At 38.9% G+C, this 57,671-nt stretch carries 47 protein-coding genes and 1 rRNA gene (1 of these 48 running past the window's edge); 10 read left to right on the top strand and 38 right to left on the bottom strand.

All coding sequences use genetic code 11. The features are described 5' to 3' along the window. A protein-coding gene (locus tag NE558_RS09240; protein ID WP_256149747.1) for a S8 family peptidase crosses the window boundary here: on the top strand, nucleotides 1-151 show its end. The gene continues 1,583 nt to the left of window position 1, outside the view; the window shows 151 of its 1,734 coding nt (coding positions 1,584-1,734); its start codon lies beyond the left edge, outside the window; it ends in the stop codon at nucleotides 149-151. A 22-nt stretch (nucleotides 152-173) separates the two neighbouring features. Further along, nucleotides 174-1,415 carry a peptidoglycan-binding protein gene (locus NE558_RS09235; RefSeq protein ID WP_256149746.1) on the top strand — a complete coding sequence of 414 codons (1,242 nt, stop codon included), beginning with the start codon at nucleotides 174-176 and terminating at the stop codon, nucleotides 1,413-1,415. A gap of 265 nt (nucleotides 1,416-1,680) precedes the next feature. On the opposite strand, the gene NE558_RS09230 is transcribed toward NE558_RS09235, so the two are convergent. The 8 genes from NE558_RS09230 to NE558_RS09195 all read right to left on the bottom strand — a co-directional run bounded on the left by NE558_RS09230 (nucleotide 1,681) and on the right by NE558_RS09195 (nucleotide 12,928). Continuing rightward, nucleotides 1,681-3,504, bottom strand: coding sequence for a methyl-accepting chemotaxis protein (locus tag NE558_RS09230; protein ID WP_256149744.1), 1,824 nt, complete (start codon nucleotides 3,502-3,504; stop codon nucleotides 1,681-1,683). A gap of 249 nt (nucleotides 3,505-3,753) precedes the next feature. After that, nucleotides 3,754-4,629, bottom strand: a complete 876-nt coding sequence (locus tag NE558_RS09225) for a phosphatidylserine decarboxylase (protein ID WP_256149743.1) — start codon at nucleotides 4,627-4,629, stop codon at nucleotides 3,754-3,756. 15 nt (nucleotides 4,630-4,644) lie between these two features. Next, on the bottom strand, nucleotides 4,645-5,331 hold the full coding sequence (locus tag NE558_RS09220) for a CDP-alcohol phosphatidyltransferase family protein (protein WP_256149742.1): 687 nt from the start codon (nucleotides 5,329-5,331) through the stop codon (nucleotides 4,645-4,647). After that, a complete protein-coding gene (locus tag NE558_RS09215) occupies nucleotides 5,328-6,359 on the bottom strand; it encodes a lysylphosphatidylglycerol synthase transmembrane domain-containing protein (RefSeq protein WP_256149741.1) in 1,032 nt (343 codons plus the stop codon). The genes NE558_RS09220 and NE558_RS09215 overlap by 4 nt, the downstream gene beginning before the upstream one ends. 217 nt (nucleotides 6,360-6,576) lie before the next feature. Continuing rightward, nucleotides 6,577-7,131 (bottom strand): GNAT family N-acetyltransferase, encoded by a 555-nt coding sequence (locus NE558_RS09210; RefSeq protein WP_256149740.1) that lies wholly within the window; start codon nucleotides 7,129-7,131, stop codon nucleotides 6,577-6,579. Between the two features lie 1,353 nt (nucleotides 7,132-8,484). Further along, a complete protein-coding gene (locus NE558_RS09205) occupies nucleotides 8,485-9,837 on the bottom strand; it encodes an aldehyde dehydrogenase family protein (RefSeq protein WP_256149738.1) in 1,353 nt (450 codons plus the stop codon). Nucleotides 9,838-9,883: 46 nt separating this feature from the next. Further along, nucleotides 9,884-11,140, bottom strand: a complete 1,257-nt coding sequence (locus tag NE558_RS09200; RefSeq protein WP_256149736.1) for a saccharopine dehydrogenase family protein — start codon at nucleotides 11,138-11,140, stop codon at nucleotides 9,884-9,886. A 72-nt stretch (nucleotides 11,141-11,212) separates the two neighbouring features. Continuing rightward, a complete protein-coding gene (locus tag NE558_RS09195) occupies nucleotides 11,213-12,928 on the bottom strand; it encodes an APC family permease (RefSeq protein WP_256149735.1) in 1,716 nt (571 codons plus the stop codon). Between the two features lie 881 nt (nucleotides 12,929-13,809). On the opposite strand from NE558_RS09195, the gene NE558_RS09190 reads away from it, so the two are divergent. Continuing rightward, on the top strand, nucleotides 13,810-14,262 hold the full coding sequence (locus NE558_RS09190) for a GNAT family N-acetyltransferase (RefSeq protein ID WP_256149734.1): 453 nt from the start codon (nucleotides 13,810-13,812) through the stop codon (nucleotides 14,260-14,262). Nucleotides 14,263-14,302: 40 nt separating this feature from the next. Here the strand turns inward: NE558_RS09190 and NE558_RS09185 are convergent, their stop codons facing one another. The 14 genes from NE558_RS09185 to NE558_RS09125 form a co-directional block, all read right to left on the bottom strand. Then, nucleotides 14,303-15,238, bottom strand: coding sequence for an AEC family transporter (locus NE558_RS09185; RefSeq protein WP_256149733.1), 936 nt, complete (start codon nucleotides 15,236-15,238; stop codon nucleotides 14,303-14,305). 104 nt (nucleotides 15,239-15,342) lie between these two features. Then, nucleotides 15,343-15,522 carry a hypothetical protein gene (locus NE558_RS09180; RefSeq protein WP_256149732.1) on the bottom strand — a complete coding sequence of 60 codons (180 nt, stop codon included), beginning with the start codon at nucleotides 15,520-15,522 and terminating at the stop codon, nucleotides 15,343-15,345. After that, nucleotides 15,519-15,692 carry an NAD(P)-dependent oxidoreductase gene (locus NE558_RS14775; protein ID WP_420314592.1) on the bottom strand — a complete coding sequence of 58 codons (174 nt, stop codon included), beginning with the start codon at nucleotides 15,690-15,692 and terminating at the stop codon, nucleotides 15,519-15,521. The genes NE558_RS09180 and NE558_RS14775 overlap by 4 nt, the downstream gene beginning before the upstream one ends. Next, on the bottom strand, nucleotides 15,634-17,022 hold the full coding sequence (gene gndA, locus NE558_RS09175) for an NADP-dependent phosphogluconate dehydrogenase (protein WP_256149731.1): 1,389 nt from the start codon (nucleotides 17,020-17,022) through the stop codon (nucleotides 15,634-15,636). Before gndA ends, NE558_RS14775 begins: the two co-directional genes overlap by 59 nt. Before the next feature lie 75 nt (nucleotides 17,023-17,097). Beyond that, nucleotides 17,098-17,724 carry a bifunctional 4-hydroxy-2-oxoglutarate aldolase/2-dehydro-3-deoxy-phosphogluconate aldolase gene (eda, locus tag NE558_RS09170; RefSeq protein ID WP_256149730.1) on the bottom strand — a complete coding sequence of 209 codons (627 nt, stop codon included), beginning with the start codon at nucleotides 17,722-17,724 and terminating at the stop codon, nucleotides 17,098-17,100. An 18-nt stretch (nucleotides 17,725-17,742) separates the two neighbouring features. Further along, nucleotides 17,743-18,693: a phosphoglycerate dehydrogenase gene (locus NE558_RS09165; RefSeq protein WP_256149728.1), complete on the bottom strand. Its 951-nt coding sequence runs from the start codon at nucleotides 18,691-18,693 to the stop codon at nucleotides 17,743-17,745. A gap of 10 nt (nucleotides 18,694-18,703) precedes the next feature. Beyond that, on the bottom strand, nucleotides 18,704-19,342 hold the full coding sequence (locus tag NE558_RS09160; protein ID WP_256149727.1) for a bifunctional 4-hydroxy-2-oxoglutarate aldolase/2-dehydro-3-deoxy-phosphogluconate aldolase: 639 nt from the start codon (nucleotides 19,340-19,342) through the stop codon (nucleotides 18,704-18,706). Between the two features lie 33 nt (nucleotides 19,343-19,375). Continuing rightward, nucleotides 19,376-20,365, bottom strand: coding sequence for a 2-dehydro-3-deoxygalactonokinase (locus NE558_RS09155; protein WP_256149726.1), 990 nt, complete (start codon nucleotides 20,363-20,365; stop codon nucleotides 19,376-19,378). A 63-nt stretch (nucleotides 20,366-20,428) separates the two neighbouring features. Next, nucleotides 20,429-21,712, bottom strand: a complete 1,284-nt coding sequence (locus NE558_RS09150) for a TRAP transporter large permease (protein ID WP_256149725.1) — start codon at nucleotides 21,710-21,712, stop codon at nucleotides 20,429-20,431. After that, complete coding sequence (locus tag NE558_RS09145) at nucleotides 21,706-22,200, bottom strand: TRAP transporter small permease (RefSeq protein WP_256149724.1); 495 nt, start codon at nucleotides 22,198-22,200, stop codon at nucleotides 21,706-21,708. Before NE558_RS09145 ends, NE558_RS09150 begins: the two co-directional genes overlap by 7 nt. A 155-nt stretch (nucleotides 22,201-22,355) precedes the next feature. After that, entirely contained in the window at nucleotides 22,356-23,405 is a 1,050-nt protein-coding gene (locus tag NE558_RS09140) for a DctP family TRAP transporter solute-binding subunit (RefSeq protein WP_256149723.1), read from the bottom strand. Between the two features lie 97 nt (nucleotides 23,406-23,502). Further along, nucleotides 23,503-24,930, bottom strand: a complete 1,428-nt coding sequence (locus NE558_RS09135; RefSeq protein ID WP_256149722.1) for a gluconokinase — start codon at nucleotides 24,928-24,930, stop codon at nucleotides 23,503-23,505. 24 nt (nucleotides 24,931-24,954) lie between these two features. Next, nucleotides 24,955-26,103: a galactonate dehydratase gene (gene dgoD / locus NE558_RS09130; RefSeq protein WP_256149721.1), complete on the bottom strand. Its 1,149-nt coding sequence runs from the start codon at nucleotides 26,101-26,103 to the stop codon at nucleotides 24,955-24,957. Nucleotides 26,104-26,115: 12 nt separating this feature from the next. Further along, nucleotides 26,116-27,132: a zinc-dependent alcohol dehydrogenase gene (locus NE558_RS09125; RefSeq protein WP_256149720.1), complete on the bottom strand. Its 1,017-nt coding sequence runs from the start codon at nucleotides 27,130-27,132 to the stop codon at nucleotides 26,116-26,118. Between the two features lie 468 nt (nucleotides 27,133-27,600). On the opposite strand from NE558_RS09125, the gene NE558_RS09120 reads away from it, so the two are divergent. After that, complete coding sequence (locus NE558_RS09120) at nucleotides 27,601-28,293, top strand: GntR family transcriptional regulator (RefSeq protein ID WP_256149719.1); 693 nt, start codon at nucleotides 27,601-27,603, stop codon at nucleotides 28,291-28,293. 138 nt (nucleotides 28,294-28,431) lie between these two features. Then, nucleotides 28,432-29,190, top strand: a complete 759-nt coding sequence (locus NE558_RS09115; protein ID WP_256149718.1) for an SDR family NAD(P)-dependent oxidoreductase — start codon at nucleotides 28,432-28,434, stop codon at nucleotides 29,188-29,190. A gap of 465 nt (nucleotides 29,191-29,655) precedes the next feature. Here NE558_RS09115 and NE558_RS09110 read toward each other — a convergent pair whose 3' ends face one another. The 6 genes from NE558_RS09110 to iorA form a co-directional block, all read right to left on the bottom strand. Then, nucleotides 29,656-31,401, bottom strand: coding sequence for a methyl-accepting chemotaxis protein (locus tag NE558_RS09110; RefSeq protein ID WP_256149717.1), 1,746 nt, complete (start codon nucleotides 31,399-31,401; stop codon nucleotides 29,656-29,658). Nucleotides 31,402-32,141: 740 nt separating this feature from the next. Then, nucleotides 32,142-33,422, bottom strand: coding sequence for a branched-chain amino acid transport system II carrier protein (gene brnQ / locus NE558_RS09105; RefSeq protein ID WP_256149716.1), 1,281 nt, complete (start codon nucleotides 33,420-33,422; stop codon nucleotides 32,142-32,144). A 40-nt stretch (nucleotides 33,423-33,462) separates the two neighbouring features. Continuing rightward, nucleotides 33,463-34,656 carry a pyridoxal phosphate-dependent aminotransferase gene (locus NE558_RS09100; protein ID WP_256149715.1) on the bottom strand — a complete coding sequence of 398 codons (1,194 nt, stop codon included), beginning with the start codon at nucleotides 34,654-34,656 and terminating at the stop codon, nucleotides 33,463-33,465. A gap of 18 nt (nucleotides 34,657-34,674) precedes the next feature. After that, nucleotides 34,675-36,021, bottom strand: coding sequence for an acetyl-CoA hydrolase/transferase family protein (locus tag NE558_RS09095; protein WP_256149714.1), 1,347 nt, complete (start codon nucleotides 36,019-36,021; stop codon nucleotides 34,675-34,677). 19 nt (nucleotides 36,022-36,040) lie between these two features. Beyond that, on the bottom strand, nucleotides 36,041-36,613 hold the full coding sequence (locus tag NE558_RS09090; RefSeq protein ID WP_256149713.1) for an indolepyruvate oxidoreductase subunit beta: 573 nt from the start codon (nucleotides 36,611-36,613) through the stop codon (nucleotides 36,041-36,043). Between the two features lie 5 nt (nucleotides 36,614-36,618). Further along, nucleotides 36,619-38,400 (bottom strand): indolepyruvate ferredoxin oxidoreductase subunit alpha, encoded by a 1,782-nt coding sequence (gene iorA / locus NE558_RS09085; RefSeq protein ID WP_256149712.1) that lies wholly within the window; start codon nucleotides 38,398-38,400, stop codon nucleotides 36,619-36,621. A 282-nt stretch (nucleotides 38,401-38,682) separates the two neighbouring features. Between iorA and NE558_RS09080 the strand changes: the two genes are divergently transcribed. Together NE558_RS09080 and NE558_RS14770 are read left to right on the top strand one after the other, a co-directional pair. Beyond that, on the top strand, nucleotides 38,683-39,318 hold the full coding sequence (locus tag NE558_RS09080; RefSeq protein ID WP_256149711.1) for a GntR family transcriptional regulator: 636 nt from the start codon (nucleotides 38,683-38,685) through the stop codon (nucleotides 39,316-39,318). Between the two features lie 19 nt (nucleotides 39,319-39,337). Next, entirely contained in the window at nucleotides 39,338-39,433 is a 96-nt protein-coding gene (locus NE558_RS14770) for an S-layer homology domain-containing protein (protein WP_420314593.1), read from the top strand. A 148-nt stretch (nucleotides 39,434-39,581) separates the two neighbouring features. Here the strand turns inward: NE558_RS14770 and NE558_RS09075 are convergent, their stop codons facing one another. Beyond that, the gene (locus tag NE558_RS09075; protein ID WP_256149710.1) at nucleotides 39,582-40,643 is read right to left on the bottom strand and encodes an NAD(P)H-dependent flavin oxidoreductase; all 1,062 of its coding nucleotides are present in this window, start codon (nucleotides 40,641-40,643) and stop codon (nucleotides 39,582-39,584) included. 374 nt (nucleotides 40,644-41,017) lie between these two features. On the opposite strand from NE558_RS09075, the gene NE558_RS09070 reads away from it, so the two are divergent. Then, entirely contained in the window at nucleotides 41,018-41,779 is a 762-nt protein-coding gene (locus tag NE558_RS09070; RefSeq protein WP_256149884.1) for an MBL fold metallo-hydrolase, read from the top strand. 82 nt (nucleotides 41,780-41,861) lie between these two features. Here NE558_RS09070 and NE558_RS09065 read toward each other — a convergent pair whose 3' ends face one another. From NE558_RS09065 to nifJ, 3 genes are all read right to left on the bottom strand, one after another. Beyond that, nucleotides 41,862-43,016: a pyridoxal phosphate-dependent aminotransferase gene (locus NE558_RS09065; protein WP_256149709.1), complete on the bottom strand. Its 1,155-nt coding sequence runs from the start codon at nucleotides 43,014-43,016 to the stop codon at nucleotides 41,862-41,864. 71 nt (nucleotides 43,017-43,087) lie between these two features. Next, the gene (locus NE558_RS09060; protein WP_256149707.1) at nucleotides 43,088-44,563 is read right to left on the bottom strand and encodes a 4-hydroxyphenylacetate 3-hydroxylase family protein; all 1,476 of its coding nucleotides are present in this window, start codon (nucleotides 44,561-44,563) and stop codon (nucleotides 43,088-43,090) included. Nucleotides 44,564-44,597: 34 nt separating this feature from the next. Next, nucleotides 44,598-48,110 (bottom strand): pyruvate:ferredoxin (flavodoxin) oxidoreductase, encoded by a 3,513-nt coding sequence (gene nifJ / locus NE558_RS09055; RefSeq protein WP_256149706.1) that lies wholly within the window; start codon nucleotides 48,108-48,110, stop codon nucleotides 44,598-44,600. Between the two features lie 242 nt (nucleotides 48,111-48,352). Between nifJ and NE558_RS09050 the strand changes: the two genes are divergently transcribed. Continuing rightward, complete coding sequence (locus tag NE558_RS09050) at nucleotides 48,353-49,033, top strand: GntR family transcriptional regulator (protein ID WP_256149705.1); 681 nt, start codon at nucleotides 48,353-48,355, stop codon at nucleotides 49,031-49,033. 357 nt (nucleotides 49,034-49,390) lie between these two features. On the opposite strand, the gene NE558_RS09045 is transcribed toward NE558_RS09050, so the two are convergent. Further along, complete coding sequence (locus tag NE558_RS09045) at nucleotides 49,391-52,486, bottom strand: efflux RND transporter permease subunit (protein WP_256149704.1); 3,096 nt, start codon at nucleotides 52,484-52,486, stop codon at nucleotides 49,391-49,393. Then, nucleotides 52,483-53,703: an efflux RND transporter periplasmic adaptor subunit gene (locus NE558_RS09040; RefSeq protein ID WP_256149703.1), complete on the bottom strand. Its 1,221-nt coding sequence runs from the start codon at nucleotides 53,701-53,703 to the stop codon at nucleotides 52,483-52,485. The genes NE558_RS09045 and NE558_RS09040 overlap by 4 nt, the downstream gene beginning before the upstream one ends. Nucleotides 53,704-53,865: 162 nt before the next feature. Here NE558_RS09040 and NE558_RS09035 point away from each other — a divergent pair, with 162 nt between their 5' ends. Then, entirely contained in the window at nucleotides 53,866-54,429 is a 564-nt protein-coding gene (locus tag NE558_RS09035; RefSeq protein ID WP_256149702.1) for a TetR/AcrR family transcriptional regulator C-terminal domain-containing protein, read from the top strand. Between the two features lie 226 nt (nucleotides 54,430-54,655). Here the strand turns inward: NE558_RS09035 and NE558_RS09030 are convergent, their stop codons facing one another. The 4 genes from NE558_RS09030 to rrf form a co-directional block, all read right to left on the bottom strand. Continuing rightward, the gene (locus NE558_RS09030) at nucleotides 54,656-55,297 is read right to left on the bottom strand and encodes a peroxiredoxin (RefSeq protein ID WP_256149701.1); all 642 of its coding nucleotides are present in this window, start codon (nucleotides 55,295-55,297) and stop codon (nucleotides 54,656-54,658) included. A 353-nt stretch (nucleotides 55,298-55,650) separates the two neighbouring features. Further along, entirely contained in the window at nucleotides 55,651-56,646 is a 996-nt protein-coding gene (locus tag NE558_RS09025; protein WP_256149883.1) for an SPL family radical SAM protein, read from the bottom strand. A 108-nt stretch (nucleotides 56,647-56,754) separates the two neighbouring features. Continuing rightward, a complete protein-coding gene (locus NE558_RS09020; protein WP_256149700.1) occupies nucleotides 56,755-57,228 on the bottom strand; it encodes a pyridoxamine 5'-phosphate oxidase family protein in 474 nt (157 codons plus the stop codon). A gap of 212 nt (nucleotides 57,229-57,440) precedes the next feature. Next, nucleotides 57,441-57,558: ribosomal RNA gene (rrf, locus tag NE558_RS09015) — 5S ribosomal RNA — on the bottom strand. Nucleotides 57,559-57,671 lie beyond the last annotated feature (113 nt).

The following is a 57,671-nucleotide window of genomic DNA, read 5'->3' as shown; positions in this document are numbered from 1 at the left end:
TGGAGACTTGGTACGTACTTTCTTTATTAGTGGCGCCACTCGGGAAGAGAATATGCTCTATCCAAACACAAAATGGGGTTACGGAAGGCTTAATCTATACGGTAGTTTTGCAGTCATAAGGGAATCTATCATTAACTACTACGTATTATAATTTTTCTCAAAGGAGGTTGTATATGGCAAACGGTAGGCTTTTTTTACGTGAAAATTATTTAGGCGGAACTGGTTTACTTAGAGTTAATACATTTCTAACAAATATCGCCAGACCTGCGGCAGGTGCAACGGTGACTATAACGGATCCCTATGATAATACTGTCATAGAAGAAGGGGTAACCAATGCTTGGGGGGAGATTCCACCAGTACCCTTAAGTGCACCGCCCATTGAATATTCCATGGAATACGATATGCCACGTCCATTTAATCAGTATAACGTGCGGGTCGCTTTAGCGGACTATGAAGAAGCAGTAATCAATAATGTTCAGATTTTCCCAGAAACCACTGCAGTTCAAGAGGTGAAACTGACACCAAGGTTCTCAGATATCAATATACCTTATCCTGTGTTGTATGGGGATTATCCACCGAAAATCCCAGAATCTGAAATCAAAAAACTACCCTTCCCAAGTAATCAAGTGGTACTACCCCAACCAGTTGTACCTAGTATTGTTGTTGTTCATGACGGTAGGCCGGAGGATACCTCTGCTGCAAACTATACGGTGGGATTTAAAGACTACATCAAAAATGTGGCCAGCAGTGAAATTTATGCAACATGGCCGGTGGAGTCTATTAAAGCAAATGTTCATGTTATTTTGTCTTTTACATTAAATAGAATCTATACAGAATGGTATCGGAACAAAGGCTATGATTTTACAATAACTAACTCCACAGCCTTTGACCAAGCTTTTACTTTCGGACGAAATATTTTCCAGGAAATCTCTGATGTAGTTGACGAGATTTTTGCGACCTATATTGCAAAACCCGATATCCGACAGCCACTATTTACCCAATACAGCGATGGAAGAAGAGTTGTTAGAGAAGGTTGGCTTAGCCAATGGGGTTCAAAAGACTTAGGTGATCAGGGATTAAATGCTTTACAGATTTTAAGAAATTATTATGGAAGCAACGTTTTCATTAAAGAGGCAGAAAAGGTAGAAGGTATCCCCATATCCTTCCCGGGCACTACCCTTGTTGTGGGCTCAACGGGAGATAGTGTAAAAACAATCCAACAACAGTTAAATGCCATCTCTAAGAACTATCCTCTCATACCCAAATTGGTTGAGGATGGGTATTACGGCGAAACCACTGCCGAGTCTGTTCGTGTATTTCAGCAGATTTTTAATCTACCACAAACCGGCACGGTGAATTACCCCACTTGGTATAAAATTTCCGATGTTTATGTGGCGATTCAAAGGCTTGCCTAAAAAGGGATAGCCAAAAGCAAACACAGATATATTGTCCATCTATCTAAAAAAAGAAACCCGATGAAAGAATTTGCTGTTTCTAGTAAAATCCTTCCATCGGGTTTCTTATTCCTTAAATATATTGTTCACTCATTTTGCAAAAATGAATACAATAGAAACTCCTGCAAACTAAATGACTATAATGGAATGAGCCTTCTCCATTTTGCTATTTTTTTGTGTGAGCAATTACATTGGATAGTTCATTTTAATCAGTTTAATTTTTATGTCAACTGATTTCAGCATCACCACTACAATCCTCCTGACGAACAAATTGCAGCATTTGTTTTTTCAAAATATGAACCTGTCGGTATCCTTCTTCGCTTCCATCGGCAAATAATTTGGCAGATTCCGTGTTCATCCGAGCAATCTGCTGAATTTTCTCTGCCTCTGTCGAAATGCTTACCATCTCACCTTGTTCCTCTTGTATGGCTTTTGAAATTAAAGCAATCATATCTGTAATTTCATCCGTTCGACGTACCACCGTATCCAAAGAATGGGCGGTATTTATAACAATATTTCCGCAATTATCCATTAATAGCGTAGAATTATCAATCAAGTCTGTAGTTTCTTTGGCCGCTTCGGCAACCTTCTTGGCTAAAAGCCTTACCTCCCCCGCCACTACGGAGAAGCCTTTGCCAGAATCCCCTGCTCTGGCTGCTTCTATAGCAGCATTAAGAGCTAAAATATCCGTTTGAAATGCAATTTCATTGATTGTTTTTATGATTCGTTTAATCTTATCAGTATGTGCCGTAACATCCTGAATGGCTTTTGTTGTTTCCATCATATACTCACGTGTAATACCCATCTGTTCATTCATTTCCATCGCAGCCAGATTCATATTCTGTATCTTTTGCCCACTTAATCTGGCACTATCAGAAATCAAGTTCAGAGTCTGTGAAAGCTGAGTGATGGAAGCATCCTGTTTCATAGCATGGGCAGATAGATTCTTGGCACCCTCAAAAACTTCCTTCACATGCTCCTCAACCTTTAATGTTGCGGTATTCACGTTATTTAAGGCATAATTGATATATGTTTGCATATTATCGGTGGCTTCCAGTAAGCTTTGATAATCCCCTACATAATATTCTCGATTGGAAGTTTGATACACCATATTGCCTTTTGCCATTTCATCTAATAAACATGCAACATCCGAAATAAGTATCTGCAATGTCTGCACCATTTTTTCAGAAGAACAAATCACTTCATCCAATTCATCGCCAGGCAAGTGCCCTTTTTCAACAATAGCAAAATCCCCTTTTTCAATGGAATCAGCAATATGTAGAATTTTTCGGGTTGCTTTGCGTAATGTTTTCTCAAGCATCCCTGCAGCCAATACCAAAACAGCGGCAGATATACCCAAGACAAAGATCAGTAACAAAGTCATATGCTTTCTCTGCTGTGCCGTCTTTTCTAAAGCTATATTAGATGCCTCTTCTGCCTTTGCCGAAACCAAATCCAAAATCAAATATAGATCATTTACACTTTTTTGATAATCTCCATTTATTGTGGTGAATGCTTTATCTGCTTGCCCTGCAAAAGCAAAGGACATAACCTTCATTTCTTGAGATAAAAAATTATTGAGTGCAGTATTTAAATCTTTCATCAATTGTTCTTCATGAAAACTTTTTTTCAATGTATTTATATCTGATACAGTCTTTTGCACTGCAAGCTCCACGGCTTGATTGCTTTGAGCATTGTCATTTTGAAAAACAGCAGATAGAATCCCTCGATCAAGCATCGCAACATCATTGCGAATCTGCATTTGCTGAATGCTGTTTTTATACTCATTATTATAAAAGGATCGCATTCTTCCCTCAGCTGATTTTAATGCTCCAAAAACAATAGATATCGTCAAAATATTCATTCCAATTGCTATCATACTGACGAGACGCAATTTTTGACTTATTTTCAACTTCCCTTTCAATTGAAGTTTGTTTTTGTTAAAGTGAAATAGTTCTTTCTTGAATCCACGATAGGCATTCCAATTTTTTAACCCTTTCTTTTTTATTTTCAAATAATATTGTATGATAATAGCAAAAAAATTTTTCATTTCAATTCTCCATATATAAAACAAACAACAGCAATTAATTGCTTAACTTTACCAGAATTATAACAATGTTAAATTTTTTCTACTATCTAGAACCAGTTAATACTCCGTTAAATTTGTGTTAATGGGATCTATCAGTATAAAGACCCCTCCCACTATCAGATTTCCGCAATAAAAAAATAGGCTAAGCCTAACGGTCCTGTTGACCATGACTTAACCTATCTAATGAAATGCTTCATAGTAATATGCAAGTTACATTTTGGATGTTTGCGCAACTCCAATCTTTTCTCCCATCTTTACCATTGTTTCAATACCTAAGCTTGAATTTTTTAAAATATCTTGATCAATTTCTATTGCGCCTTTTTCTGCACAAACAATAATTGTTGAGCCTCCAAATTCAAATTTGCCTTTTTCTTTACCACGTATAACTGTACTCTCGTTATGATAATTCACAATTTTTCCTACGAACAATGCGCCAACTTCCATAATGAGTAGATTCCCAAAGTTTTTACTTTTTAGTATTGTAAACTCTCTGGTATTTTCTTTATAAATCTTCAATTTATCATTTGCAACGGGATTTACTGTGTGTAATACACCGGGTATACGATAATTCTTCGACTTATATCCATCATCTATATAGCAATATCTATGATAATCATCTACAGTTAATCGAAAAACCAATAAAGTACCACCTTGATATTTATCGGCCAATTTAGTACTTCTTAATAAGCTTTTCATTGTATAAGATGTGTTTTTGATTTTGAAGCGACTAGCGTCATTGATGTCATAAACGCTTAATTTTCCGTCACTTGGCGCAATGAAATGCTTAGGTAAAAAGTCTACTTTTCGGTTCTCTTTTTTAATTTCCCTGGTAAAAAAATCATTGTAGGATTCATATTTACACCTTTTATATTCTGTCATATCAATCTTGTTTAAAACAATAAATGGTGGAATCAATAATCTTGAAATCCTGAGGTTTAGGAAACGGCCCATTAAAATTGAGTATTTTGGTTTTACAATCTCATGGAGCAAGAGCATTCCTAGTCTATTTCCATATAGAAATGAGAGTATACCATCCTGTCCTCCATTCTTTTCAACGATGTTCCCCTTTCGGTCAGCGTATTTCATCTAACCCCTCCCCACTTATTTATTGTCCTCAAGCGTCTGAATCAAAGGCTTTTCACGTTCTATGGTATGCTTAATGTGATACTCGGAAAAGAACATATTTGTAATAACTGCGCATGCAACAATCAGAACCAAAACAGAGAGCTGTTTGTTCGTCGGCTTCTTGAATTTAAAATCCACAATAAACAGTATTCCCACTAAAAGAAGGGTTCCCATAAGTACATACTCTATCATCCCTGTAGGTAATAAAAAGTTTAAAAGAAAGACCAGTGGCAAAATAACTGCAATTGAAGTAACAGGCAGCCCATGATAATATTTATTTCCGCCCCCTTCTACCTGCTGTCTTCCGGTCTCCAATACATTGAAGAAGCCCAATCGAATTACAGCCGCAACACAATAAAATGTAATAATAAGTCCGCCAAAAATACCTTTTACCCCCAGCACATAACCAATCATTGCTGGAAATATCCCAAAACAAACAACATCACTTAAAGAATCAATTTGTATTCCGAACATTTTTTCATCATCCGTACGATTTTTTTTCGTCCGGGCAATTTTCCCATCAAACATGTCACAAAAACCTGATAACGCCAGACAAAAGATTGCTGTTCGAAATCTGCCATCAATCACTTGTGTCATACCAAAAACAGTGCTTGCTAAACCAATATAAGTAGCTATGACTGTATAATCATAAAAACCAATCATCTTATATCTTCCCTTCTGTTTAAAACCATTCTAAAATAAGCAATAGCAGTTAATAAAGCACTTAGCAATAATTCAGTATAATAACTAAGTCCTCTACTTACCACCATAGCTGGTAACGTAATATGTCCAAAGATTGGTGTGAAAATCAATAGAAATAGCTTTTCACTGATTCCCACGCCTCCCGGAAACGGCAACATATCTACCGCAACCGATATTACACCTTGTAAAAAAATAATTGTTATAAAGCCTGTTCCATGCAAACCAAAAGATTTATACACTAAATAAGTAACATAAAATAAAAACAATCGTTGTAAAATTGACATCAGGAATACATTCCATACAACAATTTTATGTTTTTTGAAATAAGAAGCGGCATCTTTATACTTTTCAATTGCAGTCTCCACTTTGACTGTTAATTTTTCTGTTTGTTTAATTACCCCGAACCTACTAAGGAGCCCTATTCCATTATTTAATATGTGCTTTGCCAAGGTTGTATCAAAAATCATAAAAATCATAAACCCAACGACCACAATATTAAGAATCAACCCAAGATAAAAAATTCCTTTGACCGGGGCAATGCTTTCCAGAATTTGCTGTGGTCTGACGATTAAAACACCCACACCTAAAGCAATTAAAACCAATTTATACGTGATCGTTACAATCATGAGTACTAATGCAGATATTTCTACAGGAATGTCATCTTTTCTCATAAAATAAACTTGGGCAGGTTGTCCTCCACTGGCAGAAGGTGTTATGCAACTAAAGAAGAAGCCTATAAATGAATAAAGAAAGCAATGGGCAAGCTTAATCTTTTGCCGAATATTTCTCATAAGGTAATATATAATGACTGATTCAGATCCAATAAACATAATAACGCAAAAAACGGCACATATCCAGTAAAACATGTCAGCATTGCTAATTTGTTCCAAAATCCTCTCCATGTCTTTGCCATGAAAAACATAGTATACCATTCCAATAAAAAGGAAACCCAAAAACAAAAAATTTCCTATTATTTTTCTTTTACTCATAATTCGTCTCTTTCTAATAATCATGGGCCGTCAGTCACGGTATCCAAGATTACTGATTTATTTATTCATCCTATGTTACTGTTTGCTTTTTTAGGCTTTTAGAATGTAATGTTAAATGCAACATCTCTTCATATTAAAGAAACAATATATGAAGCCCTATTGAAATCAATCTCTACTGGAACATTGTTGTACCACAAAAGACACAAGCTCCCTGTTTTTATTCGGCATTCATAACCTTCTCAAATCTAAAAAACTCTTTTCTGTGTGGCATTTGTTCATCTTTTTCACCACCACGTTGATGTCCATGTGAATCAGAATGATATGTATTAAAAAATTCTACAATGCGGAAGCCGCATTTGTTCACATAAAAATGGATATTACGTTTTTCAAAGTATGGCGTTACAAGCTCCCATACCTGTGTGGTTGGATATTTGGCTTCTATGGCTTTCCATGTAGCAAAACCGATGCCACTACCACTATGCTCCGGAGATAAGAAGAACCAATCCATTTTATTATGATGGGTTTCGTTATTAATTCGCAGCACCACACCCCCCACCTTTTTGCCATTACAAAGAATATGATATGTTTCTGCGTCATTGGCGTTGAAAGATTCTTGAATAACCTCATCAGGGGGAATGGGTCCTTCGCTTTTATGGCCAAAGCTTTCAATTACAGCTATTGCAAAAGATTCTTGCAATAGCATGCGAAACTCTGGCAAGTCTTCCGCCTCCACCGGAATAAATTCAATGCTGTTTTCCCTTTCATTCTTCATGTATTTTTTCCTTTCTTCATTTTATATCTAAAACTTAAGATTAAGTTTTATGAGCTAAAAAATTGGCTGATCATTTTAAATGAACCTTCCATAAACATGCATTCAACTAATGAGAATTTCTTTAAAGGTTGATTTTTATTTTTATGGATAGCCACGTCAAAAAGCCATGCTTCTCGTAAGATGCAGCGTCAAAGCAGGGCTTAGATTTAAGAACTGATTTTCCTTTTTTGTAGATTACCTTTGGAGTCACACATATTTTTCAAATAAGTATGTGTAGCACGTGATAACAAATCTCCGTAATCATTTAGAAATCTTTCAGCTAGTAAATTCAGTTGAAACTTCCACAATTTCGGTTTAAAGTATTCCTTTTTTGTTTTTTCTACTTGAATAGAAAAATAATAGCTTTTTATATTTAAGTGTAAAAATGGATTTGGGAATATCCATAAAACCGACATAAAACACCTCACAGGTAAAATGGGCAATGTAAACTTATTTAACATCGCCCAAACAATTGTTTATTGAATCTTAAATCATACTATTATATCTAACTGTCGACCCTGATTAACGTCTTTCCGTTATTCTTTTATTGCGAACATGTATTTCAACATCACCAAGAATATAATCCACCTGAATCAAACTGTTTTCTTGTTAGTATTTTTTAGGCAAAGTAGGATTTACTCTCATCGATTTGCTTTCTCATATTTTTATGTAACTCTATATTCTAGTTAAATATTGTTTAAAATAACTTTATTTATAATACCATCTTTTCTTAACGAATAATACCCTCAATCAGCTGTCTTTCATAAATATTTGAAAATAAAATTTCAATTATAATATTTTAACTATTTACTCATTCTAAACGATATTATTTAATACATTCTGAAAATTTTCTTAAAACATATTAAACTTTTTCCTCACATTTTGTTATTCAATCAAATTTACAATTTATTCTCTAAATGCTCAAACAATAAATAGGTATGCCAACACACATAACAAGTATTATTGTTTCTCCATCACCCAAGTTCAAAGGTAGGTAAAAATATCCTTTCACCTCCTTTATGAACAATTACACATGATTATACGATACTTGCTGTATCATATATTCAAATAATTGCTCCATTTTATATCCACTTCCATTAACAAACAAAGATTGTTCAATTGACAAAAATAATTACAGAATCTTTAGTAATAACTGCATCATATACCAATCAAATCAATGTTCTGTTTCTCAACTTGTTCATACAATTTTATTTCAATGAAATGTAAGACGACGGCTGATTTTCAAAGTATTTCAATGAAATACCCAAAAATACAACCGTCGCATATGGGGTGTGAAAAATGAAACCTAAATTATTATTTTATGAAAATATGATCAGCATCAGGAACCTTTACGTCGAGAGGCATTGCGATTTTTGATACATTAATTAAATGGATATAATCCACATTTCCAGCTAAAATATTGTTTCCCCATGTACCACAACCTTCGGAAACTGCTGGAGATAAACCATTGGTAGCAGGCCCCCATGCATCCGGCGTTGGCTGATTGATTAACAACCGTGCCACAGGCAATTTTTCACCTGCATATCTAATATGATCTTGGTTATGGCTGAACAGACCTGCTGTATGCCCTATGCCACCGGATTCCTTCATATTTGTGACAGCCATATCCACAGCCTCTTCAAAGGTATCATAACTTTTTAAAACCACAATAGGACCCATGATTTCTTTATTTAAAACATCCTCTTTTCCTATCCCATCAATTTTAACAGCAATCACTTTTGTTGTATTTGGAATAGAAAAGCCGGCTTCTTTTGCAATTACTTTTGCGTCCTTACCTACCAAATTGGAATTCACCTTACCATCTGTAAACAACACTTCTCGAAATTTATCTACATCATCCTTTCTATCATAAAGGATGATGCCTTCTTCTTTTAAAGCATGGAAAAAATTACTTTCCGTTTCTTGAGGATAAAGCAGTAAATTATCGCCATCACAAAGAATACCATTGTCACTTCCAACAGCTATTAAGGTTAGCTTGGCTGCAGTTTCCAAATCATAACCTCTATCTAAAATTACAGGAGGGTTGCCGGGGCCTACACCATAAGCAGGTGTTCCGCTGGAATATGCTGCCTTTGTCAGCCCTGGTCCGCCGGTTGCCACTACCAAATCACACAACTCCATTAATTCTCTGGATTTCTCAATTGTAATTTCGTCAACCACCTGAATTAGATCTTTGGGCGCGCCATTTTTCTCCAGCGCTTCACGAATCAATTCTACTGTGTTTGTTGTTGTTTTCTCTGCACGGGGAGCCGGTGAAATAATAAGGGCATTTTTTCCTTTTAATGCATGCATGAAATTACCCAGGGGTGTTACCGTGGGATTTGTTGCAGGGGTAATTGCTCCAATAACACCCACAGGATGAGCCACCTCAATGATTCCCATTTCAGGAATCTCATTGATAATGCCAACAGACTTTTTGTCTTTTAAGTAATCCCAAAATACTGCCGCTGTATCTGTATTTTTTCCTATTTTATCTTCAAATTTACCTAATCCCGTCTCCTCTACTGCCAGCTTTGCCAAGGGCACTGCATTTTTATAAATAATTTTTGCACTTTCATAAACCAATTGATCTACTTGCTCCTGGGTATAATCACTGATTTGTGCGAAAGCTTTTCTTGCTCTTTCAATCTTCTCTTGAATTGTCATATGCGTTCTCCTTTTTTATAATCCTCTATTTTTATAGATTTCATCATCAATCTTCGCAGATAACCCCTTCTTTTATATCAATGGTATAGGTAATTTCCAATTCTCTCGCCCAAGAAAGATACTGCTCAACCTGTGCATCATCCAACATGTCGGAAGAAATTAATCCTTTCTGGGTAATCTTTTCATTCACAAACAGCTTTGTAAACAGGAAAGCACCCTGTCCTGTGAGATACATTTCACCGGACATTTTTGCTTTTTCGTATGCCTCAACCAAACCGGGAGCAAAAACATGCAAATCTACCATTACATTCTTGCCATTCTTTTGTCCGTACGCTTCACACACGAAAGCACCCTCATCGGCAATCAAGCCTTCCTCAATGATTTCTTTGATTACCTCAGGATCTTTAGGGGCGGGCGGAACATGGGCAAGTATCAAATCAAAGGGGACAACTTTGTTTCCGTTTATTTCTTCCTCTTCACGAGATAATAGACCTGCTTTGTAAATGGGTTCTGCAAACTGAATTCCAATACCGCCATATTTAAAGAATGCATTTTTACAGTTTTTAAAATATTTCTCTCTATTAAAACCAACGTAAACGGGTTCATCATGGGCATGTTCCACTAAGGTTACTTCCCTATTTCCCATCTCAGCCCATCTTCTTTTTACAGGTCTGCTGAAAGGTGTTGTTCTGATTTGCATGCAGTTTTCAAAGGCGTATGCATCCTCTTCCATATCACAAAGCGCCACAAGAGGGGACCACCAATAAGGGATGAATCTCTTAGATTCAACGCCTTCATATACCATCATATTAATTGTGTCGCATTCGTCCAACTCATTGACTGCTTTTCTGGCCATAACACACATAACACCAGGTGCTGAACCTGTACCTATAATTGCTGTGGTACCATTTTCGGCAAACCGTTTCCCATATTCGCTATACATTAATTTGATACCTTCCAGCCAGTTATCTCTGGGATCCTCGCAATCTGCGATATTTTCGCAAGCGGCCAGATCCTGATAGTTTGCTTTTACACGAATTGCCGCTTCAAGCACAGTCACCCCAAAATCCAAAGGCATAACATTAACAATCAATTCGCATCCCTCTGCCGCTGCCACAATTTCATCCACATTGGATGCATCAACCTGCTTAGGTGTGCCTTTTGTCATAAGTTTGCAAACTGCCTCCGCTGCTGCCATGCTATAGTCTGCACATACAATTTCTTCAATATTTGGCTCCTGATCCAGCTTACGACAAATTGTGGAACCCTGTACCCCACAACCGCATACCATTACTTTCTTCATATAAAATCCTCCTTATAATAAACAGTAATTTATCAAAACCGAATGATTGATCGGCTGATTACATTTTAATAATTACTCTAACTCCATGCCTGGAGCTACCCCGTGCAAGGCTATGATTCTTTCATCTAATTTCTTGTTTCTACAATCCTGAAGCTCTTTTAACTTTGGGCCCTCTGTTTTCTTTCCAAAAACCCAAACAATGCACCCCAGTATAATCAGAATAAACCCAAGCCACTTGCACATAGCAACCATCCCATTAAAGTTACTGAATAATCCTTCTCCATATTTCTCCAAATAGTAGTCTGTACCATAACTTCCTTCATACAGTTGCAGAAATATAGAACCCGCTAAGGAAATTACACCAGACAAAACAGTATAAACTCCAATATCAATTAAATCACCAAATCCAAGCCTTGTTTTTGGGTTTAACGGGTAAGTCTCCCCGTCGTCCAAATATCTCCCTTTGTAAATCCATTTACAAAGAGGATAAGCAAGCAGCCCTAAAAACAAAACTCCAAAGCCTGTAATAAAATAGTCAATACCGCTGGCATAAATGGCAAAAATACAAATGGCCAAAACAGAACCAGAGAGAGCCACCAACCCAACAGAGCCACCGGGCATAAAGGTAAGACCCATTTTTCTTCTCATTTCCAGGGGATACCTCTTTCGAATTTTCACTACGCAAGCAATAAGCATCAAATAAATATATAGCTGAATGGGTGTTGTCGCCATAACTAGGGTTGTAAAGTCAAAACGACACGTGATGATTGTAAAAATCGCCAGAAGAATGATGGAAACTGTTGGGACGCCCCTTTTATCCACCTTCTTCATGATTTTCGGAAACATATGGTCATCTGACATCACAAAGAATGCTCTTGAACCATGGGCAATGTAAGAGCAGAAAATGGAGCAATTGGAGATAATTGCAACAATAACAAATAGAACACCAGCCCAAGAACCGACGTATTGTATCAATACATCAGCATAGCCCACATTGCCACCACCCGATTCCGTTGACCAAGCGGACCATGAACCAATTGCAGCTAAGGCTGCCAATGTAGGTAAAATATAGGTCAGCGCAATCATCGGCTGGGATAAACGCATGGCTTTTGGAATAACCTGAGGGTTATCCACCTCTTCAGCCATGTTTGACATACATTCATACCCACAAAACATCCATATAATTATGGCAATACCATCGCCAACTGAATGAAACAAGCCCACATCATGATTAAAAAAAGGTTCCACCGGGTTGTGATTCCAGTTCATAAAACCCACAACTGCCACCGTTGCAAAAGCAACCAAAATTAGCCCAATGAATACGGTCTCCAGTTTTTCCAACCAGTCCAAGCCAATGATATTTATAATAGAAAACAAAATAACCACTAAAATTTTCACTATGTATTCTGTTGCCGGTGTCAGGTGAATAATCTTTGCAGCATAGCCTGCAACCAAAGCACAATATTGTGCTTGACAAAGCCATGTGGTTAAAGCCGACCATAAACCAACCTGCCACCCCCAAAATTCTCCAAAGGCTTCCCTGCCCCATGAATAGATTCCACCCTCAGTGGGATAAATTGATCCTAACTCACCAACCATCTCGCATAAGGGAAAAGACCAAACAAACGGGAAAATAATTAGCATTGCAAGGGTTACCCCAGGACCACTGGCAGAAATCGCCTCTTCAATACCAAACGCACCGGCGGCAATGAAAGAATAAATTAATGCAATCACCCCTATGGTTGACATTTTTGATTTCTTTAATGCCTCTGTGCTTTTTTGATTCATAGCTTTCCCTCCTTTTGATTTCATATTAATAAAACTAACTTATTCAACTTAGTTCATATATATCAAAAGTATCAGCTGCAGCTAATCTTTATTAAAAAAGTATTGAGAATTTATTATTGCGCTCTTGGTAATTACTGTAAATACCCTTCCAACTCACTACAATTATTGTAAAAAAATCAAGATTTTGTATATTAATCGTATAAAAAAAGACAGAGAAAATTTACTAACGTAAATTTCCTCTGTCTTTTTGCCAGTTGGTTATCGCCTCATTGGCTCCATCTAAGATGGTCTTTCCAGGGTGCCGTCAAACAGCCTTTTCTTTACCTGTCAGTTTCGCCAAACCACCCGTTAAATGGTTTTGACTTTCCGCGTCGGTCTTCCTAAAGGAATGTCTCAGACTGTTATCATACGGTTCATATTTATTTGATGGGTTCATTATAGATTATTAAAAAATAGAATGCAATAGTATTTATAAACAATAATTCCAACAATGTACTGTGAAAAATACATGTAAATCAAAAATATTATATTCGGTTTTTTAAGCAATGAAATATATCTTACTCGATCCGTGTAATGTTACAAAAATAAAGATTTTCATGCAATGCTATTTTATGAGTTTTTTTGATACATAGTATTTTTATGAGAAATCTTCTATCAAACCACCGAACTAAACTAATAAATTCATATGATTCTCCATAAACATATATTCCATATTTCTCTTTTTCATCATCACATTTTAGCTTACTTTTATTCAAGTTGATGAAAATTATCATTGAACACCTAGATAGGTAATATTACAATAATTTAATATATCTTTCTTCGCTTGCAAACTATAAGAGAATAGTTATTCCAAATAATTAAACCCAAGGAGGAGTGAATTTATGCATCTACATTTTCGTGCAGTTACTATGGAGAACCGACAGCAAGCAGAGTCTCTCAGCGTATTTCCGGAGCGGATGCACTTCATTGAAAGTGTAGCAGAATGTTTAAAGGAGGCAGACGAAACAACTGAATGGAACACTGTAGGTATATATAATGATGATATTCTAATAGGCTTTGCCATGTATGGTTATTTTCAGACCCCCCTCCCCAATGGAGAAGCATGGCTAGACCGTGTGCTCATAGATAAAACCTATCAAGGAAAGGGTTATGGAAAAGCCGCGGTTTTCCTTCTATTGAAAAAAATGCATGAGGAATATGCTTGTAACAGGATTTATTTAAGTGTGTTCGATAAAAATCAGTTAAGCATTCATCTTTATAAGGTACTTGGTTTTGATTTCAACGGGGAATATGATGCCAAGGGTGAACGAATTATGGTATACGATTTTAAATAATTTCTTTTCTTTATTTTGAGCTTAATTGTTTATGATAAAATCAAAGAAAAAGCATGAAAAAGATTGGCATTGTAAAAATACACAGAATGGTCGTTACAAAAATATACTTACTTGCCAAAGCTTCATCCGCGCCAAATTCCGCAGCCAAAATGGCACAAAATGCCCCTATAGGGGTTGATAACCCCACTACGATTACTCCTAATACTAATTGATCATGTATAAAGGGTTTTAATATTATGTAAGAAGACAGGGGCATAAAAATTAAACGAAAAAAGGAGACCGGATAAGCCCATTTTTCCATAATTGTTTCCTTAAAATCAAACTTCCCAAGAATGGCACCAATATAAATCATAGCCAAGGGCGAAAGCATTCCTCCCACCATGCTAACAGTATCTTTTATGGGCGCCGGTAGTCGAATATTTCCCAAAAATAACAAAAGCCCTAACAAGGTTGCCACATTTACAGGAGCCAGCAACATTTTTTTCATATCCACCTTACTTCCCTTTGGATTGTCACCACACTTTTGCAAAACAATCACACCTAAAGTATAGGCCGTTGTGTTAAAAGCAAAACTGGCAAAGGCGCAGTAAAATACACTATTACCTCCAAAAATCATAGCAATAACCGGCACTCCCATAAAACCGATATTGGCAAACATGCAGCTGAAAATCCAAATACCTTTGGCTTTCTCAGGCACCCTTAGAACACGACAAGATAGCCACCCTACAAGCATTCCCCAAAAATGCATAATCACACAAACAAAAAAAACCGTGGCACCGCCTCGAAACAACTCAGGGGTATAGTCAATCTGTAAAGAAGAAATCACAAAGCAAGGAATAATAATGCGAGTTAAAAATCCCGCGAAATCTTCTACAAAGCTATCCCTCATGATTTTTTTCTTACGGCAGAAATATCCAATTAAGAGCAGAAAAAATATAATCATTAATTTATTCAGCACTGTTAAAATTGCTTCCATGCCTTTGACCATCCCCTTACAAGTTTTTATGTTAATTTTAACTGATTATTGATTCACTGTATAGGTGCAACTTCCCTTTTGAACAATATCAAGAATGTTTTGCGCTACCATAAGCCCCATTCTACAGCTGGCTTCATAGGTCGCTGCACCTGGGTGGGGCGTGATTGTACAGTTTGGAAGCTCCAGCAATAAGCTGTCATAGGATGGTTCCTGGACAGTGCATCTAAACCTGCCGCACCTATTTCACCATCTTTTAATGTATGAAATAATGCATCCTCATTCATAATTCCGCCCGAGCTGTATTCACAATTACTGCCTTACTTCTCATTTTCTCAAAGGCATATATATCTAACAATTTTTTTGTATCATCGTCTAACGGGGAATGGATGGTTTCATTATTCCTCCCCTTCCATCCAAGCAGTGTGAAAAATACCTTCTTTATCCGTTCTTTCATAGGTATGGGCACCAAAGCAATCCCTCAGCCCTTGCACAATATTCACATTCATTTTTTCTGTACGACAGCTATCATAATATGAAATCACCGATAGCAATGTTGGTACAGCAATACCTGCTTCTATGGCCTTGGCAGAAATTTTGCGTAAAGCCTTCTCTCCTTTCTCTAAATCCCCAAAGCTTTGAGACAAAAGAATATTTTTCCCACTTTCTTTTAGTGCCTTTACAATATCTTTTAAAAGCTCACTGCGAATGATGCAACCCTCTCTCCAAAGGGAAACTGCCAAAGGCAAATCTATTTCCCATCCATACTCCCTAGAAGCTTTCTCTATCAAGGCTATGCCTTGGGCATAGCTTATAATCATGGACAGATACAGAGCATTTCTTAGCTTTTCCTCATACCCTTCCAATTGGACGACATTTATTGTAGCTTTTAGCACTTGTGCTCCCTTTTTGCGCAACTGTACATCTTGTGAAAAATTTCTGGTAAAAACCGCCTCGCAAATGGTGGGAGTATAAACCCCTTTGGCAATTGCCTCCTCCAAAGCCCAACTACCTGTGCCTTTTTGCTGTGCCACATCTAAGATTTTTTCAACAAGAGGTTCACCATCCTCATCTTTTTTAGCAAGGACTGCTGCTGTAATTTCTATTAAATAGGAATTCAACTCGGTATTTTTCCAGTGGGCAAATAGCTCTGCAATTTCTGAATGACTTAATCCAAGTCCCTTTTTCATCACAGAATAATAATCTGCTATAAGTTGAATCATGGCATACTCAATGCCGTTATGTACCATTTTTACATAGTGCCCTGCACCCTCTTTATCCAGGTAATTGCAGCAATACTCATCTCCAATCCTCGCTGCAATTTTTTGCAAAATGGTCCCACAAGAATCCCAAGCCTTTTTGCTTCCTCCCACCATCATACTAGGACCCCTCAATGCCCCCCTTTCGCCACCAGAAACTCCTACACCTAAAAACTCAATTCCTTTTTTCAAAAGCATGTGGTATCTCCTTTGGGTATCTCTAAAATGGGAGTTGCCCCCGTCAATTAAGATATCCCCTTCCTCCAGAAGGGGAACCAGTGTATGTATTACCTCATCCACAGCTTTCCCAGCGGTCACCATCATAAAAATAACTCTTGGACGTTTTAGTGCATTGACCATTTCTTCTTCTGAAGGGAAAATAGCAAAATCGCCTTTTGTTTGAAACCGTTCTTTTTCTTCCAAGCTTTTACCAAAAAGAGCCGTAGAGAATCCCTTTCCAACTAGATTCTTAGCCAAACTGCTGCCCATAATACCAAGGCCGTAAACAGCGATTTCAAAATGTTTCATAACATCCCTCCTATATTTTTCGTTTTATACAAAAACAGTCGGCATCGGTTTTTTCACCGCTACCGACCATTTCTATTAAGATTCTTGCACCAATTTCACAGCAGAAGCGGTGATGTTTTGAATTTCTTCAAATTTCTTTTCTCGAATCAAATTGTCTTTTACCATCCAACTGCCACCACAGGCAATTATTTTGGAGTTTGCTAAGTATTCCTTTATATTCTTCTCGCTAATTCCACCTGTGGGCATAAAACGGATATCCCCAAAGGGACCCGCCAAAGCCTGAATGGTAGGCAATCCACCGTAAGCTTCTGCAGGGAAAAACTTAACCACATGCAAATCCAAGGCAATTGCCGCCATTACTTCAGTGGGTGTACAAACGCCTGGAAAAACAGGAATGTCATTTTCTTTGGCAAAGGATACAACCTCCAAACTTAGCCCTGGAGATACAATAAATTTCGCTCCTGCCTCCAGCGCCAATTTTGCTTGTGCCACATTAATTACAGTGCCTGCACCTACAAGCATTTCAGGAATTTCCGCCATAGCTTTAATGGCTTCATAAGCGGCCTTTGTGCGAAAGGTTACTTCTGCAATGGGCAGCCCCCCAGCAATCAGAGCCTCTGCTAATGGCTTAGCATCCGCCGCATCATCAATTTTTACAACAGGTACAATTTTTAATTGCTCAATCCTTTGATTGATATCCATATCATGCTACCTCTCTTCTTATACAATCTTAAAGCGTGGTTCTTCCCCATTTAGAACCTTAGCCACATTTTCAGCACAAACAACGCTGACGGCACTGATTGCCTCAATGGAATACATGCCAATATGTGCTGTTACCACAAAATTTTCCAACTCCAAAAGGGGACTGTCTCTTTCAATGGGTTCATGCTCTGTTACATCAACAGCACATCCTCCCAAATGTCCTTTTTTCATGCATTCATACAAATCTTGCTCATGTATGATGCCACCTCTACCAGTGTTAATTAAATATGCATCTTTTTTCATTTTTAAGATTCGTTCTTTATCAAATAGATACTTCGTACTTTCAGTAAGAGGCACGTGGATAGAAATTATATCGCTATTTTCCGTAACAGTATCCAAATCTACCAACGTAACAAAATCCTGAAACTCCTCAGGAATCACCGTTACAAATGGGTCAAAAACTAAAATTCTCATGGAGAAGCCCTTTGCCCGTCTGGCAACGTTTTTTGCAATGGCACCAAAGCCCACTAAGCCCAAGGTTTTCTCAAAAACATCTTTTCCGATAAAGGTTTTCCATTCTCCGTTATGTATTCTTTCATTGGTGATGGATACGCCTCGAGAAATATTCAAAATATGAGCAAATGCCAAATCAGCCACAGCATTTGCATTCATTGCCGGCACATTGGTAACACAAATACCCAATCTTCTTGCATCCTCCAAAGGAATATTATCCAGCCCAGCACCATGCTTTGCGATAATTTTCAAGTGACTGCAACGGGCCATATCTTCCGGATTAAATGGGTGGGCACCGATAATCAGCCCGTCATACTGAGGAATTGTTTCTTTGAATGTTTCCTCATTGAAATCTTCCCCCATCAGCGTATATGTAATGCCTCCACACTCCAAAACTTCAAAAGGTTTGGGACTTTTTTTCCCAAAGGATCTGGAGGTGATTAATACCTTTTTCATTTTCTCACCTCTACTTTAATCCATATTCTAATGCCAGTTTTTTAATTGCGTCAAAATCTCCTGCTTCAATCAGCTTTTTGTTTGCCAAATTTCCGCCAACACCAACACCTACACAGCCAATATTAATAAAATCTCTGTAGTTAGAGGCGTCTATTCCTCCTACAGCCGTTAATGGAATGCCATCAATAGGTCCCATTAATGCCTTTACATAGGGAAGACCTAGGGAAGCTGCTGGAAAAAGCTTTACAATATCTGCACCCCAATTGTAGGCAGTGATTACCTCCGTAGGGGTAACGGCACCGGGAATAGAAACCATACCCATTTTTTTTGTTGCTTTAATCACTGCTTCATCTACATTGGGAGAAATAATATACTCAGCCCCTGCCTCTTTGGCCCGAGCAACATTTTCCGGTGTCAATACAGTTCCTGCACCTACAGCAACGGAATCACCGAAATGCTCCTTAATCATGCGTATAGATTTTAGTGTATCTAAGGACTGTTCTTCACTTTTTAGACTAAACGTTACCTCCACGCAAGTAATCCCACCATTCTTGAGGGCTTCCACTGTTGGAATCATATATTTTGAGGATATTCCCCTTACAATGGCAACCACCTTGCCATCTAGAATTCTTTGTAGTGTATCAGACATAAAATACATCTCCTTTTTCTTTCTCGCTAGCCACTATAATATTTCTGCCAGCGCCAAATAACCATATAATCCAAAGCTTTCTCCCGCCTTGCTGCAAACTATCTCCGTTTCAATTTCAGGAAGAATGTGCTTCATTAGAATTCTATAAGCCTCTATATAATTCTTACCGCCAATAATTACGGCTCTTTTCACGCCATTCCATTCTCTGTCAACTTTATATTTCAGCATGTCAATGACGCCGCCGGAAATAATGCCACTAAGCAAGCAATTTCTGACTTCATTTTCACAAACGCCAAATACCTTTGTGGCATGTACAATATATAACGCCCTAGCCAAGCCATAGGTTTTGACCATTTGATAGCCTTGTAAAACATATTCTTTTATTAATACAATATCCTCATCTGTCAATTCTCCACCAAGAATTGTATCCTTCTTAATGGCATAGTTCAGTTCCCCAGTAAAATTAGAAGCAATATCCATAATCGTCCCATTCTTTACAAAAACCAAATGAGTATGAGAACCTGGCGAAACCATCACACAATCCTCATTCATAGGAATAATACCACGGGCAACCATACCCACAACCTCGATTTCTTCCCCTCTAACATTATTCATTTGGTCAATGTTCTCCATCGTTACTGCCTGACCCCGCTTGGCGGTTTTTACACCCCGAATGAGGTTTAACTCTCTATGGAAGTACTTTTCTTCATAATGAATATACCTTTGTTCCAGCAGTTTTTTGGCATCAACCGGTGTGCTGATATGCTCAACCTCAATAATCCCAAAGGGGTTTGTCACCATGCCAGAAAGCCAAATGCTTTGAATATCTTTATCAAGCAAATTGTTTCTTTCCAAAACCCCATCATAAATCGCCTTTAAACCACTTAAAAGCACATCATTGCTACCCGAAATAGCGGAATCCTTTGTACCTACATTGGCAATCATAAAATCAACGGAATGCATATCTTTCAATAAATAAAGCTTGGAGTTTGACGTGCCGGAATCAATATAAATTTGATACATTTCTCACACCCCTTTTTATCTGTATTCCGCAGCCAAAGGGAACTGCGGAATACGCCACACAAATTATTTTGTAAAAAGATTTGGCAGAAACATAGAAATTGGTGCGATATAAGTTATCAAAAGGAGGCAGGCAATCATAACCAATATAAAAGGTATGATGCCCCTGGTGACCGTTTCCAAGGGTGACGCTCCCACACGAGAGGCCACGAACAAGTTGATGCCCAAAGGCGGTGTAATAAAGCCAATAGCCAAGTTTACAACCATAATAATACCGAAGTGAACGGGATTGAGACCAATAGAGGTAGCCACAGGCAGCAAAATAGGCGCAAGCACCATGATTGCTGGTGTAGTATCCATGAAACAGCCTACAATTAACAGCAGAATATTAATTAACATCAAGATTAAAAAAGTGTTATCTGTTGCATTAATAATTGCATTTGTAATCATGTTTGGAATCTGTTGAATGGTTAGAATTTTTGTAAACGCAGTGGCACATCCCAAAATGACCATGGTGGTCGCCGTGGTGGAGCAAGCATTTCCCACCGTTGCAAACAAATTCTTAAAATCAAGTTCTTTATGTATGAAAACACCACAAACAAAGGCGTAAACTGCCGCTACCGCCGCTGCTTCTGTAGGAGTGAAGATTCCCGCATAAATACCACCCAAAATAATGATAGGGTTGATTAAAGCCCACTTGGCATCCCAAATCGCTTCTAATTTCTCTTTTGTTGTATAGACTCTTTCATCACCTTTCCATCCCTGTTTTTTTGCATAGAAATAGCAATATATAATTAATGCAATTCCAATCAAAAAGCCTGGCATAAACCCTGCTAAAAACAGATTTGAAATGGAGGTACTGGTGGAAACACCGTAAATAACCATAGGAATACTTGGAGGGATAATGACACCAATGGATCCTGCACAAGCAATCAAAGCCAAAGTAAAGGTTTTGCTATAGCCCTTTTCCAACATGGTGGGCACAACCATAGACCCAACAGCCGCAACAGTTGCAGGTCCGGAGCCGGAAACAGCTGCAAAAAACATACATACAACTACTGTAACAATGGCCAATCCTCCGGTTATTTTTCCAAAGAATACATTGCACACACTTAAAATTCTTTTAGAAACACCGCCGGCACCCATTAATTCCCCAGCCAAAATAAACAAAGGAATTGCCATAATTGGGAAGGAATCACAACCAGTAAACAATGCCTGAGGCACATATCCAAGGGACAATCCTTTTGTAAAAGAAATAGCCAATAGTGATGACAAACCGATGGCAATACCTACAGGTACATTTAAAATCAAGAATACAGCAAGTCCGCCGAATAATGCAGCCATTACCATGATTCTGCCCCTCCCCTCTTAACCTCTTTCATCCGATTTATTATTACTTGAACTTGGCGAATTGCCGTCAGTGCAAAACCAATCATTGGTGCGGAATACATAAACCACATAGGAATTTGCATTGCAGGGGATTTCTGATTTAACTTTACTTGATGCATTACAACACCATAAGCTAAATACACAATCACCACTGAGAATAAAAGGAATAATACATCACCTAAAATAATAACGAAGGGATGAAGCCTTTTGGGAAACAGCCCAAGGGCGGCCTCAATTTTAATGTGTTTTCTTACACGGGAACCATAGCTAATTCCCAGATAAATCAGCCAAATAAAAACATATCTTGCCATTTCCTCTGACCAAACCAAAGAACTGCCAAAAACATATCTCATAATTACCTGGACAAAGATTAGTACGGTCATAATGACCATCAAAATCGAGCAAATGGCCAACTCAAAATCCTCATCCAGCCACTTTAAAAAGTTCATTGTTCCACCTACTTTTTCTTTTAATTTGTGTGTGAGCAACTTGTTTTGTAAAAATGATATTAGCTATTTTTACGCTTACAACTGTTTTTTTCATTTGTAAAGTAGGGCCTTGATAAGCCAATTTGTTTTACCAAAGCCCTTCATGTTCTTTTTTTTTATTCGGCAAGCATTTTATCTAAGTAATCAGGATGCTCCATTTTCTTTTTAACCAAATCGAAGATTTTGTTATCTGTCACAACTTTCTGCCATTCAGCCTTTTCTGTATCACTCAGCTCTACAACAGTTGTGCCACCATCAGCGAATTTTTTTAGAATTTCTTTTTCCAATTCTTGAGAACGCTGTCTCTGGTATGCAGTAGATTCAGCCGCAGCCTTTAAAATTGCATTTTGCTGATTCTCAGATAGGGAATTAAATTTTTCTAAGTTCATGCAAACCACATATGGTGTATAAACGTGCTGTGTTAAGGACACATACTTTTGAACTTCAACAAACTTATTGGCATCAATGATTCCCAAAGGATTTTCCTGAGCATCGACGGTGCCTTGCTGTAAAGCAGTAAATAACTCGGTAAATGCCATAGGTGTAGGGTTGGCACCAAAAGCTGTCCAAGCGGCAATATGTACTTCGTTTTCCATTGTTCTTACCTTAAAGCCTTTTACATCGCCAGGGGTTTTTACTTCTATTTTATTATTTGTAAAGTTACGGAACCCATTTTCCCAGAAAGCTAACCCTTTCAGACCCATGCTTTCCATCCCGTCAAGAATTTGTTTACCAACTTCACCGTCTAATTTTGCATAGGCATCCTCTGTGTTTAAGAACAAGTAAGGTGAATCGAATAAGTAGAAATCAGGATACATAGTAGCCAAAGGGCTGGTTGAAGAAACGCCAATATCAATATTTCCCATAGCGGTGGTTTCGATTACAACACGGTCATCCCCCAGCATATTATCGGGGAACAGATTTACAACAACGGAACCGCCGGATTCTTCTTCTGCAACTCTTTTAAAAACTTCACCGGCATCCTTACCGGAAACAGAAGTAACATTGGAGAATACCAATTCCACAGTTTCTTCATTTCCTTGTGCCTCCTTTGTGCCATCAGCCTTGTTTTCTTTTGCCGGTTCGCTACCACCGCAGCCTGTTACCATTGCAACCGTAAGTACGGATGCTAATGCCATTGCCAAACCTTTTTTGAACTTCAACATAGATTTTTCCCTCCTTGAAATATAACGCCATCGTTTTTGATTGGATTTCTCCAAAGGAATGACTGATTACATTGTGATTTAAATAAATCAGCCTTCCCTAATTGCCTTGGTTTTTTGTTACTTCATACCAATATAAATATTTTTGGTATTTTTCATGGTAAAAATCTTTTTTCTCCGGATTGGGCGTAATTACTTGTGAATAATTGCTTTTAAAATCCTTTGCATCCGAGATCAATCCCAAAAGCTCCATCCCCAATGCCACTGAGCCGATAAGAGAACTATGTTCCACTTCGTCAATGGTCATCTCTATCTGAAATATATCTGCACACATCTGTGTCCAAACCTTAGATCGAATTATACCTCCGGATAGCATTACTTTTTTAGGCTTGCCGTTTAAAGCAATTAATTCTCCATAACACTGGTATAGGTTAAACAAGATGCCTTCTTGAATCGCCCGATAGGAATCATAAACGGTATGGCTGGGTTTTAAGCCATAAAAACCGCCGCTGCGCTCATCGTTCCATCCGGGACATCGCTCCCCAAAAAGGAAGGGCAAAAATACAGGGACATCCTCAATATTTTTGCAGCCCGCCTCCATCTCTTGATAGGAAACGCTTTCCAAGAAATGTTTTTCCTTAAACCAATCAATACAATTGCAACAACCACTGGTTGCTGCGCCACTTAACCATGATTTCGGAGAAAGATAGCACCATGTGCTGGGTCGTTCAGGTAAAAGGGGTGCATCAGTGCTTAATCTTAATGCGCCACTAGTTCCCACTGAAAAGCTCATAACCCCTTTTTCAACAGCACCCGCCCCAACTTGATTCAGACCACCATCTGGATTAGTAGCAATAACAGGTGTCCCCATTGGAAGCCCTAAAAGTGCTGCACCTTCTTCACTTAGACTCAAAACATCTTTATATGTGATTATCTTCGGAAGCTGATGCAACCGAATTCCATTTTCCTTTAGAATATCCTCATCATAGGTTTTTGTGTGAATGTTCAACAAACCTGTACCTGAGGCAACGCTATCTGTCACTGCCCATTCCCCTGTTAAACGGTAGGTATTGTAAGTACCCTGCCCTACAAAACGATACTTCTCTAAATCATAGCCCAACTGACCTAAAAGCTTGATTTTAAATACAGGATATATGGCATTCACCATACAACCAGTTTTCTGGTAAAAACGATTTACATATGCTTCGTCTTTTCTTAATTCCTTACAAATGTCCGCTGCTCCTGTATAAGACCATAAATAAATGGGTGTTTGAGGCTCTATATCTTGATTGCAAAGCATTAAGCTATGCCAAGTGCCACTGAGAGAAACCATATCAATTTTATGACCTTCACATATTTTTTTACCCAAGTATACCGTCTGCTCAAACACTTCCTTTGCATCGTGCATTGTGACATTTGCATTCTGTAAGATGTATGGTACTGATTCCACATGGAACTTACCATTATCTGTATCGTATACCATTGCTTTTGCAGAGGTAGTGCTGGACTCTAATGCTAATATCTTCATTTATCCTTACCCCCAACATTTTCATTACCATTCAGCAACCGTTCCGTCGCTGTTTCGCCAGACAGGATTTTTCCAGCTATGGCCCATTTCCGCCTGCTTTTTTACAAATTCCTCATTTATTTCGATGCCCAAGCCAGGCTCCTTTGGTATATTTACAACCCCATTTCCATAACGAAAAACACTGGTATCTTTCAGGTAATCCAGAAGGTCACTGCCTTGATTATAGTGAATTCCCAAGCTTTGTTCCTGAATAATTGCGTTTGGCGTACAAGCATCCATTTGCAGGCAAGCAGCCAACGCAATGGGACCTAAGGGACAATGGGGTGCAACCGCCATATCATAAGCCTCAGCCATTGCGGAAATCTTTCTGCATTCTAAAATACCACCAGCATGAGAAAGGTCAGGCTGAATTATATCTACAATTCCCTGTTCAAATATCTTTTTAAAATCCCAACGTGTAAACATTCTTTCGCCCGTGGCTATGGGTATTGAAGTGTATTTTGCTATTTCTTTTAAAGCTTCATAATTTTCTATGAGAACGGGTTCTTCTATAAACATCAGATGGTAAGGCTCTAATTCCTTGGCCAACACCTTTGCCATACTTTTGTGAACTCTACCATGAAAATCCACAGCAATTCCAAAATCTTTGCCACATGTTTCTCGAATTGCTGCCACCCGTTGCAAAACACCTTCCATTTTGGAAAAACTATCAAGATAATGCATTTCTTCCGTTGCATTCATTTTAATGGCCTTGAAACCCAAGTCTTTTTGCCGCAATGCCTCAGCCCCTACATCAGCAGGTCTGTCTCCGCCAATCCAGCAATAAACGTCAATATTATTTCGGCAAGCACCACCCAACAATTCGTAGATTGGTGCATTATAATATTTTCCTTTGATATCCCATAGGGCCTGCTCGATACCCGAAATGGCACTGGTGAGAATGGGGCCTCCCCGGTAAAAAGCACCTCTATAAAGAGTTTGCCAGATATCCTCAATTTCCATTGGGTTTCTCCCAATAAGATATTCCGACATTTCCTTTACACATGCAGCCACCGTAGAAGCCTTTCCTTCCACAACGGGCTCACCCCAACCAAAAATACCTTCATCGGTCTCAATTTTTAGAAATAGCCATCTGGGTGGAACTTGATAAAGCTTTAGGTCAACAATTTTCATTTTCCAATACCCTTAAAAGTCCTGACAATCAATCAAAACCTTGCAGGTGCCTGCCGAAGGGTCTGCTATCAAATCAAAAGCCTTAGGGCTCTCTTTTAAGGATACAACATGAGAAACGATGCTTTCCAATTCTGTATTTATTACCTCAGAATAAGCAACTGCCTGACCAAATTCTTCTTTCGTATAAACACGAGTTCCAATTAATATTTGCTCCTTGAAGTTTAAATCCCTTAGGTTTACTGCGTGAGGATGCTTATGTACCGCTGTCATGCAAATGGTACCCCCCACACGAGTGATATCTGTCATTTGTAAAGCTGCAATTTCCGCACCGGAGCATTCAAACAAAATATCTGCACCTTCTCCATCTGTGGCAGCCTTAACAACTTGTTCCATGCTTTCATGTTTCACATTAACAGGTATCATTCCAAAAGCCTTTGCCTTTTCCAGCTTTTTATCATCCACATCGGAAATGAAAACTTTACTTGCACCCATATGAACCAACATCATGCCAGTAATCATGCCAATGGGCCCGGCACCAATAACTGCGCAGGTATCCAAAGCTTTGAGCTTTGCCTGATGAATACTCCTTACAATAACGGCTAAGGGTTCAATCACCGCCGCTGCTTGATCGGAAACACCGTCTGGTACTTTAAACATTACATCTTCATTGACATACCCATATTCACAAATGCCACCGTCCACGTCGATGCCTATCAGCCCTAAGGTATTGCAAACGTGTTCATTTCCTGTTCTACAAGGAAGGCAGTTCCCGCAAGTTAATAGTGGATATGCAACTACACGGTCACCTTTTTTAAACTTTTTTCCATCCTCCTCCACAATTCCCAAAAACTCATGACCAAAGATTAAGGGAGCTTTCGCTCTGGGATGCGTTCCTAAATAAATACCCATATCCGAACCGCAAATACCGCAATACCGCATTTTTACTTTTACTGCGCCTTCCCTTGGCAAAGGCTCTGCAACATCAAGCACCTCCGCTTTTTTGGGTCCAATATAAACCAAAGCTTTCAATTGTTTTCAACTCCTTTATTTGGGTTATTTTAAAATTTTCAATAGTATAAACTCCAAAACAAAAATATTTTAAACTTAATAAAAAATTTTTTTATTTAATTTAAATATTTTATTAAGCAAAGTATATATTTTAATACGTCACTCGTCAATATATTTAATATACCAATAAATTTGTCTTAAATTTGTTCATATTTTATATTAAAATAAAAAATTGTAAATTTTTTGATCAAAACTTCTAACATTTTGCTTAAATTTCTATCGTTTTATTATGAGAAAAAGATATTGACAGAACAGATATAAAAACGTAAATTAAATATATTATTTTTGATAAAAAATTTTTTTATTAGATTATTAAATTTGTTCTTATTTGTTTTTGTTATTCCAATATCCAATTAAAATTGTTATAATGATATAAAAAATAGTTATTACACTGTTTTAATCTAAAATAAAAATTTACGGAGGATTGTCATGGAAAAGCAGACAACGAAGCTTACATTAGCAGATACCATATATACAAATATAAGAGAAGATATTACCCAACACATAATCAAACCTGGGGAAAAAATTAACGTGAAGGAGCTTTCGAAAAGATATGGCGTAAGTGAAACTCCCATAAAATTTGCTCTGAATCGCCTAATCTCAGAAAAGATCATCGAGAATTTCCCTCGTCAGGGTATGAAGGTACACAGTGTTACTTCCGAAGAAGTAGATGAAATTTTTGATACACGTTTGATGCTGGATTTATATTATATGAAACAAATCATTTTAACCGTCAGCTTCAATGATGCACTAAGGGACGAGCTAAGAAAAAATATTGATGAGCATTTGCAGCTTGTAACAGATTTGTCTCCGGATTCTCCCATTGAAGATTATCTTCGTAATTATGAATTGGACTATAAATTCCATGAGCTGTACTTAAAGTGCAGTGGTAATCAAAAACTGGTTGAAATCTTTCAATATATTAATCCATTTTTATACTCAAACTTTATATTCCGCAGACAATCGAAGGTGAAAGACATTAGTGGAGTAAAAGAGCACATGGCAATTCTTGATGCAATTCTTGCAGGAGATGAAGTTGCATTAAAAGAAGCCCTAACCGTTCATATAATGAATGCAAAAACCGCCATAGGGTTAATTTTAAAGGTGGACAAAATCATATAAGTATTCTTTTGTAGGTTCCCTCTCTGGGTGTCTTGCAACGGATGGCAGTACACCTTTGTTATCTCATAAAAATACTGCAACAAACCCCATTGGGTGCAATTTCAACTTGTGTTAACATTTTAGAGAGGAGCTTTATGCATGGTATCATTTGATTTAACAGGAAAAAAGGCTATTGTTACCGGTTCCACCAGAGGACTAGGTAAAGGTATGGCAGAGGGGCTGATGGAGGCAGGAGCTGAAGTGGTCATTATAGGTACATCACAAAAAGCTTTAGAAGTAGCTGAAGAATATGAAAAAAGAGGCTTCCGCTGTCACGGCATCGTTTCTGATTTAGGCGACAGAGAAAGCCTTACAAATGGTTTTCAGGAAGCTTTTGAGAAGTTGGGCGGCACTTTGGACATTTTTGTAAATGCAGCGGGCATTCAAAAGCGCCACTTTTGCGAGGATTTTCCCATGTCTGACTGGGATGCTGTTATTGATGTAAATCTGAACGCCGTGTTTATGCTGTGCCAATTGGCAGGCAGAGAAATGATAAAACAAGGCTACGGAAAAATAATTAATGTGGCTTCCATGCTTAGCTTTTTTGGGGGCTTTACCGTACCTGCCTATGCGGCATCTAAGGGCGCCGTTGCCCAACTTACAAAAGCTCTGTCCAATGAATGGGCTTCTAAAGGTATCAACGTAAATGCCATAGCTCCTGGCTATATGGCAACTGATATGAACACTGCTCTGATCAATGATGAAGGTAGAAATAAAGAAATTTTAGGCCGTATTCCAGCCAAACGGTGGGGAAATGGTGAAGATATGAAAGGCATAACCATTTTCTTGGCATCCCAAGCCTCCGATTATCTAAGTGGAGCGGTTATCCCCGTTGATGGCGGTTACTTAAGCAAATAATCTGAAAAGATTTTCATTACTATGTCTCCCTTTTGCATTGGTAAAAAGACGGTTCCTTTTGTGAATCGTCTTTTTACTTTGTATTTTTCACTTATCTTACATAAATATTATAACAGCTATTCTTCTTGTTAAGTAAAACCTTAACCTTTCCGAAAGTCTCTCTGATTTAATAATCAAAGCTAAAACGATATGGCCTTCTGTGCACAATGTACTAAATTAACAGCGAAATCCATTTCTTAGAGGATTCTGATTAAAACTTTACCTTCTATCAACGAAAGAAACAAACAAGAGGACTAGGCCTCCGCAAACTGCAGATGACAAGTCCTCTTAAATGAATAAACATATATGCCTTAATTAAAACTATTGATTTTTAGTTTTTTTCCATCAACTCAAAGCCCTGTAACCATATTCTAATAACTCCACTTCTATCATTGCAATCAAACAGAAAAATACAGCAATTAAGTATTAAACGGAAAATACACCCCGCTCTTCATGCAAACGAAATTTCCCTACTTCTTCTTGTAATGTTTGCGCTTGTGCGGCGAGCTCCTCACTGGCGGCTGAGCTTTCCTCTGCAGTTGCCGCATTGGTCTGAACTACGGCAGAAACCTGAGTTAGACCTTGACTAATCTGTTCAATGGCACCTGCCTGCTCCATTGAAGCGTGCTCAATTTGTTCAATGGAACTCGAAACCATCCGGGCTTTTTCTGACACTCTATCTAGTGCTTTAAGTGTTTCGCTAGCCAAACGTTCCCCTTCAGCAACAGTTTCCGTAGATTTCTGAATCAAATCAGCTGTCTGCTTTGCAGCCTCAGCAGATTTCGCAGCAAGATTACGTACTTCATCAGCCACCACTGCAAATCCTTTCCCTGCTTCACCTGCTCTCGCTGCTTCAACTGCAGCATTTAGCGCAAGAATATTAGTCTGGAACGCGATATCTTCCACCAACTTCGTGATCTTAGAGATTTTTTGGGAGGATTCACCGATTTCCTTCATGGAAATGTTCAAATGCTGCATATGTATATTACTTTCCTCTACACCTTGACCCGCCTGTTCCACATACTCTGACGCCTGTCTCACGTTTGTGGCATTTTGAACGGCTTGTTCTGAGACTGTAGTTATGGAAGCATTGAGTTCTTCAATGGTCGCCGCCTGCTCCGTTGCACCGGAAGACAAAGCCTGTGCTCCATCAGAAACCTGTCCGGCGCCTGCATTCACCTGATTGGCAGCATCACTAATTAATAACATTGTTTGGTTCAATTTTGTAGTAGTTTCTATCATGGCCAGCTTAATGGCAGTAAAATCACCAACATAATCCAAATCAACACAAATATGCATATCTCCCCGAGAAAGCTGCCCTAACTTTGCCGAAATATCATCAATATAGGCACTCAGCATGGCGTTTGTGGCACGAATGCTGTTGGCCATACGCCCAAGCTCATCATTACTTTCATACGAAATTTGTGCACGCAAATTCCCCCCTGCCATTTCACGAAAAGCAGATTCTATTTCTCTAACAGGCGTTAAAATGGCTTTGGTAAGAACAAAAATCACACCAATAACAGCAAGTAATGCAATAGAAACCGTAACCACCAGCAAAATCCAAGCTTCTAATACAACTCTATCCGCGGCATCTTTTTGTTGTAATGCTTTTTCATCACCAACATCATTCATTTGTTCCATTATACTGCCAATTTTATTAAACGTGGGCAGATAATCCCTTTGAAATATTACATAAGCCTGTTTGGCATTTTGCTGCTCAGCAGTCCTAAGCAATTTATAAATGGACTCCCGCGCTTCCACTGCCTTAGTCAGGTTCTGTTCAATTTCAGCAATATTAGCATCATTTGCATTGTTGCGCTGATTGGTACTAAACTCTCCAAAGTTTATTTTAAAGCTTTTCGCACTTTCATCTGCTAATGTCAATGAATCTTCATAATTCTCTCCGAGGTCCTTTTGTATAATTGAAAGAAGCAAATAGCGCTGACAAGAAGTCATATCTCGCTGTGCAGACAAGTTAGCCCGCGTTAGAGGGTAGGTAAATTTAGAATATAGTGTAATCTGATCACTGACGTTCTTGATTCCCCATACGGATGTACCTATTGATGTCATCAATATTAGGAATACAACAAAAAATCCTACTGAGAGCTTCCACCGAACAGTAAGATTTTTCAACGAAACCTTTGACCTCTTTTTTTCCTTGTGACCCATAAAAATTCCTCCTTCGTCCTTTTAAAATTTACCTGTTTTTTTATTTAGAGTGCAATGTAAACCTATGCATAAATTTATTGTCATTGATTCATAACAATTGGCACAATTCCAATGATTCATCCATTTAGTTAATCATTAAACCCTAATTTAATGAAATGCCTCCTTACTATTGTAAAGAGGCATTTTCTACTTAAGGAATCTCAACACCGCACCTTTATTTGGTCGAATTCTGAATTAAGACCGAATGTTTTGATGCCATATGGGTCAACTTTTTTGCGTAGTCATGCTGGGCTTTTATGATAGAAATCATAGTATTTAGTTTCTTATGATTCCATATTATATCTTAAATGCGTGATATTTGCAACAATTCATTGTAAAAAAATGTTTAAATTTGAATTTTATTGTTATTTATGTAATATATTTCTTCATTTTCAGATAATAAAATTTCTTTTCAAAACTTACGATTAAACGGTATAACGCACATATGCGGTTATTTTCAAAATAGGTAAAGCCTAATGAACTTTGCAAAGTTATTTATTATCTACTTCTTTTCTATTTCACTTTTTCCAGTCTAGTTTCTTATATATATGGAGCATTGCCCGCTTCATTTTTTAGGGAATTAATTTTAGAAACAGAAAAAGCCAAAGGAAGGTCCTCCTACGGCTTTTTTAAATTAAAACACTTTTATGGATTGAGGGGCAAGTTCCCTTACCCCTCAATGAAATAGCATGAATATACTTTTAATTCTCTATGGCTTTCTTCTTTAAACATGCACCTAAGGCACAGCCTACAAGGGAAGGAACAATCCAAGCACAGCCATACGTTGCAAAGGGTATTTGATTTACGAAGTCCACTGGCACCCCATACTTCCCTGCAAGCTCCAAGGCGCTTGTCAAAAATGCAAAATATGCACCGAAACGGGCAATATTGTCATTCTTGAAAACATCATCAAAAAATGTTAACAATACCAAAACCAAAATAGGCGGATACAGCAAACCAAGAATGGGCGCTGAAATGTTAATGATTTTGGTTAGACCAAAGTTGGAAACCACAAAACTGAAGACACAAATTCCAATTACAAGATGACTATACTTTATTTTTTTATCAAAAATATTGTGAAAATAGTCGGCGGCCACAGAAGTCAATCCTACAGCAGTGGTCAAGCATGCCAAGAATACAATCACGGCTAATAAAACCATACCTGACTTTCCTGTCAAGGCGTATGCAATCGCTAACAGTAGCTCTGCTTGGTTTAAATCTTCGAACCCACCCCCTGACGAGGTCGCACCAAGGTAGGTTAACCCGCAGTATACCAGCATGAGCAAACCACCTGCGATAATCCCTGCCATACCAACCATACGGCTCACTTCCTGTTTCTCTGTAAAACCTTTATGATACGCAGCTGTTGTAAATATACCTGTTAATAGGAGAGCACCAATGCCATCCATAGTCTGATACCCAGATAACATCCCCTCTTTCAAAGGGACAACCTTAGACGCCGCAGTTATGGGACCAATGGGCGATATGATGCCTAAAACAATCAGGGCCAGCATAACGGCTAGCAAAATTGGTGTTAGATAATTTCCCACAATATCAACAACTTTTGTTGGGCGAATGGTTAATAGCAATACAATTATAAAAAATGCTGCACCAAAAATCCATGGATTGATAACAGGAAATAATGTGGATACTCCCATTTCAAAAGTAGTTGCCGCTGTTCTTGGAATGCATAAACCTGGTCCAATACAGATAATGATGATTGCCGCCATAATTTCCCCTGGGATTTTACCAATTTTACCTACTACACCTTGTATATTTCCTTGACGATTAAAAACTGTGGCCAAAATAGCAAGAACGCCAAGGCCAACATCCATAATAAAAAACCCAAAGAATCCCAAAAACCAAGATGAACCTGTTTCACGTCCCAGGTATGGAGGAAAAATCAAATTCCCTGCACCAAAAAAAGTTGCGAAAAGTGCTAAGCCCATAATAAGTATTGTTTTCCCTTTGCTTGTCTTCATCTAAATCCTCCCACTTTACCCTTTCAGTAATGAGTTTCGTCTATAATCCTTCTATTTCCTCCAACAATAATTTAAATTTTGGCAGCGCAGTCCCAACTGTTTCAGGGCTGACACAATAGGATAATCTTATGTAGCCTCCACAACCAAAGGCAGAACCCGGTACTGTTAGAAGTAGATACTTCTTTGCCATTTCTACAAATTCAGTATCCTTTGCAATGGGTGTTTTCACCCAAAGATAAAAAGCGCCATCAGGTTTAATACAAGTGTACCCTATATCTGACAGACCATGATAGAGAACATCACGATTCTTTTTATAGAAATTTAAATCTGCCACCTCATCCACACAACGTGCTATCATTCTTTGCTGTAAAGATGGTGCATTGACAAAGCCTAAAATTCTAGTTGCCACATTTAAACCACTCATCAGCTCTTTAAAATCAGCAATATTTTCAGAAACTGCAAGATAGCCGATACGCTCCCCTGGCAAAGAAAGGGATTTTGACCACGAGTAGCCCACAATGGTATTATCATAATACTTTGTAATAAATGGCGGTTTTACTGTTTCGTCATAAACCAGTTCACGATAGGGTTCATCTGCAAAAATATAGATTTCCGTGGAATACTCTTTTTGTTTTTCCTCCAGGACTTTCGCAATTTCAGTAATCGTATTTTCAGGGTATATTACCCCTGTAGGATTATTAGGGGAATTTATAATAACCATTTTCGTTTTAGGTGTAATGTAATTTGCAAGGATATGTGCATCGGGAATAAAAGACGGTACATTGGGAGGAACTATCACTAGTTTCGCCTCCACATTTGATGCATAACATCTGTATTCCCCAAAAAACGGAGCAAAAACCACAACCTCATCACCGGGATTTAGCAACGCCTTCATTGCAACATTCATGCCTCCCGCAGCACCCACTGTCATGACAATGGACTCTGCTGTAAAATTCGTTTGAAACCGACGATTTAATGAATCTGCAACGGTATTACGCACATCCTCATACCCTGAGTTATTCATATAGCCATGGAGAAAAACAGGATCCTCTTGCTTAATAACGGCTTCCAGTGCTTCATTCACTGTGTTTGGCGCCGCCAAATTGGGATTGCCCAGGCTAAAATCACATACATTTTCAGCCCCATGAATCTGTGCCATTTGTTTACCTTCTTCAAACATTTTTCGTATGACCGAACTGTTTGATACAAGCTCTTTCATTTTCTCAGCTATCAAATGAATTCCCTCCCTTTTTTACCTTAGGTTAGAGCGACGCCAGATTTTCTGACTTTCAGCCCCTTGAATCAGCCCATCTCTAAAGTCAGGATGTGCCAAAGAAATCAGCATTTCCGCCCTCTCCCAGGTTGAACGTCCCGCTAAATTTACACAACCATATTCACTCACAATATAAGATGCCTGTGTACGAGGGGTTGTAATAATATCCCCCCCTGTAAACTTAGGAACGATTCTGGAATGGGTCTGCCCATTTTTATCTGTAAATGCTGAACTCATACAAATAAAACTTTTACCCCCTCGAGACATATACGCGCCTGTGGCAAAATCCACCTGTCCGCCTGTACCTGAGATATGACGTGTTCCCGCGCTTTCGGAAGATACTTGACCATAAAGGTCCATTCCAATGCAGCTATTGATAGAAATTAAACCATCAATTTGCGTCATGACTTCAGGGCTATTGACATAGTCCATAGGAAAAGAAATTAGCCCCCGATTTTCCTCCACCCAGTCATACAATTTCTGAGTGCCAAGTGCTATACCAAATACGCCTTTATCTTTATGGAGGGTTTTACAGCTATGATCCAATTTGCCCGCCTCATATAATTCCACAAAACCATCAGATAATAATTCCGTATGCATGCCCAGATGCTTCAAATCAGACTCTGCAATCAACTTTCCAACAGAATTGGGCATTCCGCCAATACCCAATTGTAGCACGACCCCATCAGATAAATGGGGCATAATTTGCATAGCAATTTTTTCATCAATCTCCGTTGCTTTTGCAATGGGTAATTGGGCAAGGGGCGGATGCTCCCCCTCCACTACAGCATCAACCTGTGAAATATGAATGCAGTCATCCTTACCGCCATATACACTGGGAAGGTTTTCATTCACTTCTAAAATAATGATATCTGCTGTGTCCAAAATAGCTTTTGTTGTACAGTTTACAAACGAAAAGCTGAAATAACCCAATCTATCCATTGGTGCAACAGAAATCATTGCCACATTTACAGTTAAATACCTTCTATAGTAAGAAGCCTCATTGCGAAAAAGCATTGGCATGTAGTAGCAAAGTCCTTCTTCACATAATTTTCTTTCATAACCGGTGCAATGCCAGCTTTGGTAGGTGAAAGACTCCTGCGTCCTATCCTGCTCTACAATTTGGATGGGACTTAAAGCCAAACTGCCTCTTACTTTAACGTCCCTCAATTCTCCTTTTCTTTTGGCTAATGCATAGTCCAGCAAATAAGGCGCCCCAACCCCTGTGCTGTAATCCACCCAATCTCCATCTTTCACTAGGCGTACAGCCTCATCCGGTGTCCTTAATTTTGCTTTATATTCCTGATAAAACTGATTCAAACCCATTGTTGCTCCTCCATTTTCATTATTTAACAGCATCCATGCCACAGCGAACCGCTTTCAAATTCACATCAACAAACCCAGGCTTTACCTGTTTTCTGATGATACTTTCCCAATCGATATGTTCTAGTCCCATAGCTTTAATAATTGTACCCAATAAAACAATATTTGCAGCCTTCACGTTCCCTAAATCCAGTGCCATCCGGGTAGCATCCAGCACAATTGTTTTCACATGTTTCTGTATTTCTTCCACTGCATTTTTCGGATAAACGGCATCCCCTGTCAAAATTGGCATAGACGGGATTTCATGTTCATTGACCACAGCCAAGCCATCCGCTTTAAGGTAGGTTAGGGCCCTCAGGGCTTCCATTCTTTCGAAGGAAACCAGTAAATCCGCTTCCCCGGGATCAATGGTCGTGGCTTCTACTTTATCACCAAAACGGACATGAGAGGAAACACTGCCACCTCGCTGAGACATCCCATGAATTTCACTCATTTTAACATCAAATCCCGCTTCCATCAATCCTTGTGTTAGAAGCTTTGCCGCCAAAATAGTACCCTGACCACCTACACCAACCAGTAAAACATTCTTTGTCATAGCACTCATGCCTCCTTCCACTCAATCGCATTCTTAGGACACAACTGGTTGCATATGCCGCAGCCTAAACACTGTATTCCGTCAATTGCTGCCTTCTTTTTTTCACCATCAAATCGAATTGCGGGACAGCCGCACTTCATACAAAGCTTGCAACCAATACATTTTTCCTCATTAATAACCATTTTTGTGGTAAAGGCTCCTTCAAACTCTCTTTTATCTTCCGCGGAGAACTTTTTAAGTGCACAAGGCCATTTTGTAATAATAACAGAAGGTTCATCCAATTCCAAGAATTCATCTAAAATTTTGCCCATTTCTTTTAACTGATTGGGATTAACAGTGCGAATATGGCGAATGCCCAATGCCCGTACAATGCCTTCTATGTCCACGGCAGGCGCCTGCTCACCCTTAGCATTATAGCCTGTTCCCGGATTTTCTTGATGACCTGTCATACCAGTGATGCGGTTATCCAAAATCACACTTACGGTATTGCTGTTATTATAAACAACATCCATTAAAGAGGTAATACCCGAATGTAAGAACGTGGAATCACCTAAAACGGATACTACACGTTTTTTTTCTTCCTTCTTCATGTTAAAGATTTTCTGTGCGCCATGGCCAATACTGAAACCACCACCCATGCAAATTAATAAATCCATTGCATTATATGGTTTTGCAAATCCCAGAGAGTAACAGCCAATATCTCCCGAGACCATAACATTTTTACGTTTCCCCAGTTCAAAGAAGAATCCTCTATGAGGGCAACCTGCGCACAAGGTAGGAGGTCGGTCTACAACCAATCCATCTGGATAGGTAATCAATGGATTCTCCAAATTGAAAAAAGCTTTTTTAATTACATCGGGAGTCATTTCTCCGTATTTTGGAAGTAAATCTTTACCATGGCAATCAAAGCCTAGAAGTTTTACTCGCTCTTCAATAAATGGATCATTCTCTTCTATGATATAAATTGTGTCCATTTTTTTGCAGAAATCAATGATTTTATCGTCTGGCATAGGATATGTAAAACCTAATTTCAAGTATGAGGCCCTATCTTCAAATACTTCTTTTGCATAATGGTAGCAAGCACCGGAAGTAATAACGCCAACCTTTGAGTCATTCATCTCTGTAAAGTTAAATGCTGTTGATTCTGAGAATGCTTTCAATTTTTCTAGTTTCACTTCTAAATTTCTACGCAATCCCTTTGCATTTGCGGGAACGCATACATATTTTTTTACATCTTTTATGTATTCTTTGATGGGAATTTCTTTTCTCTCTCCCAATGCCACAATGGATTTACCATGACATACTCGTGTGGTCATACGAATAAGAACAGGACAATCATACTGCTCACTGATGCCATATGCTTCAATGACCATATCTCTGCATTCTTGGCTATTAGCAGGTTCAAACATAGGTACTTTTGCGGCCTTGGCATAGTTACGGTTATCCTGTTCATTTTGTGCGGAATGCTGACCCGGCTCGTCTGCGGTAATAATAACTGTACCGCCATTAACCCCGGTATAAGCAAATGTAAAGAAAGGATCCGCAGCAACATTTAGCCCCACATGCTTCATAGCCGCTAACGCTCTCCCCCCTGCGATAGAAGCACCAATGGCAGATTCCAGTGCCACTTTTTCATTTGGTGCCCATTCAGCACAAACTTCTTTATAATTTGAAATACTCTCTAAAATTTCTGTTGAGGGTGTCCCCGGATAAGCAGACGCAAAATGGACACCTGCTTCATATGCACCGCGGGCAATTGCCTCATCCCCAGTTAATAACTGTTTCATCTTCATTCTCCTTCCCTAAAAAAGCGATATATATTTCTATTTTTTATATATTATGCATGATGCATTATGCATCATGCACGATTTATATAAAATTTTTAACATATTATACTATTTTTGTCAACATATATTTGCAAAAATTGCTTTTACATTTAATTTTTTGGTTCTTTTAAAATACATTTGATTATAGATATACTCATTTATTGATTGATTTTTCCCAGAAAATATGACATAATTTCAGTTACAACATAAGCTTAAGCCTAAGAAAGGAGGCTATTTTAAATAATGCCTTCAATAAAAATACAAAAATCAACAATGAAAGACCAGGTATACGAAATAATCAAAGAAATGATTCTGAATCAGACCTACCAATTAGGAGAAAAAATAAATATTGATACCCTAGCTGCCGAATTAAATGTGAGCAATTCCCCCATACGTGAAGCCCTCACCATGCTGGAAAAGCAAGGCTTGGTGGAATATGTTCCAAATGTAGGCTCACGCATTATTTCTTTCTCCCCCACTGCTTTTCGTGAAATTTGCTTTTCTTTATTTACCGTTGTTTACGGTGCATATGAACTGTGCTTGTCGCAAAATAAAATAGATGTTGCTATTGAAAAAATGAGACAGCTTCTGCAAGCACAAAAAGATATTGAAGATCATTCGGATATGCAAACTTCCATCAAATATGCCCTTGCCTTTGACAAAAGCATTGTTTATGCTACACAAAACACCTATTTGCTTTCAATTTACGAACAAATGGAGGATATTTTCTTTTTAATGGCTTTGCACATTAATCAAAGAAATGCAGAGGAGCATCAAAGAAACATCTTTGAGCATTCTATGATTTTAGAAAGTATTGAAAAAAATGATATTGCTGCAGCTAAACATTGGTTCTTTATTCATTATGATAAGCATGTATAATTCTAAAATGTAAACAGAAATTATTTCTGGTACGGGAAATGGGTATTTATTACCAAAAAATAATATTACAAGGGCTGAAGTTGCCGTCATCCTAGAAAAACTTTTGAAAATCTAATATATTAATAATGAAAATCTAGATGCATACAAAAGAAGCACTGTTCTAAAAATAAGAACAGTGCTTCTTTTTATGGTTTGGTAATTTCATTAATTCTATATCTGATTATAAAGAATCCCATAGATGTGCAGTATTTCCCCATGAGAACTCAAGAGTCTCCATTTAATTCGTCGAAAATTTCTTTCACAGTTGTAATCTTATCTACCCGCCATACATTTTCACCACAGAAAAGAAGAGAATCCTCTTTTTCTCCTAATGCGGCATCCATAAGCGCACGAGATATGCAGTAATGGGTTGTTGCGGGATTACAGTTCTCAATACAGTTGAAGCATTTATCTACAGGCTTACGTCCTGTTTCTCTTTCCTTGGTAAAGGTATTGCGAATTGCTCTGCCCGGTAAACCAACGGGACTTTTCACAATCATGACATCTTCTTTTTTGGCATGAATATACGCTTCTTTATAGGCATCAGCGGCATCACATTCTTCCGTCGCCACAAATCGAGTTGCCATTTGTACCCCACTGCAGCCTAAACTAATATAATGGTCAATGTCTGCCCTGTCATATACACCACCAGCAAAAAAAACTGGAATATTTCCATATTTTTCCTGGAAACTATTCACGTATTCAACGATCTTAACAACTTCTTGGTCATACTCTTCATTGGTTAGATTTTCTGCCTCTTCTGGCGTAAAACCTAAATGACCTCCGGCTTTTGGCCCCTCAATAACCACAAAATCAGACACCCGACCAAATTTCTTGTCCCATCTTTTAAACATTAATTGAACTGCTCTTAAAGAGGAAACAATGGGCGCATATTTAACCTTTGTGTCCTTAAGTAATTCGGGGAGCTCCAATGGCAGCCCCGCACCGGAAATTATAACATCGGCACCGCTTTCAACACAACATTGCACATATTGATCATAATTTTTGCATACACGCATAATATTTACGCCAATAACGCCGCCGTTACTTACTTCTTTGGCCTTTTTTATATTTTCTGCTAAAGCCTCCAGATTCGCTTTCAAAGGTTCTTTTCCAAAGTTTTCTTTCAAAAAACCGGGCTGTGCCGCTGAAATGACACCTACCCCACCTTGCGCAGCAACCGCTCCCGCTAAACGCCAAAGGCTAATTCCAATACCCATTCCACCTTGTATAATAGGTACTTTTATTTCTAAGTCACCAATTCGTACCCCTTTGAGTTTAATCATTTTGCACCTCGTTTTGTATTTATTGATAGCACTTTTATCTTATAATATGATAATATACACCATATCATCTGTCAATAGAAACTACATCATCTTTCCTGGCCTTCAGAACAGTAAAAATAATCCAAAATCAATTATTTTTTAAACTTTAAATTTTTTTGAAAAAATATAAATTTAAATCAACTCCAGAGCCAGTAGGACGCCTTTCAACAGGAACATTTGCCGATCTGCTGTGAGGCATTTTAACATGGATAAAAAGCAGATTCATGATACATTCCCTTTCTTTTTAGATTATTTAATAGTATACTTATGGAATAATCTGGTTAACTAGTGATTTAACCGGTATCATTTAAAAAAAAGAAAGAAGGGTAAAAATGATGGAAAACTGGTTTACAATAGATAAAATTGATGACCATACATTCATAATTAGTGAATACCGTCACTGGGAGGAAACACACTGTTATCTAATAAATGGAGAAGAACGCAGTTTACTCATTGACACAGGGCTTGGGATTTCCAATATTTATAATGTGATAAAACAGTTGACGGATAATCCTATAACGGCAATTGCAACACACATCCATTGGGATCATATTGGTGGCCACAAATATTTCCCGGATTTCTATGCTCACGAGGAGGAACTCCTCTGGCTGAGGGGCGAATTTCCGCTATCCATGGAAACAATACGGGAAATGGTGTTGGATCGATGCGACCCACCCGAAGGATATGACGTGGGTACTTATGAATTTTTCCAAGGCGAACCCACAAAAGTGTTATCAGGTAATGAAGTTATAGATTTGGGTGGCAGAACCATTGAGATAATCCACACCCCGGGGCATTCCCCTGGTCATATGTGTTTTTATGAGGCAGCAAAAGGCTATCTCTTTACAGGAGATTTAATCTATAAGGACACCTTGTTTGCTTACTATCCCTCCACAGATCCTGAGGCATATCTTTGTTCTTTGGAAAGCATCTCGGGCCTTTCCGTTGAAAAGGTATTTCCAGCACATCATTCACTGGACATTCAGCCTGAAATTATTATTCGTATGAGAGATGCTTTACGGAAACTAAAAACACAGGGAAAGCTGCACCATGGAAGTGGCACCTTTGATTATGGTGACTGGGCTATCTGGTTGTAAAATAAAAACCCAAATTTAAAAGCAGAGAGCCATTCCTCTCTGCTTGTTTCTCACCATCTTTCTATGTAGTCTTTCCGAATTTTTACAGCGACGTTATAAATTCCTCAATGCGCTTCAACCCTTCTCGAATTGTACCCTCATCTGTTGCATAGGAAAGACGTATATAACCTTCTCCCCCTTCACCAAAACCTATGCCAGGTACAACCACCGTATGTTTTTCACGCAATAGACGCAGTGAAAATTCACGGGCAGAAAGCCCTGTTTTGGTAATATTGGCAAATGCATAAAAAGCACCTTTAGGTGGTAAACAACTGATTTTCTTAATGGCATTTAGCCCATTCACCATTAATTCTCTTCTGCTTTTATAGTGAACAATCATCTGCTCCACTTCTTCCTGACTTCCCTTTAAAGCAGCGACACCGCCCCATTGCATCCCTTCATTCACGGAAGAAAGCACGTTTTCCAACAATTTTGTCATTGTTGCTATCACTTCTTTTGGTGCTGCAGCATAACCCAATCGAAAGCCGGTCATTGCATATTTTTTTGAGAAACCATCCACAATCACTGTTCGCTCTTTCATTCCCGGAAAAGCCGCAATACTACAATAGGGTTCATCATCCCATAATAAAGCGTGATAGATTTCATCTGTCAAAATATAAAGATCATTTTCCTTGGCCAACTCTGCAATTTGCTTCAGATTTTCTGCATTTGCTACAGCACCCGTTGGATTGGAAGGAGAATTTAACAGAATCACTTTCGTTTTAGAGGTAATCGCCCTGCGTAAATCCTCCACATCATACATAAATTCATTTTCTTCATAAATCTTCACAGGAACAGGAACAGCCCCAACCTGTAATATAAGCCCTTTATAATTTGCCCACCCGGGGTCAGGGAGCAAAACTTCGTCCCCTATATCCAGTATTGCCATACAAGCCAAACAAAGCACACTGATGGCACCAGCGCCAATCAGTATCTCTTCAGCATCATACTGCAAAGCGCGGTTTTGATAGCTTTCAGCCACAGCTTCCCGCAATGCGGGGATACCGGCATTAGGGGTATAATGGGTTTCTCCCCTCTGAAAAGAAGCCATAACAGCATCAACCACGTGTTTTGGGGGCGCAAAATTTGGTTCTCCCAAAGCAAAGCTCACCACGTCCTCTAATCCCCCTTGCATTGCAAACATTTCTCGTATAATCGACTGGGGAAGGTTTTTACTTTTCTCTGAAACAAAAGACATGCCATATCATCCTTTCTGTTCCTAAGTGCAGTGCACTACTACATAGAAAATTAAGGAGCTATACATAACGCTTATTTCTGAATGCCCGTGATGTTTTTCGCCATTTGCTTTTTCCCCTGAATATCTCCCTGACGGGCAATCATAATTCTTTGTGCTTGAGGCGAACCTGCTCCATGCAAAGACTCCGTACGATAACCAACTGCATCTGCACCCAAGCAAATATTCTCTAAAAAGCGAAGCACCCGCTGACGATTTTCTGCTGGAATTCCCTCTTTTCCTGCAAAGTATTTTCGGCAAATATCAGATATGGTTTCTCCCTGACTGCCAACCTGAAGCTCAGATTCAAAATCAACTTGGGATGGCATGGTTACCATAAGCCCGCCTGCAATATCCTCCGCTAGACGAGCAATTTCATAAGGGAAGCGGGTAACGTTCTGCTTGCAGACATTTGCAAGAAGCAGGTCTATCTGATAATTTCCTGCTTTTGTGGCACAGCCTTCACAAGAACATGCAACCCCGCAGGAATACATGGTTTCATTCAAGTGTATCATCTCAATCAGCTTATCCTTGACTGCGCTGGCTTTTTCCACGCCATGATACTCCGCTGCCAAAGCGGCAGCCCCGATGATTACGTCACCCACACCCGTCTTACATCCTCCGTAGCTCTGGCGATGATATCCAGCGAATCTTTCCACCATCATGCCCGCAAAGGCAAATTCACCATTCATGAAGATATATTCGTTGGGTATGAAAACATGATCCAATACCACTAATGCCTCCTGACCGCCAAACCTCTCATTGCCCACATCAATACTGCACCCTTCCAATTTCCTCGTGTCACAGCTCTGCCGTCCGTATACCATATAGACACCTTCTGCATCAGAGGGACAAGCAAAGGATACTGCCCAGTCTCTGTCTGCTTCCCCCATTGCCATAGTTGGCATAATAAGCTGCCAATGGCTGTTAACTGCCCCCGTTTGGTGACACTTTGCTCCGCACACAACAATGCCGTTTTCCCTTCGTTCCACCACACGAACAAACATATCGGGATCAGCCTGGGCATGGGGCGCCTTACTGCGGTCTCCTTTTGGGTCAGTCATGGCACCATCCACCATAAGGTCATTTTCTTGAACATAAATCAAGAATTTTTTAAAGTTTTCGTGATAGTTTGTGCCGCAAGCCTCATCTATTTCATATGTAGTGGAAAAAACCGCATTAAAAGCATCCATGCCTACACAACGTTGGAAGCAGCTTGCTGTTTTCTGCCCCAACAGCCGTTGCATCTTGACCTTTTTCACTAAGTCTTCTGGCGATTGATGCAGATGGGTAAAACGATTAATCCTTCTTCCTGTTAGATTGCTGGTAGCTGTCATTAAATCCTCATATTCCGGATTCTGTGCCAATGCATAGGTCATAGCGGCACAACGGATGGAGGGGCTAATCAAAGGATGATCCACCCAATTCTCAACCTTTTCCCCCCGTAAATATACACGTGTCTTCATATTCCGTAAACTTTCAAAGTATTCTTTACCTGTCATTAATGCCATGTTAGCTCCTCCTTATCTTCTCCTACTTTACATTTCAGTGCTCCTGTTGTGATAAATCTCGATAACGTGCGTAGCGTTCCTTTGCATCCTGTTCTGCTTTGGCATACAAAGCTTCAGCTTTTTCAGGGAAAGATAATGCCAAGGATGCAAATCTGTTTTCTCCCAGCAAAAACCTCCTGAAATCTTCGGTAGGCTCCTTTGAATCTAGAACAAAAGGATTTTTCCCTTCTGCCTTCCGCTCCGGATGATAGCGATACAAGTGCCAATACCCTGCTTCTACTGCTTTTTTTTCTTCTAATTGACTGAATCCCATGCTGGTTTTCATGCCATGCTCAATGCAAGGGCAATAGCAAATCACCATAGAAGGTCCATGGTATGCCTCTGCTTCACGAATGGCTCGCAAAGTTTGCTCCGGGTCTGCCCCCATAGCAACCTGGGCCACGTAAACATACCCATAACTCATTGCCATCATGCCCAAATCCTTCTTTCTAGTTCTTTTGCCCCCAGCGGAGAACTTTGCAATGGCACCTGCCGCCGTTGCCTTAGAGGACTGCCCGCCAGTGTTGGAATATACCTCTGTATCCAGTACTAAAATATTAATATCTTCACCGGAAGCAAGAACATGATCCAAACCTCCAAAACCAATGTCATAAGCCCATCCGTCACCACCAAAGGCCCATACACTTTTTCTTGACAAATATTCTTTGTTTTGACGAACAAAAACTGCCTCATGGCTGTCGTCCTTTTCCAAGGCCGCTAAAAGAGACTGGCTAACCCTTGAGGATTCTGCCGCCTGCTCTCCTTTTTCCATATACAGTCTGCATGCCTCCCTAATACTCTCCTTAGCAGACAAAATCTCAATCTTTTCTTTAAGCTGGCGCTTTATCGCATTCTGCCCTAACAGATAGCCATAAGCATATTCTGCATTATCCTCAAACAAGGACATCGCCCATGTTGGACCAAAACCCCGTTTGTCCCTACAATAAGGGGAAGATGGCGTGGAGCCTCCATAGGCGGAAGAACAACCTGAAGCATTTGTGATATACATATGGTCGCCAAAAAGCTGTGTAACCAGCTTGATATAAGGTGTTTCCCCACAACCTGCACATGCCCCCGAAAATTCGAAATAAGGCTTTGCAAACTGAGAAGCCTTAACGCTTTTATTACTTACAGCATCCCGTTTGACTTCCACCTTTTCTACTCCATAAACCCAGTTCTCCGACTCCTTGAGCTGGCTTTCCAAGCTTTCCATTACTAGTGCCTTTTCTTTAGCCGGACAAATATGGGTGCAGCTGCCACAACCTGTACAGTCGTAAGGAGATACTTGGATGCGGAACTGATATTTATCCAGACCTGCACCCACCGCCTGTTTCGTTTCGAATCCAACAGGTGCCGCCTGTTTTTCTTCTTCATCCAACAGGAATGGGCGGATTGCACCATGGGGGCAAACCAAGGAACAGCGATTACATTGCACACAGGTCTCTATGTTCCAAGCAGGAACCGCTGTAGCAATCCCCCGTTTTTCATATTTGGTTGTGCCCCCAGGCCAAGTGCCATCCTCTAAGCCGTATTTCTTAACCAAAGAAACGGGAATTGCATCTCCTTCCTGACGATTCATAGGCGCCGCTACCTCACGGATAAAATCGTTTGCCTCTTCCATAGTTATGCTGTCCTGCTCCGTCAGCCAATGACTAGGGATTTCAACTTCCCGCAGTTCTGTTATGCCATATTCAATTGAGGCATAATTACGATCTACCACATCCTGCCCTTTTCTTATGTAATAGGTATGATAAATGGCATTTCTCATTTCTTTCACTGCCTGTTCCATGGGAATAATGTTTGCTAACTGAAAAAAGGCTGCCTGCAAAATAGTGTTGGTTCTGCTTCCCAATCCCAGTCTTTGAGCAATATCAATGGCATTGATGGTGTAAAACCTTGCTTTCTTCTTTGCCAGTGTCCGCTTCATCTTTCCCGGGAGGTTTTTCTCCAGACCTTTCTCATCCCAAGTGCAGTTCAGCAGAAAAGTCCCTCCTTCTTTTAAATCCTTTATCATGTCATATTTATTTACATAAGAAGGCGTGTGGCATGCCACAAAATCTGCATTGTTCACTAAATAAGGGGATCGAATAGGCTTTTTTCCAAAACGTAGATGTGACTGGGTCAGCCCCCCTGACTTTTTAGAGTCATATACGAAATATGCTTGGCAATACAAATCCGTTGCATTTCCAATGATTTTAATAGAATTTTTGTTTGCACCCACGGTACCATCGGAACCCAAACCCCAGATTTTCACATTGGTCTGTTCTTTTGAAGCAACCTCAATTTCTTTTCCAATAGGTAAAGAGGTATAGGTTACATCATCTTCAATGCCAATAGTAAAATTGTTTTTTGGTACCTTTTGTTTTAAATTTTCAAATACTGCAAATATCTGCGCTGGGGTGGTATCTTTAGAACTGAGTCCATAACGCCCACCAACAATTTCCATGGGAATGCCCTTTTGCTGATAAACCACACAGATATCCTGATACAATGGCTCTCCTGTGGCACCGGGTTCCTTGGTGCGATCTAAAACAGCCATACGCCTGACTGTCTTAGGCACTGCCGCCAAAAAATGCTCTGCTGAGAATGGGCGATACAAATGCACAACCACAACGCCCACCTTTTCTCCACGGGAAAGTAGATAATCTACCGTCTCCTTAGCAGTTTCCCCTACAGAACCCATTAATACAACAACTGCTTCCGCATCTTGAGCGCCATAATAATCAAAAAGATGATAATCACGTCCTGTTATCTTCTTTATTTCCTCCATATAGTGCTCCACAGCTTTGGGTATTTCCATAATCTTGTCATTGCAAGCCTCCCTGCATTGAAAAAAAATATCCGGATTTACCGTTGTCCCTCTGGTTGCGGGATGCTCCGGATTAAGGGAATTCTTTCGGAAAGCTTCAATTGCTTTCCAGTCTACCAAAGGACGTAGCATTTCATAATCCAATGCTTCTATTTTTTGAATTTCATGGGAAGTTCTAAAACCATCAAAAAAATGCAGTACCGGCATACGGCAATGAATGGCTGCCAGATGAGATACAGCGCCTAAATCCATAACCTCTTGGGGTGAAGAAGATGCAATCATAGCAAACCCAGTGCTCCGTACGCCCATTACATCTGAATGGTCCCCAAAAATGGAAAGAGCATGGGTAGAAACCGTCCGGGCTGAAACATGAAATACCCCCGGTAGCATTTCCCCTGCTATTTTATACATATTGGGGATCATTAGGAGCAGCCCTTGAGAGGCAGTATAAGTCGTTGTTAAAGCTCCAGATTGCAAAGAACCATGTACTGTGCCCGCTGCGCCGCCTTCCGACTGCATTTCCACAACCTGTACCGGTTGACCAAACAAATTTTCTTTACCATTTGCGGACCATTCATCCACATGCTCTGCCATAGAAGAGGATGGCGTGATGGGATAAATCCCCGCCACCTCTGTAAAAGCATAAGAAACGTACGCCGCTGCTTGGTTTCCATCCATCAATTTGAAATCCTTTTCCATAGACAGTTCCTCCTTTGGATTTTACTAATTGCATGTAATATGTATTATTGCATGCAATTAATAACTGTTACATACAATTATATTCTCATAAATCATTTCGTCAATAGAGAAAATTTTTTTCGGCAAAGATAACAATTTATCCTCTTGTCCTTTATGCAATAAACCTAAATACACCCTATCCTTGATTGCATTGACACTGATAAGATAATAATTTATAATTATAAATCGATAGATAAACTGATATGCAGGAGAGAGAGCAGGTGTTGTTGGTGCAGTCTCAAAAAGAGTTTGCTTATGAACAAATCAAAAATATGATTTTCCACATGGAGCTTTTGCCCGGTGCCCGCATTTCCGAGCTGCAAATTGCAAAAAAGCTTTCAATCAGCAGAACCCCTGTTCATGATGCCCTGCGCTATTTAGAAGCAGAAGGTCTTGTTACCATTGAGGCAAATCGTGGCGCATCGGTGAAATCCTTTTGTGAAGAAGAGGTTCAGGAAATCGGTGTGGTACGCCTTTCTTTGGATATACTGAGTATACAGCTAGCCGCATACTATGGAAGTGCCGCAGACTTTGATCACTTGAATGCACTTGCAGACATCTGCGAAGCAATTGCCGCCAAAGGCGATATCTATGGGCGTATTCAGACCGATTGTGATTTTCATCTTGCAATCACAAAAATATCTAATAACTCCCTTTTATTTCGGCAACAGCATGCCTTGTATCAGCAGATTCACCTAATTCAAATTTCAAAATACACAGACATCGCCCATAGTCTTTTGCAGATTCACCATCATAAACCCATTGTGGCTGCAATCCGAACGGGAAATATTGAAGAAGCAACGGCATTGCTTTGTCAGCACTATAAAAATTTTCATCAAATTAATCCATATGTATTAAAATGTAATGGCTATACCTCTGAATAAGGCAGCCATTATAGAAATAGAAATCTCATTTTCCCAGAAGAAAATCAGGGTTGGAGAACAATCTTCCCCAACCCAATTTATCTCTCACTTTTAATATGGCATTTCATGCAGACAATTCAATGCATCTTCCCCTATTCCCAATGAATTAATTCCGAAAGAACTCTTTTTTGAATCACAACCTCATCCTCTTAATTTTATCATCTTCTAAACATACTTTAAATTCTTGGCAATAGCGCCCTTTCCATCACTACTCTATTATTTCAAATTAAAATATAACCTCTTGTATATGAAAAAAGGCTTTGTTCATAACAAAATGAGCAAAGCCTTTTTATGTAATCGCACAGTTTTTTGGAACCTTTATTTTTGTTTTGCTCGCTTAGTGGCAATCAGTGCATAGGCACAAGGAATAACAATCATCGTTAGCACTGTAGACAGCATCATTCCAAATATGACTGAAGTAGCCATTGGTGCCCACAACGGCCCCCCTGAAATCATAAGGGGAAGAAGGGAGAAAACCGTTGTGATCATTCCAATCATAATGGGGCGCATACGTGTTTCACAAGCCTGAATAATGGCCTCCTGAAAATGATTAGACTGGGGAAGGAGCACCTTGATATAATCCAAAAGGACAATACCATTATTTACTACAACTCCCATTAGACTGATTGCACCAAGCAGCGCCATAAAGCCGATGGGATAGTTCATTAGCTTTAGTCCCCAGATAATCCCAATAAAGGAAAGTGGAATGGTGCCCATGATAATCAGTGGTTCCAAAAGATCACCAAATTGGAATACCAATATAATATAAATGAGAATAACCGCTATAATTGTGGGCAATGTCATAGAAGAAAATGCATCTTTGCTGTTTTCACTTTCACCACCATATTCCAAGGTATAACCATCAGGAAGATGTAAACCTTCCATACTCTTTTCCACATTTTCCATCACCGCCGCAGTATTATAGCCTTCCTCCACATAACTGCCAATGGTAATCGTCCGCTGGCTGTTTCTGCGAATAATTTGATTTAAGGAGGATTGGGTTTCTATGTTGGCAATCTGATCCAAAGGAACATTCTTTCCCGTAACCTGTGATGTCAGGAAAATGGTATTTAGTATTTCACGGCTTGTTTTATCTTTATCTGATATTTTGGCAATCACAGGCAGAGAGTCTTTCTCCAAATCCTTCTGTTTCATTTTCACAATTTCCAGTCCATTTACAGCCATTCTTACTGTGCTGGCAACATCATAGTTTGTGATACCCACCAGATTTGCCTTCTCTTCATTAACATTAACATTTAGGCGATAGCTGTTATCTCCATAGTTATCTTCCACATTTCTAGTACCAGGTACAGTACGGCATCGATCTTCAATTTCAACTGCAAGACTCCGTAGTTTTTCAACATCATCACCGGATATTCTTACTTGAATAGGATAGGTTAAGGGCAGACTGATTTCCAAATATTTCAGAGTCGTTGTAATTCCCGGAACCTCTTGTAGAATTTTCTTTTCCACAGCCGCAGCTTCCGATCGGGTTCCATTAATGAGAAATTGTGCCTTATTCGTAGCTTGTTGTTCCGGCTCAAACGTTACATAATATTTCATAAAGCCATCTCCAACAGTACTTGAAAAGGAATGTACGGATTTTTCATTCTCAAGCACCCCGGCAACCTTCTTACATTGTGCCAACGTCTTTTCCAATGTACTTCCATCCTGGGTTGTTACATTCAATACATACTGATCCCGCTCCACAGGGGGGAACAGCTGAACAGATAATGTAGGGATGATGAGAGAGGAAACAACAAGGAGAGCAACAAAAAACAACAGTACCTCCCTTGGCTTTTTTAATGCAAAATTCAATAACCGTCCATAAAATGCCTTCCCCTTCTCAAAAAATGGTTTCAAATGCAATTTCCCCATTATTTTCTGTTTCAAAATTTCAATTTTAGAAAACCTAGTTTTTGCAGGATTATCATCAGTAGAATGCTTATATAGCAAGTGTCCCAGTGCCGGAACAAGTGTCAACGAAGTCAGATAGGAGCCTGCCAGTGCCACACTAACCAGTATCGGGAGAGTTTTTACAAATTTTCCTGCGTCACCGTTCATCATTGCCAATGGAAGAAAGGATGCAACCGTTGTCAAAGATGAGGTTAGTATTGGGATGCTTACCTCCTTCACACCGTTAATACAGGCATTTGTCAGCGACTCGCCCTTAGCCAGATAAACGTGAATGTTATCGTTAGCTACAATTCCATTGGCAACCATTAAGCTTAGAGAAATCATCAGTGATGCTACTGCAACCTGATGAAGGGGAATTCTAGTAAGATACATATAGCCAAAAACTAGAATACAAATAATAGGAATTGGAATCGATACAACAGCCGCTGAGCGCAATCCCATAGATATCAAAACAACTACGAATACCAACAGAACTCCTTCCAGAAGATTATCTGAAAACATATCAATGGAACTCTTTACAAAGCTTGCCTGATTGTTTAACTCCGTCAGTTCCATTCCAGCATACAGTTTTGTTTTTTCAAATTTCTGAATGTTATCTTGAAGGCGTTTTTCAACATTTAATATATTAATGCCATCGGCATACTTAACACCAATCAATACACCTTGTTTTCCATTCACATAGACCTGTCTTTCAGGTTTTACTGCCGTCTGATATACCTCGGCCACATTCTTTAAATAAACAGGTGTCCCTGCATCCGTTGAAACCGAAACAATGGTATTCTTAATTTCCTCCATTGATTGGTATTCTCCAGAAACCTGAATTGGAATCTTCATTCCTGAAAGCTCAAGGTTTCCTCCGGGAATATTAATGTTACGGGCAGTAAGTTGAGTTGCTACTGTAGCAGGAGCTATTCCATACTGTTGAAGCTTTGACATATTAAGGGCAATTTCTATTTGCTGTTTTTCATCCCCCATAATATCAACGGCTTTCACATCTGTATCTTTAGAAAGCACATTTTTCAGCTGTTTTGCTACATCAGCCATTTCCTGATTTGTGTTGTCCTCTCCTGAAAGACCAATAATAAGTCCGTAGGAACTGGAAAAATCCGTCTTTATTACAGGAGCCTCTGCATCAGCAGGCAGCTCAGGCTTAATTTCATCAATTTTTTCCCGCAATTTATCCCACTTTTTATTAATTTCATTGTCGCTCATATCTTTCAGTGTAATTTGAATTACCCCAGCTGAGTCTACAGAATAGCTCTCCAGCTTTTTGATACCCGCTATGGTATCTATTTTGTCTTCCATAGGTTTTACTATCAGCTTTTCTATATCCTCAGGGCTTGCACCCGGATAAATACAGGTGACGGAGGCAACGGGACTTGTCACCTCGGGATTCTCCTGCCGTTCCATTACGATGAAGGCATAAATACCAAGTATCATAAATAAACATGTGAGCAGAGCAAGTATGCTTTTATGCTTTACACTCCATGAAATCATGGCTTAACCTCCTCTGCAAGCTGAACAGTATCGCCGTCGTATAATAAAAATTGACCTTCTGTGACAATTTGTTCTCCATATTCCAATCCTGAAAGAATTTCTATGGAACTGCCACAAATTTCTCCCGTTGTCACCAGTTTTCTCTTTACCATCTTATTCATAGAATCGTATACAAAAACCACCGATCCATCAGCCCTTTGCAACACACTGTCTAACGGAATCAAAACTGCCTTTTGAGAACCGTTATGAATTGTCACATTAGCAATCATCCCCGGTTTTAATAAGCCCTCAGAATTCTTGACTTTGATTTTTACAGTAAATGTACGGGTATTGCTATCTGCCAATGCTCCAATTTCAGATACACTGCCTTGGAATGCTGTTTTTATGCCATACACCGAAACTTCCGCGGTCTGTCCTTGCTTCATTTCATTAATCCGTTCATCAGGAACACCAACTTCTATGTAAACTTCATCTGTACGTCCAATAACCACAACTGGGTATCCTGCAGCTGCCGTCTCTCCTCCGTTCATAAGCTTTTTTAAAATAACACCTCTCATAGGGCTATTCAGCGTTGTATCCGTCAAATCCTTCACGGCTTTATCTGCTGCCACAATTGCCTGATCTTTTTGTGCTGCCGCAGCCTCAAGCTGCGCAGTAGCCATATTTTTCCCTTCTAATGCCTGCTGATATGTCTCAGAATCTGCCGCCAGCTTAGTCGATATTTCATCAAGATCACTTTGAGACACCACTTGGGCATCGCATAAACTTTTTACTCTGTCATAAGTTTTTTGTGTAAGCTCCAACTGTGCCTTTGCCTGGGCAATTTTCGAGGGAGCATCTGTATTCGCCTGCAATTTTGCAGTAGAATACTGGGCATCAGCAGCCCGAACTTGTGCCTGTGCAGCCCGAACCTGTAACGAGTAATCATCCACGGAAAGTTCAGCCACCTTCTGCCCCATTTCTACCGAATCACCTTCCCTTACATATACATCCTTCAGTTTTCCATCCAATTTAAAAGAAAGATTTGCGGTTTCAATTGGAACAACATTTCCACTCAGATTGAGTGCGTCTGTATAAGCCGTCTCGCCTACGGTTGCAACAGTAACACTTCTTCCCTCCTCTTGTTCTGGTTCCTTGCTGCCGTTGCAGGCGGTAAGCAGCAATGCACATACTACGGGTACTGCCACCCATATGGATTTTCTCATTCTCCGAATCATTGCATATCTCCTTTATGATATTTGTCTCTGTGTGTTCAAAGTATTTTGTTTACACTTATTGAATTGCATGATATTATTTTTTGTAAGAAAAAGCAAGAAACAAACTTTTGCAAAGTGTAGCTTAAACTACACTTTCCCAAAATTGTAGAAGGAGAAAGCAATATGGAAGAACAAACCATTGATTTGCGTATGCAAAGAACCTATAAACTTCTTAGTGAAGCACTTTATGAACTGATTCTAAAACAACCCTTTGAAGAAATTTCCGTGACGGATATCTGTAAAAAGGCAATGGTACACCGTACTACATTTTATAAGCACTTTCAAGATAAATATCAATTATTGGAGACTATATTTTCAGAAGAACAACGTAAGTTTAATGAAATACATATTAGAGAGGGAGAAACAGAACAGGAATATTACGGGCGTGTCTTAGGGCAAATGTTTGAATATGTAAAAAATAATAAAATGTTTTTTGTGCAGAGTGTTTCTCATATTAAAAATGATTTTATGGCAAATCTTCTACAAAATACCGTTCGCACCTATCTCACTCGATGTTTTCGTATGGATGAAACACGTTTAGGTGTTCCCAGTGCTATTCCCATTCCCATTATGTCTGAGTATTATACAGGCGCCGCCATTGCTTTGGTTATGTGGTGGGTACAAAATGGCATGGAAATTTCTATAGATCAAATGGTGGATTATATTAGTTTGATGATTGTTTGGTAACTCTCATTTCTGATGTATAAAAAATAGTTAAAAAAAGGAGTATTCACAATCGAGAATACTCCTTAAGTATGTACATTTTTAAATTACCATATCAGTAAATCTGATTGAACGCCACTGAGCCAACACCCATATAAAACTTTGCGCTTTTTATAAACATTCATTGTTTACATCGAAAAATAATGGATGTTTAGTTATATCAAATGCGCTGTATTTAATGGGTTCATTTTTACTCTTCTAAATTCTTATACACAAACCAATCAGACAAACTGTAAATTCCTCTTTCCTTGTCCAATTTTGGATCGTCCTTTTCTCCTCTATGGAATAATACCTTATCTCCAATGATTTCGTTATGCGGCCAATTTGCAGGAGAAAAAACCTTCTTTGTAGATGCTAATTTTAATGCCTTCACCGTTCTTAATATCTCATCAATATTTCTTCCTATTTCTTTGGGATATTCAAGCATAGTCCTTACTTTACCATTATGGTCTACAATAATGACTGCTCTAACTGCGGCTGTATCGTCTTCGTTAGGATGAATTAAGCCAAGGGTTTCAGATACTGTTCTTTTTTCGTCATCAATAATAGGAAATTCTATCTGAACATAAATATTATCTTTAATCCATTGAACCCATTTTTCATGAGATTCTAAATTGTCCACACTTAATCCAATCAATTCAACGCCTAAATCATTAAACTGTTTTTTTCTTTTTTGGAATCCAACAAATTCAGTGGTACAAACAGGTGTAAAATCTGCAGGATGACTAAATAATACAAACCACTTTCCTTGATAATCATTTGGTAAGTGTATGGTTCCTTTTGTTGTTTGTACTGTTATTTCCGGAAACTTATCTCGAAGTGATATTTTCATATAATTCCTCCTTGCAAAATAATTGTTCAACTATAAAAATTATACACCATATCCAATAAAATACAATGCATTTTGCCATGAAAAATGTCTTTTCCTAGGCTCTTTCATAACGGTTTTGCCAAGCCAGCGCTTTTTACACTCTCAATTAAAAATGCATAATTAAAAAAAGAGCCTTAAGTCTAAGGGAGACGCACGACTCTTTGTTTTAATTAAATAATCAATCCAGTGTATTCAATGGTAAAATATATTCAAGTTTTCTATATCCTAAAAAACATTTTCTATAATATTCCTCTAGGGTTTTGTGACTAATTACCAGCTATAAACAAGAGGTAATTAAAATCACCATAAAAATTTTATGAAATATACAATATAGGCATAGTTCCTAATCTTTGTGTAATCTTTTCACGTAAAAAGGATTCCGCCTCTCCTCGAATATCATTACGATAACAATATTTACCTCTCCCACGTCCTGTCATGATTTCCCGATCGTAAAGCTGAACAGCATTGGGGAAAGCATCCGTATTTATGGCATTTTGTACGAAGCTGTAAGTCATTAAAATGATTTCTATAAAACCATTTTTTAACACCTTTGGGCTCAGCTCATCTGCCAGAAGGTCTATCAGTTCGCCGTATAACTGCTTCCAATTGGGAAGAAGTATCACAGGGGCAATCAACATACCCACAGGATATCCCGCCTCTGCCATATCATTCAGTGCACGAATCCTTGCCGGCAGAGAGGAAGTGCCCAACTCCACTTTTTTTATGATTTCCTGTGGATTCATACTCATACGAAAGATCGTCTTTTGGCGGTGATCAAGACTTAGCAATGGTTGAACCATATCAAATTTCGAGGGAAATGTCAATTTACCCCGACCCTCTCGCCCAAAACGCTCAATGGTATAAAGCAAATTATCCGTTATTGTGTTTTCTAACAACAAATCACTGTTGCTGCCTATCTCAAAGGTTTGTGGCACAGTAGCTGTTGCATCCTTTTTTAGAAGCCTGTCCAACATTTGCTCACGGTTAACAAAAAGTCGTAGATAGGCACATTTATTATAACTACATACAAGATAGCAATATAAGCACATAGCCCTGCACCCAGAGGATGTGTAGGGAACAAGCCCGTCAGAAACCTTATGATTGGGCACATACCGGTGAGTTTTTCTGATTCCAATTATTAAATGATTCTTTAACTTTGGAAAATCTCGATTCTCGGCTGATGTCATTTCCATTATACGGTTATGATTCTCTATCTCTATCCATGGTAAATTTGCATATTTATGCTTTAACATTTGTCCCAGCTGATAATCAAGAGCCCTCGGCTCATAATACACCGCATCAAAAATCATATCCATGCAGACCACCTCCTAACGGTTATAGTTTACCGTAATTAATAAAAAATATTCCGTCAAGAGAGGGAGATTAAAATTTTACTTTTCTCAAAACCTATTTGAATTTTATGAATAGTATTTTCCGGTCATTTCCATTATATCGATTTGTATTACTGCAGTACCTTTAACCATTGGAGCTGGAAGTTCCTTGCCGGCTAAATGAGGTGTGTATTTTTCCACCACTTTTTTCAGAATATCTTCTTTAACCTGTATGTCCTCCACAAGCATTGCATTTCCGGAAAGAATAATACTCTCATATTTTGTATTTGTGTCGCAGGGTTTCTCATTGGGGTCTAGCAATAATTTATCCATTTCATAAATAGAAAATCCCACTCGCTTGTCATGGGTAATATTATCAAGTTTCTTTCCTTTCGGAAGTCCATGAGCATAAATTTTATTGTTGTAATAAACAAAATGGACGGGTGTCACATATGGCGTTCCATCAGGATTTAATGTTGCTAAGCTCCCGGTTTGTGAGCGCCCCAGCAATTTGATTATTTGTTCCTCAGATAACGGATGTGCCTTCATTCGATATTGCATAAACTTCTCTCCTCAACTTTGGGTTTTATTTTTATTGTACCATAAAAACCCCTGGGTTTTAAGACTTGGTTTTGATGAATAGTAAGATTTTAGGTGATTAAAGTTACTTTTCAATATTTCTGATATTTTTATCTCCCTATCCTTGTAGTTTTTCATTACAAAAGTTATAAATACAAAAAAAGAACTGCCACAGCAGTTCTTTCAAAATTGAAATCTGGCAACCATCTACTTTCCCAGGCAGCTTCCCACCAAGTATCATCGACCGTTTAGGTCTTAACCGACGTGTTCGGAATGGGAACGGGTGTGTCCCCTAAACGCATCATCACCAGAAATATTTAAGACTTAGAGCAAGCTCTCGCTTTTCCTCTTTGCCTTTCAGATGTATCTCTACACCTTCAAAACTGAATACAAGACATTTTATTATCAATCGAATTGTTTTTGGT

It is taken from the genome of Anaerotignum propionicum, assembly GCF_024461735.1.
Taxonomy (GTDB): domain Bacteria; phylum Bacillota; class Clostridia; order Lachnospirales; family Anaerotignaceae; genus Chakrabartyella.
This window is presented reverse-complemented; position numbering and strand designations above follow the sequence as displayed.

Excerpts from the sequence above, each read along its gene's own strand:
- NE558_RS09235 (WP_256149746.1), top strand. The coding sequence starts at position 174 with ATGGCAAACGGTAGGCTTTTTTTACGTGAAAATTATTTAGGCGGAACT.
- NE558_RS09230 (WP_256149744.1), bottom strand. The coding sequence starts at position 3,504 with ATGAAAAATTTTTTTGCTATTATCATACAATATTATTTGAAAATAAAA.
- NE558_RS09225 (WP_256149743.1), bottom strand. The coding sequence starts at position 4,629 with ATGAAATACGCTGACCGAAAGGGGAACATCGTTGAAAAGAATGGAGGA.
- NE558_RS09220 (WP_256149742.1), bottom strand. The coding sequence starts at position 5,331 with ATGATTGGTTTTTATGATTATACAGTCATAGCTACTTATATTGGTTTA.
- NE558_RS09215 (WP_256149741.1), bottom strand. The coding sequence starts at position 6,359 with ATGAGTAAAAGAAAAATAATAGGAAATTTTTTGTTTTTGGGTTTCCTT.
- NE558_RS09210 (WP_256149740.1), bottom strand. The coding sequence starts at position 7,131 with ATGAAGAATGAAAGGGAAAACAGCATTGAATTTATTCCGGTGGAGGCG.
- NE558_RS09205 (WP_256149738.1), bottom strand. The coding sequence starts at position 9,837 with ATGACAATTCAAGAGAAGATTGAAAGAGCAAGAAAAGCTTTCGCACAA.
- NE558_RS09200 (WP_256149736.1), bottom strand. The coding sequence starts at position 11,140 with ATGAAGAAAGTAATGGTATGCGGTTGTGGGGTACAGGGTTCCACAATT.
- NE558_RS09195 (WP_256149735.1), bottom strand. The coding sequence starts at position 12,928 with ATGAATCAAAAAAGCACAGAGGCATTAAAGAAATCAAAAATGTCAACC.
- NE558_RS09190 (WP_256149734.1), top strand. The coding sequence starts at position 13,810 with ATGCATCTACATTTTCGTGCAGTTACTATGGAGAACCGACAGCAAGCA.
- NE558_RS09185 (WP_256149733.1), bottom strand. The coding sequence starts at position 15,238 with ATGGAAGCAATTTTAACAGTGCTGAATAAATTAATGATTATATTTTTT.
- NE558_RS09180 (WP_256149732.1), bottom strand. The coding sequence starts at position 15,522 with ATGAATGAGGATGCATTATTTCATACATTAAAAGATGGTGAAATAGGT.
- NE558_RS14775 (WP_420314592.1), bottom strand. The coding sequence starts at position 15,692 with ATGAAAGAACGGATAAAGAAGGTATTTTTCACACTGCTTGGATGGAAG.
- gndA (WP_256149731.1), bottom strand. The coding sequence starts at position 17,022 with ATGAAACATTTTGAAATCGCTGTTTACGGCCTTGGTATTATGGGCAGC.
- eda (WP_256149730.1), bottom strand. The coding sequence starts at position 17,724 with ATGGATATCAATCAAAGGATTGAGCAATTAAAAATTGTACCTGTTGTA.
- NE558_RS09165 (WP_256149728.1), bottom strand. The coding sequence starts at position 18,693 with ATGAAAAAGGTATTAATCACCTCCAGATCCTTTGGGAAAAAAAGTCCC.
- NE558_RS09160 (WP_256149727.1), bottom strand. The coding sequence starts at position 19,342 with ATGTCTGATACACTACAAAGAATTCTAGATGGCAAGGTGGTTGCCATT.
- NE558_RS09155 (WP_256149726.1), bottom strand. The coding sequence starts at position 20,365 with ATGTATCAAATTTATATTGATTCCGGCACGTCAAACTCCAAGCTTTAT.
- NE558_RS09150 (WP_256149725.1), bottom strand. The coding sequence starts at position 21,712 with ATGGTAATGGCTGCATTATTCGGCGGACTTGCTGTATTCTTGATTTTA.
- NE558_RS09145 (WP_256149724.1), bottom strand. The coding sequence starts at position 22,200 with ATGAACTTTTTAAAGTGGCTGGATGAGGATTTTGAGTTGGCCATTTGC.
- NE558_RS09140 (WP_256149723.1), bottom strand. The coding sequence starts at position 23,405 with ATGTTGAAGTTCAAAAAAGGTTTGGCAATGGCATTAGCATCCGTACTT.
- NE558_RS09135 (WP_256149722.1), bottom strand. The coding sequence starts at position 24,930 with ATGAAGATATTAGCATTAGAGTCCAGCACTACCTCTGCAAAAGCAATG.
- dgoD (WP_256149721.1), bottom strand. The coding sequence starts at position 26,103 with ATGAAAATTGTTGACCTAAAGCTTTATCAAGTTCCACCCAGATGGCTA.
- NE558_RS09120 (WP_256149719.1), top strand. The coding sequence starts at position 27,601 with ATGGAAAAGCAGACAACGAAGCTTACATTAGCAGATACCATATATACA.
- NE558_RS09115 (WP_256149718.1), top strand. The coding sequence starts at position 28,432 with ATGGTATCATTTGATTTAACAGGAAAAAAGGCTATTGTTACCGGTTCC.
- NE558_RS09110 (WP_256149717.1), bottom strand. The coding sequence starts at position 31,401 with ATGGGTCACAAGGAAAAAAAGAGGTCAAAGGTTTCGTTGAAAAATCTT.
- brnQ (WP_256149716.1), bottom strand. The coding sequence starts at position 33,422 with ATGAAGACAAGCAAAGGGAAAACAATACTTATTATGGGCTTAGCACTT.
- NE558_RS09095 (WP_256149714.1), bottom strand. The coding sequence starts at position 36,021 with ATGGGTTTGAATCAGTTTTATCAGGAATATAAAGCAAAATTAAGGACA.
- NE558_RS09090 (WP_256149713.1), bottom strand. The coding sequence starts at position 36,613 with ATGACAAAGAATGTTTTACTGGTTGGTGTAGGTGGTCAGGGTACTATT.
- iorA (WP_256149712.1), bottom strand. The coding sequence starts at position 38,400 with ATGAAACAGTTATTAACTGGGGATGAGGCAATTGCCCGCGGTGCATAT.
- NE558_RS09080 (WP_256149711.1), top strand. The coding sequence starts at position 38,683 with ATGCCTTCAATAAAAATACAAAAATCAACAATGAAAGACCAGGTATAC.
- NE558_RS09075 (WP_256149710.1), bottom strand. The coding sequence starts at position 40,643 with ATGATTAAACTCAAAGGGGTACGAATTGGTGACTTAGAAATAAAAGTA.
- NE558_RS09070 (WP_256149884.1), top strand. The coding sequence starts at position 41,018 with ATGGAAAACTGGTTTACAATAGATAAAATTGATGACCATACATTCATA.
- NE558_RS09065 (WP_256149709.1), bottom strand. The coding sequence starts at position 43,016 with ATGTCTTTTGTTTCAGAGAAAAGTAAAAACCTTCCCCAGTCGATTATA.
- NE558_RS09060 (WP_256149707.1), bottom strand. The coding sequence starts at position 44,563 with ATGGCATTAATGACAGGTAAAGAATACTTTGAAAGTTTACGGAATATG.
- nifJ (WP_256149706.1), bottom strand. The coding sequence starts at position 48,110 with ATGGAAAAGGATTTCAAATTGATGGATGGAAACCAAGCAGCGGCGTAC.
- NE558_RS09050 (WP_256149705.1), top strand. The coding sequence starts at position 48,353 with ATGCAGGAGAGAGAGCAGGTGTTGTTGGTGCAGTCTCAAAAAGAGTTT.
- NE558_RS09045 (WP_256149704.1), bottom strand. The coding sequence starts at position 52,486 with ATGATTTCATGGAGTGTAAAGCATAAAAGCATACTTGCTCTGCTCACA.
- NE558_RS09040 (WP_256149703.1), bottom strand. The coding sequence starts at position 53,703 with ATGATTCGGAGAATGAGAAAATCCATATGGGTGGCAGTACCCGTAGTA.
- NE558_RS09035 (WP_256149702.1), top strand. The coding sequence starts at position 53,866 with ATGGAAGAACAAACCATTGATTTGCGTATGCAAAGAACCTATAAACTT.
- NE558_RS09030 (WP_256149701.1), bottom strand. The coding sequence starts at position 55,297 with ATGAAAATATCACTTCGAGATAAGTTTCCGGAAATAACAGTACAAACA.
- NE558_RS09025 (WP_256149883.1), bottom strand. The coding sequence starts at position 56,646 with ATGATTTTTGATGCGGTGTATTATGAGCCGAGGGCTCTTGATTATCAG.
- NE558_RS09020 (WP_256149700.1), bottom strand. The coding sequence starts at position 57,228 with ATGCAATATCGAATGAAGGCACATCCGTTATCTGAGGAACAAATAATC.